The organism is Paenibacillus hemerocallicola (assembly GCF_006265175.1).
Taxonomy (GTDB): Bacteria; Bacillota; Bacilli; order Paenibacillales; family NBRC-103111; genus Paenibacillus_AB; species Paenibacillus_AB hemerocallicola.
Window position 1 is genome coordinate 1 of sequence record NZ_VDCQ01000014.1, and the last position, 57671, is coordinate 57671.

Annotated in this window: 50 protein-coding genes and 3 pseudogenes (1 of these 53 running past the window's edge); 42 read left to right on the forward strand and 11 right to left on the reverse strand. The window is 51.6% G+C overall.

What is annotated here, in order from left to right; all coding sequences use genetic code 11:
- Positions 1 to 478 (forward strand): annotated as a pseudogene (locus tag FE784_RS12085) (excinuclease ABC subunit UvrA); the annotation flags it as partial.
- Between the two features lie 145 nt (positions 479 to 623).
- Here FE784_RS12085 and FE784_RS12090 read toward each other — a convergent pair.
- The gene (locus FE784_RS12090; protein WP_218103770.1) at positions 624 to 1457 is read right to left on the reverse strand and encodes a hypothetical protein; all 834 of its coding nucleotides are present in this window, start codon (positions 1455 to 1457) and stop codon (positions 624 to 626) included.
- A 217-nt stretch (positions 1458 to 1674) separates the two neighbouring features.
- On the opposite strand from FE784_RS12090, the gene FE784_RS12095 reads away from it, so the two are divergent.
- The 7 genes from FE784_RS12095 (at position 1675) to FE784_RS12125 (ending at position 7484) form a co-directional block, all read left to right on the forward strand.
- Positions 1675 to 2550, forward strand: a complete 876-nt coding sequence (locus FE784_RS12095; RefSeq protein WP_176706166.1) for an aminoglycoside phosphotransferase family protein — start codon at positions 1675 to 1677, stop codon at positions 2548 to 2550.
- A 56-nt stretch (positions 2551 to 2606) separates the two neighbouring features.
- A complete protein-coding gene (locus FE784_RS12100; RefSeq protein WP_139602461.1) occupies positions 2607 to 2786 on the forward strand; it encodes a hypothetical protein in 180 nt (59 codons plus the stop codon).
- A gap of 114 nt (positions 2787 to 2900) precedes the next feature.
- Positions 2901 to 3386, forward strand: a complete 486-nt coding sequence (locus tag FE784_RS12105) for a DinB family protein (protein WP_139602462.1) — start codon at positions 2901 to 2903, stop codon at positions 3384 to 3386.
- A 491-nt stretch (positions 3387 to 3877) separates the two neighbouring features.
- Entirely contained in the window at positions 3878 to 4759 is an 882-nt protein-coding gene (locus FE784_RS12110; RefSeq protein ID WP_176706144.1) for an AraC family transcriptional regulator, read from the forward strand.
- Between the two features lie 110 nt (positions 4760 to 4869).
- Entirely contained in the window at positions 4870 to 6531 is a 1662-nt protein-coding gene (locus FE784_RS12115) for a polysaccharide lyase domain-containing protein (protein ID WP_139602464.1), read from the forward strand.
- A gap of 36 nt (positions 6532 to 6567) precedes the next feature.
- Positions 6568 to 6804: a helix-turn-helix transcriptional regulator gene (locus tag FE784_RS12120; RefSeq protein WP_246132000.1), complete on the forward strand. Its 237-nt coding sequence runs from the start codon at positions 6568 to 6570 to the stop codon at positions 6802 to 6804.
- Positions 6805 to 7016: 212 nt separating this feature from the next.
- Positions 7017 to 7484 carry a hypothetical protein gene (locus FE784_RS12125; RefSeq protein WP_139602465.1) on the forward strand — a complete coding sequence of 156 codons (468 nt, stop codon included), beginning with the start codon at positions 7017 to 7019 and terminating at the stop codon, positions 7482 to 7484.
- Here the strand turns inward: FE784_RS12125 and FE784_RS42820 are convergent, their stop codons facing one another.
- Positions 7485 to 7691: an AraC family transcriptional regulator gene (locus tag FE784_RS42820; RefSeq protein WP_425465542.1), complete on the reverse strand. Its 207-nt coding sequence runs from the start codon at positions 7689 to 7691 to the stop codon at positions 7485 to 7487.
- Here FE784_RS42820 and FE784_RS41865 point away from each other — a divergent pair.
- The 3 genes from FE784_RS41865 (at position 7626) to FE784_RS12140 (ending at position 9841) form a co-directional block, all read left to right on the forward strand.
- Complete coding sequence (locus FE784_RS41865) at positions 7626 to 7763, forward strand: hypothetical protein (protein ID WP_246132001.1); 138 nt, start codon at positions 7626 to 7628, stop codon at positions 7761 to 7763. The genes FE784_RS42820 and FE784_RS41865 overlap by 66 nt on opposite strands.
- Positions 7764 to 7884: 121 nt before the next feature.
- Positions 7885 to 9435, forward strand: coding sequence for an exo-alpha-sialidase (locus tag FE784_RS12135; protein ID WP_139602467.1), 1551 nt, complete (start codon positions 7885 to 7887; stop codon positions 9433 to 9435).
- A gap of 166 nt (positions 9436 to 9601) precedes the next feature.
- The gene (locus tag FE784_RS12140) at positions 9602 to 9841 is read left to right on the forward strand and encodes a hypothetical protein (RefSeq protein ID WP_139602468.1); all 240 of its coding nucleotides are present in this window, start codon (positions 9602 to 9604) and stop codon (positions 9839 to 9841) included.
- Positions 9842 to 10130: 289 nt separating this feature from the next.
- On the opposite strand, the gene FE784_RS12145 is transcribed toward FE784_RS12140, so the two are convergent.
- A complete protein-coding gene (locus tag FE784_RS12145) occupies positions 10131 to 10868 on the reverse strand; it encodes a MerR family transcriptional regulator (protein WP_139602469.1) in 738 nt (245 codons plus the stop codon).
- A 292-nt stretch (positions 10869 to 11160) separates the two neighbouring features.
- On the opposite strand from FE784_RS12145, the gene FE784_RS12155 reads away from it, so the two are divergent.
- Together FE784_RS12155 and FE784_RS12160 are read left to right on the forward strand one after the other, a co-directional pair.
- Positions 11161 to 11562, forward strand: coding sequence for an SRPBCC family protein (locus tag FE784_RS12155; protein ID WP_139602470.1), 402 nt, complete (start codon positions 11161 to 11163; stop codon positions 11560 to 11562).
- A gap of 261 nt (positions 11563 to 11823) precedes the next feature.
- Positions 11824 to 12000, forward strand: a pseudogene (locus FE784_RS12160) (DapH/DapD/GlmU-related protein); the annotation flags it as partial.
- Positions 12001 to 12131: 131 nt separating this feature from the next.
- Here the strand turns inward: FE784_RS12160 and FE784_RS12165 are convergent.
- Both FE784_RS12165 and FE784_RS12170 read right to left on the reverse strand, forming a co-directional pair.
- A complete protein-coding gene (locus FE784_RS12165; RefSeq protein ID WP_246132002.1) occupies positions 12132 to 13505 on the reverse strand; it encodes an NTTRR-F1 domain in 1374 nt (457 codons plus the stop codon).
- 153 nt (positions 13506 to 13658) lie between these two features.
- On the reverse strand, positions 13659 to 14075 hold the full coding sequence (locus FE784_RS12170; RefSeq protein WP_139602471.1) for a helix-turn-helix domain-containing protein: 417 nt from the start codon (positions 14073 to 14075) through the stop codon (positions 13659 to 13661).
- 736 nt (positions 14076 to 14811) lie between these two features.
- Between FE784_RS12170 and FE784_RS12175 the strand changes: the two genes are divergently transcribed.
- From FE784_RS12175 to FE784_RS12250, 16 genes are all read left to right on the forward strand, one after another.
- Entirely contained in the window at positions 14812 to 15144 is a 333-nt protein-coding gene (locus tag FE784_RS12175; protein ID WP_176706146.1) for an AraC family ligand binding domain-containing protein, read from the forward strand.
- Positions 15145 to 15636: 492 nt separating this feature from the next.
- Positions 15637 to 15972, forward strand: coding sequence for a DUF1801 domain-containing protein (locus FE784_RS12185; RefSeq protein ID WP_139602473.1), 336 nt, complete (start codon positions 15637 to 15639; stop codon positions 15970 to 15972).
- Positions 15973 to 16052: 80 nt separating this feature from the next.
- Positions 16053 to 16553 carry an SRPBCC family protein gene (locus FE784_RS12190; protein WP_139602474.1) on the forward strand — a complete coding sequence of 167 codons (501 nt, stop codon included), beginning with the start codon at positions 16053 to 16055 and terminating at the stop codon, positions 16551 to 16553.
- A gap of 599 nt (positions 16554 to 17152) precedes the next feature.
- A complete protein-coding gene (locus tag FE784_RS40815; protein ID WP_176706147.1) occupies positions 17153 to 17983 on the forward strand; it encodes a hypothetical protein in 831 nt (276 codons plus the stop codon).
- Positions 17980 to 19800, forward strand: coding sequence for an FAD-dependent oxidoreductase (locus FE784_RS12195; protein WP_176706148.1), 1821 nt, complete (start codon positions 17980 to 17982; stop codon positions 19798 to 19800). Before FE784_RS40815 ends, FE784_RS12195 begins: the two co-directional genes overlap by 4 nt.
- A gap of 99 nt (positions 19801 to 19899) precedes the next feature.
- Positions 19900 to 20742: an AraC family transcriptional regulator gene (locus FE784_RS12200; RefSeq protein WP_139602476.1), complete on the forward strand. Its 843-nt coding sequence runs from the start codon at positions 19900 to 19902 to the stop codon at positions 20740 to 20742.
- A 38-nt stretch (positions 20743 to 20780) separates the two neighbouring features.
- Positions 20781 to 22127 (forward strand): ABC transporter substrate-binding protein, encoded by a 1347-nt coding sequence (locus tag FE784_RS12205; protein WP_139602477.1) that lies wholly within the window; start codon positions 20781 to 20783, stop codon positions 22125 to 22127.
- 133 nt (positions 22128 to 22260) lie between these two features.
- On the forward strand, positions 22261 to 25359 hold the full coding sequence (locus tag FE784_RS12210) for an AfsR/SARP family transcriptional regulator (protein ID WP_139602478.1): 3099 nt from the start codon (positions 22261 to 22263) through the stop codon (positions 25357 to 25359).
- Between the two features lie 159 nt (positions 25360 to 25518).
- Positions 25519 to 25722 carry a carbon storage regulator gene (locus tag FE784_RS12215; RefSeq protein WP_139602479.1) on the forward strand — a complete coding sequence of 68 codons (204 nt, stop codon included), beginning with the start codon at positions 25519 to 25521 and terminating at the stop codon, positions 25720 to 25722.
- A 186-nt stretch (positions 25723 to 25908) separates the two neighbouring features.
- Positions 25909 to 27216, forward strand: a complete 1308-nt coding sequence (locus FE784_RS12220; RefSeq protein WP_139602480.1) for an efflux RND transporter periplasmic adaptor subunit — start codon at positions 25909 to 25911, stop codon at positions 27214 to 27216.
- Positions 27213 to 30332, forward strand: a complete 3120-nt coding sequence (locus tag FE784_RS12225) for an efflux RND transporter permease subunit (protein ID WP_139602481.1) — start codon at positions 27213 to 27215, stop codon at positions 30330 to 30332. The genes FE784_RS12220 and FE784_RS12225 overlap by 4 nt, the downstream gene beginning before the upstream one ends.
- A gap of 514 nt (positions 30333 to 30846) precedes the next feature.
- On the forward strand, positions 30847 to 31608 hold the full coding sequence (locus FE784_RS12230) for a phosphotransferase enzyme family protein (RefSeq protein WP_139602482.1): 762 nt from the start codon (positions 30847 to 30849) through the stop codon (positions 31606 to 31608).
- Between the two features lie 376 nt (positions 31609 to 31984).
- On the forward strand, positions 31985 to 32869 hold the full coding sequence (locus FE784_RS12235) for a protein kinase family protein (RefSeq protein WP_139602483.1): 885 nt from the start codon (positions 31985 to 31987) through the stop codon (positions 32867 to 32869).
- A gap of 292 nt (positions 32870 to 33161) precedes the next feature.
- Positions 33162 to 33761: a TetR/AcrR family transcriptional regulator gene (locus FE784_RS12240; RefSeq protein WP_139602484.1), complete on the forward strand. Its 600-nt coding sequence runs from the start codon at positions 33162 to 33164 to the stop codon at positions 33759 to 33761.
- Positions 33762 to 33765: 4 nt separating this feature from the next.
- Positions 33766 to 34107, forward strand: coding sequence for a DUF1801 domain-containing protein (locus tag FE784_RS12245; RefSeq protein ID WP_139602485.1), 342 nt, complete (start codon positions 33766 to 33768; stop codon positions 34105 to 34107).
- Between the two features lie 79 nt (positions 34108 to 34186).
- A complete protein-coding gene (locus FE784_RS12250; protein ID WP_139602486.1) occupies positions 34187 to 34699 on the forward strand; it encodes an SRPBCC family protein in 513 nt (170 codons plus the stop codon).
- Positions 34700 to 35088: 389 nt separating this feature from the next.
- Here FE784_RS12250 and FE784_RS12255 read toward each other — a convergent pair whose 3' ends face one another.
- Positions 35089 to 35925: an AraC family transcriptional regulator gene (locus FE784_RS12255; RefSeq protein ID WP_139602487.1), complete on the reverse strand. Its 837-nt coding sequence runs from the start codon at positions 35923 to 35925 to the stop codon at positions 35089 to 35091.
- Between the two features lie 275 nt (positions 35926 to 36200).
- Here FE784_RS12255 and FE784_RS12260 point away from each other — a divergent pair, with 275 nt between their 5' ends.
- The 8 genes from FE784_RS12260 (at position 36201) to FE784_RS12295 (ending at position 45129) form a co-directional block, all read left to right on the forward strand.
- Entirely contained in the window at positions 36201 to 37427 is a 1227-nt protein-coding gene (locus tag FE784_RS12260) for a Gfo/Idh/MocA family protein (RefSeq protein WP_139602488.1), read from the forward strand.
- Positions 37424 to 38296 (forward strand): sugar phosphate isomerase/epimerase family protein, encoded by an 873-nt coding sequence (locus FE784_RS12265; protein WP_139602489.1) that lies wholly within the window; start codon positions 37424 to 37426, stop codon positions 38294 to 38296. Before FE784_RS12260 ends, FE784_RS12265 begins: the two co-directional genes overlap by 4 nt.
- A gap of 154 nt (positions 38297 to 38450) precedes the next feature.
- Complete coding sequence (locus tag FE784_RS12270; protein WP_176706149.1) at positions 38451 to 40739, forward strand: DUF4838 domain-containing protein; 2289 nt, start codon at positions 38451 to 38453, stop codon at positions 40737 to 40739.
- Positions 40740 to 40823: 84 nt separating this feature from the next.
- Positions 40824 to 42164 (forward strand): ABC transporter substrate-binding protein, encoded by a 1341-nt coding sequence (locus FE784_RS12275; protein WP_139602491.1) that lies wholly within the window; start codon positions 40824 to 40826, stop codon positions 42162 to 42164.
- Between the two features lie 987 nt (positions 42165 to 43151).
- Positions 43152 to 43625, forward strand: a complete 474-nt coding sequence (locus FE784_RS12280; RefSeq protein WP_139602492.1) for a MerR family transcriptional regulator — start codon at positions 43152 to 43154, stop codon at positions 43623 to 43625.
- A 34-nt stretch (positions 43626 to 43659) separates the two neighbouring features.
- A complete protein-coding gene (locus tag FE784_RS12285) occupies positions 43660 to 44061 on the forward strand; it encodes a hypothetical protein (RefSeq protein WP_246132004.1) in 402 nt (133 codons plus the stop codon).
- A gap of 136 nt (positions 44062 to 44197) precedes the next feature.
- Positions 44198 to 44437, forward strand: a complete 240-nt coding sequence (locus FE784_RS12290; RefSeq protein ID WP_139602493.1) for a hypothetical protein — start codon at positions 44198 to 44200, stop codon at positions 44435 to 44437.
- 125 nt (positions 44438 to 44562) lie between these two features.
- On the forward strand, positions 44563 to 45129 hold the full coding sequence (locus FE784_RS12295) for an AAA family ATPase (protein ID WP_139602494.1): 567 nt from the start codon (positions 44563 to 44565) through the stop codon (positions 45127 to 45129).
- Positions 45130 to 45376: 247 nt separating this feature from the next.
- On the opposite strand, the gene FE784_RS12305 is transcribed toward FE784_RS12295, so the two are convergent.
- The 4 genes from FE784_RS12305 to FE784_RS12320 are packed head-to-tail and all read right to left on the reverse strand — an operon-like array spanning position 45377 to position 49348.
- Positions 45377 to 46189 (reverse strand): ABC transporter ATP-binding protein, encoded by an 813-nt coding sequence (locus FE784_RS12305; protein ID WP_139602495.1) that lies wholly within the window; start codon positions 46187 to 46189, stop codon positions 45377 to 45379.
- Positions 46189 to 47220 carry a FecCD family ABC transporter permease gene (locus tag FE784_RS12310; protein ID WP_139602496.1) on the reverse strand — a complete coding sequence of 344 codons (1032 nt, stop codon included), beginning with the start codon at positions 47218 to 47220 and terminating at the stop codon, positions 46189 to 46191. The genes FE784_RS12305 and FE784_RS12310 overlap by 1 nt, the downstream gene beginning before the upstream one ends.
- The gene (locus FE784_RS12315) at positions 47217 to 48257 is read right to left on the reverse strand and encodes a FecCD family ABC transporter permease (protein ID WP_139602497.1); all 1041 of its coding nucleotides are present in this window, start codon (positions 48255 to 48257) and stop codon (positions 47217 to 47219) included. The genes FE784_RS12310 and FE784_RS12315 overlap by 4 nt, the downstream gene beginning before the upstream one ends.
- A complete protein-coding gene (locus tag FE784_RS12320; RefSeq protein WP_139602498.1) occupies positions 48254 to 49348 on the reverse strand; it encodes an iron-siderophore ABC transporter substrate-binding protein in 1095 nt (364 codons plus the stop codon). The genes FE784_RS12315 and FE784_RS12320 overlap by 4 nt, the downstream gene beginning before the upstream one ends.
- 640 nt (positions 49349 to 49988) lie before the next feature.
- Here FE784_RS12320 and FE784_RS12325 point away from each other — a divergent pair.
- The 3 genes from FE784_RS12325 to FE784_RS12335 all read left to right on the forward strand — a co-directional run bounded on the left by FE784_RS12325 (position 49989) and on the right by FE784_RS12335 (position 54405).
- A complete protein-coding gene (locus FE784_RS12325) occupies positions 49989 to 50795 on the forward strand; it encodes a class I SAM-dependent methyltransferase (RefSeq protein WP_139602499.1) in 807 nt (268 codons plus the stop codon).
- A gap of 462 nt (positions 50796 to 51257) precedes the next feature.
- A complete protein-coding gene (locus FE784_RS12330) occupies positions 51258 to 51671 on the forward strand; it encodes a DoxX family protein (RefSeq protein ID WP_139602500.1) in 414 nt (137 codons plus the stop codon).
- 337 nt (positions 51672 to 52008) lie between these two features.
- Positions 52009 to 54405, forward strand: a complete 2397-nt coding sequence (locus FE784_RS12335; RefSeq protein ID WP_139602501.1) for a PHP domain-containing protein — start codon at positions 52009 to 52011, stop codon at positions 54403 to 54405.
- 318 nt (positions 54406 to 54723) lie between these two features.
- On the opposite strand, the pseudogene FE784_RS42825 reads toward FE784_RS12335, so the two are convergent.
- Positions 54724 to 54819: pseudogene (locus tag FE784_RS42825) on the reverse strand (ArsR family transcriptional regulator); the annotation flags it as partial.
- Positions 54820 to 55116: 297 nt separating this feature from the next.
- On the opposite strand from FE784_RS42825, the gene FE784_RS12345 reads away from it, so the two are divergent.
- Together FE784_RS12345 and FE784_RS12350 are read left to right on the forward strand one after the other, a co-directional pair.
- The gene (locus FE784_RS12345; RefSeq protein ID WP_139602502.1) at positions 55117 to 56880 is read left to right on the forward strand and encodes a glycoside hydrolase family 2 protein; all 1764 of its coding nucleotides are present in this window, start codon (positions 55117 to 55119) and stop codon (positions 56878 to 56880) included.
- Positions 56881 to 56921: 41 nt separating this feature from the next.
- Positions 56922 to 57671: the 5' portion of an MBL fold metallo-hydrolase gene (locus tag FE784_RS12350; RefSeq protein ID WP_139602503.1), read on the forward strand. Its footprint extends 138 nt past the window's final position; the window shows 750 of its 888 coding nt (coding positions 1-750); it begins with the start codon at positions 56922 to 56924; its stop codon lies off the right edge, out of view.

A 57671-nucleotide genomic window follows, 5' to 3' on the forward strand; every position in this document is an offset into this window, starting at 1 on the left:
AATAGTTGCGCCGTACATTTCCGAAGGTCCCTGCACCGGCTACCGCGGCGCGAGACTCAGTCAGGCCACGCTCGATCCGGATGCGATCGTCATCGACCAATCGGCGGTAGGCGTGTCGACGCGTTCGAATCCCGCGACCTATACGGGCATTATAGATGACGTGCGCAAGGCGTTCGCTTCCGCGAACAAGGTCAACCAAGGCTTGTTCAGCTTCAACTCCAAGGGCGCTTGCGAGAACTGCCAAGGGTTGGGCGTCGTGTATACGGACCTTGCCTTCCTCGACAGCGTGAAGCTGCCATGCGAAGTATGCGGAGGCAGACGGTTCAAGGAAGAGGTGCTCGCGTACAAGCTGAACGGCAAGTCCATCGCGGAAGTGCTGGAGATGACGGTGGAGCAGGCCTTGAATTTTTTTCAGCTGAAAGAGGTTGTGCGCAAGCTCCAGGCGATGAGCGACGTCGGGCTGACCTATATTACGCTCTGGAGGAAGCAAGGGCGGCCAGGTGGTGTTCGAGGCACGCCTTCGCAGATCGTCGAGGCGGAGCAGTCGATCACGGGAAAATATTTGGTGTAACCCTCATATTCGCTTTCGCATAACGAGGCTGCCGGCACCTTCGGCAGCTTCGTTACGTTAACCATTCTATAATCGGTTTGAATGCTTGGTACTCGTCGAGAAAAATATGACGATCCCCTTGCGAAAATATGGCGGATACCGCTAGACGGAAAACAACAGCCCGTACAATCATTTCTTTGTACGTTCCATTATCCGGAAGGAGGAGAAGCTCGGAAACCTTGCTTCCCTGCCAAGCGATACAATCGCAAGCCAATATGGCTTCCGCATATTCGACTGGAGCAATTGTCGGAGAGAAATCGATAATCAAAGGACCCGACACCTGGTCGAAAAGAATATTTCCCGCCAAATCGCCATGGACAATCTGCACCTCGTACTCCTCTCTCAAGCTTACCCTTCTCAGTAAATGGTATATCAGCTCTTGTGACTCTTGTGGTGTCTGCGTCGGTAAATCATCGATTTGCCATGCGATACGATGCCCCCTGGACCAAGGGTTGTCCGAATGAGGGACGTCCCGAATATTTAAATGAGACAAGTCGCGGTGAAGCATTTTGGCTGCAAGAAGTTTTTCTTTAATGTGCCCTCTTTTATCCGCGCCTTGTTCATACCGGGTACAAGCCCACCCTTTATATACAAAAGTACCGTCTATGCTTCGAATAGGCTTGGATATCCTGTAACCTCGGGGGTTTATACGGAACATGACATCGAGCAGCCATTCGGCGTGCCGGGTGTCGTCCACAGGTTTTAATACGGCATTACCGACACGTACTGATGTATGCTGTCCTCCCCGTAATGGCACAATATCCCCGGCAATTCGAAATGATGTTAATATTTCTTCGGACGGTCCCATTTTGTTCACCTTCCCGACATAGTGCGATACTACTTCCATGCATACCATTAAGAATCCTGCCTATCGTTCCAAAGCGCCAACTTCCATGCATACCATTAAGAATCCTACCTATCGTTCCAAAGCGCCATGTCTATCGCCGATGCACCCTTTCAATTGAGGAATGCCGGCTTGAATTCTCCTTTAAACGTTTTCGCCCTGGCTAGTCGCCGAGCGCTTTGCTAAAATGGACCCAAACCAGGAGGGGGGCGAGACCGTGATGGAAGTGACAACAGAGCTTGTACGCGGGTTAATCGACAGCCAGTTTCCGCAGTGGAGACATCTGACGGTGAGACCGGTCGAGAAAAGCGGACACGATAACCGCACTTATTTGCTGGGCGATGACAGGACGGTTCGCCTGCCAAGTCATGAGCGTTATGCTTCGGCCGTGGAGAAGGAAATGAAGTGGCTTCCCGTTTTCAAGCCGCATCTATCGCTGCCCATACCTGTCCCCGTCGCGAAAGGCGAGCCGACGAAGGCGTACCCGCTTCCGTGGTCCGTCAACCAGTGGCTGGAAGGCGAGACGGTCACATCTTCCAATATACGCGATAGGGACGAGTTTGCTGAAGATCTTGCAACCTTTCTGAAAGAACTTGAAGCGATCGACGCCAGCCGCGGCATACCGGCAGGTGTCCAAAATTTCCACCGCGGAGGTGATCTCGCGGTCTATGAAGAGGATACAAGAGCCGTACTCGCCAATATTGCAGGCACGCACGACACAACCGTCCTGGCCGAAATATGGGAGCTCGCTCTCGCGACGAAATATACCGCGGCTCCGCTCTGGCTGCATGGCGATGTTGCGGTCGGAAACCTTCTTGTAAGAAACGGAAAACTGAGCGGCGTCATAGATTTCGGGACGATGGGCGTGGGCGACCCGTCCAGCGATCTGGTAATGGCGTGGAACTTCTTCGACGACTCAAGCCGCGCCGTTTTTCTGGACCGCATGGGATTTGGAGAAGATACGATAAATCGTGCGCGCGGCTGGGCTTTGTGGAAAGCCCTGATCTGTTACGACTGGAACGAGAAAGGCTCGGAGCTGTCGGAATGGGGGCGGCGCGTGATCGATGTCATCATGGACGAATACAAGCGAGGATGAAGAAGGGTTGGTTCTCAAGGCCCGTCCGGTATAGGCACTGAAACCGTCACGGGGTTGTGGCACATTTTGGTATAATGGTGCAGATCCGGTTCACCGACCGGGCGGCTGAACTATTGCCGGAGATGCTGCAAGCGGAGGCGAACGATCGGTTCGATCGGACCGACGATTTGGAGCCGTTCAACTGCGAGGACGATGCCGTCATTCGGGATCTGTTCTCTCGCGCCGAACCGGATTGACGGGGATGGACGCAATGAAAAACCAGCTTTGTTTCTCATTTAGCAATCCATAAGAAATCCGCTCCTCCCGGCTGGCTTATACTGGGTATAGTTGAACGGAGGAGGAACATGGCTATGAGTCTTGTACAAGATATGGTAGAGGAACTTCGGCGCGAGGCCCAGTCTACTCGCCTTGTAATCGAGCGCGTACCCGAAGCCAGCTTGAGGTGGAGGCCGCATGTCAAGTCGATGTCGCTCGGGCAGCTTGCCCTGCATACGGCCGGATTGCCCGGAGGACTGGCCGAGCTGCTGAATGCCCCGGTACGCGAGGTGCCTACCGTGCCGCTGCCGGAGGCGGAGTCCGTTGCGGAAATTCTCTCCGTGCTCGAGGAGCAGGTAGCCGCGGCGGAGGAAATCATTCGCACTTGGGAGGACGAGGCGCTGCGCGAGCCGTTCCGATGGACGTTGCAGGATCAAGTCATCAGCGAGACGCCGCGATTCGAGCAGGTGCGCTCGCTGCTTTTCAATCACTGGTACCACCACCGGGGTCAGCTGACCGTTTATTTGCGGCTGCTTGACGTGCCGGTTCCGGGTATTTACGGTCCCAGCGCCGACGAGTAAACTTTCAAATGAAATGAAGGGGGAAGCCATCAGCGGCTTCCCTTTTTGGGCAGAATTAGAGATGCATAGTCCCTCCCGCCTCCGGTGTGATAAAATCAAGGAAAACGTTCAGACCCGAACGCGGCCGAGGAGGTATTCGTGATACGAAAAGGTTTGGGAAACGGCAAATCCGTCGGGCGATCGGATAGTCGGCTTCGAGCGCTGGATCCCTTCGTCTTGGAAAACGGAATCGGCAAGAAGCATTCCAAACACTATAACGCTACGAATCCGCCTGCTCGCGAATGCGGAGCAAGGAGGTCGCTTCGTCGAAATTGTCGCGAATTATCGGCAGCCGAAGGGCGGTAAGCTGGCGAAAGCCGACCTCGTGGACATTATTACCGAGTTGCTCAGAAAAGGGTCGTTCAACCAGCGCGAAAAATTCCGGCTGCTCGATTTACCCTTCGACAACAATTTGCAATGACTGGTCAAGAACCGTGAATCGGGGTACCGTTATGAGAATCAAATCGATGAAACAGTATTCGCATCCGTGCGATTTTCCGTTTTGGATTCAGCGAAACCTCCACGACGTGCGGGATATGCCGGACATCCACATTCATGAGTTTGTCGAGCTGATCTATGTGGCCGAAGGCCGGGGCACGCATCTGTTCCAAGATATTTATTACGAGATTCGGGCTGGGGACATATTCATTATCAATCCGGGCGAGAGGCACGGTTACGCGCTCAAAGAGGATCAGTATATCGGAATCGTCAATTGCCTGTTCGAGCCGGACTTCATTCCGCATTCGTTGCTGAGCGACTTGCGGATTAACGATGCCCTCGACTTCTTTTATGTCCAGCCTTTTTTGAACGGCCATTCCCGGTTTCATCACAAGCTGAATTTGCGGGGCGAGGCGGCGGACAAGACGAGGGGCATCTTGGAGGAGCTCCATCAGGAAATGGACCGTCGGCAACCGGGCTATCAGACGATGATTCAGCTGAGAATGACCGAGCTGTTCATTTTGCTGTCGCGTTATTACAAGGATCGCAAAAATAAAACCGATAGCCGCTCGCCGCAAGAATTGCTGATCCGTCGCATATGCGGGTACGTCGAACGGCACTATAACCAGAAAATTACGCTGTCCGACTTATCCGCGCTGTTCCATATCGGCATCCGGCAGCTGAACCGGCTGTTCAATCAATATACGGGATCGAGCGTAATCGAATACGTTCACCGGATCCGGATGGAAAAAGCGAAGCGACTGTTAACGGATACGGACGAAAAAGTGAACGTCGTGGCCGAAATGGTCGGCTACGGGGACCCGGCCTTTTTCAATAAGCTGTTCGTGCGGGAGGCGGGATGCCCCCCGGGCAAATATAGGGAAGAAAATCGATAATTTGACCTCATCGCCGAGAAGGAAGTCCAGATTGCCGATGGAACGAGGTTGGCGGCCTCCTATAATATGAGTGTTGAAAGCGCACTCATTTCAAAAAAGGAGCTGTTGAAATGGAACGGGACATGAAGATGAGCAGAAGAAAGCTATTAACCGCTGCGGGCACTGCAGCCGTTGCGGGGATTTTGATGAGTAAAGGCGTCGGCTTGGCGAGTCAGGGAAGCGGTGTGGTCCATAACGTTTATGGAAACCCGCCAAACAGCTGCAACGGCGAGGAATACGGCTACGTTCACGTAAAGGAATTTGGCGCCGTCGGCGATGGGATAACCGATGACTCGCAAGCGTTTCGCGATGCATTGGCCCATGCTTGCAACAATCATCTGACTTTACTGACGGATTCGGGAAAAACGTACATTGTCGATAATCTCGTCGTAGAGGGGAAAACGGACTTCAGACTCGTATTCAGGGGAATCTTGAAAAGACCCGATAACTTGCCGGCAACCAGCACTCAAACGAGAACGCTGCAATTCAACAATTGCTCCCAATTTGTCATAGACGAAATCCATTTTGACGGCAATCATATCAACAACCATTGCGTCGTCGGCGGGACGGTTTACAATACCGTGTATTTGCAAGAGTATAGACACTGCTTGTATTTGAACAACTGCTCAAATGCCAGATTCGGCAAAATTTACGGAAAAAATCCGTCCGGAGACGTCATTTACATCAATGGAGCGAACACGTACAACCTGGATTTCGACTTTGTCGAAGGGATCTCGGTCGATACGGACGGGGTCACGCCCATTGCGCTGGGCCGAAACACGGTATCCATATGCGAAGGGAAACAGATTACGTTCAATATCGTCAAATCGTTGGGAGTCGGTCATGTTACAATGCCCGGAGGGTTCGACATCGAGCCGAACTGGGGGGAACAAGCTTCGGATATATTTGTCAACTATCTCTATGTCGTGTCGAGCTCCATGAGCGCTTTGGGGATTACGACCAAATACGGGGAAGGAGGCAATATTAAAAATATCGAAATCGGAACGGTTTATATCGAAAACGATGTCGTTGCAGCGAAGAGATTGCTTGTCATTACAGGATGCACGAATGTACACTTGAATCGGGTTTATATCAAAGGTACGGTCGAATCTTATGCGGTACATATCGGGATAGCGGGGAACGCTCAACCGGTTTATAATTTGAAATTGGACTCTCTTGAAATCGATACTTGCAGATACGGCATTATGGCCGACCATTTGAACGGGGGTTATGCGAATATTATCGTGAATCGCGCCTCGGAAAATTTGCTCAGACTGTACAACGTTTCGAATTTCGATTTTGATGTGAGAGGCAGCTTCAATCCGTCAACCGCTTATCCGAATACGCCGGTCAAAAACTTTTGCATTTATCTGTATATGGCCGGCACCAACTATTTGGACAATTGTACATTCAGCGGCGATCTTGCCAAAACCAGAGTTGGCACCGTTGCGGAAAGAGGCATTACAACGAACGCCTCGAACGGAGTCGCCCAAATCACGAACTGTGTATTTGCCAGCCTGAATATGGACGGATGGGACGAGGCTACGAAGTTTGTAGGACAGTTGCAACATACGAGAAAATTGGAATTCACGCGTTCGAACAATTCGGGAAATACCGGAATGAGACCGACGGCCAATCTCAGACAAGGTATCTCCTATTACGATACAACTTTAAACAAACCGGTATGGTGGAACGGCGCGAACTGGATCGATGCTGCGGGGGCAATCGTTTAACCGTCGCGCCGGCCTTCAATAACTGGCGCGGGGTGAATGATGGGCAGACTGGACGGGATGTTATCGATCTTGCGGCTGCTGAAAGCAAACGAAAAAATGACGGCCGAGACTATGGCGGAAATATTGGAGATCAGCGTCCGAACCGTGTATCGGTACATCGATCTCCTGAACGTAAGCGGTGTTCCGATTATAGCCGAATCCGGTCATGGAGGCGGTTTTCAGCTTCCCGCTACATTTTCGAGCGTTCCGCTATTTTTGACACCACGGAACTGAAAGCGATGAGGCCACAGCGCTCTATGCCCCATCTGTTGCTATCCTTCGGCAAGCAGATCGATGTGGCGGAGCCGGTCATGCTCAGAAGAGCGATAGCCGAACTTGCCCTGGAACTTGCCCAATATTAGGATACATCCACACTTCCCTGACAGGCTTACTGTCAGGGAAGTTGTTGTATGATGGCGGTAAACGCGACAAAGAGGTGGTAACGAATGAATCCAATCGCCAAACTCGACCTGAGCAAGTCTGACAAAACGTATTATTCGGCGGCGCGCACGCCTGCGCTAGTGCGGCTCGATCCACTGCCGTATCTGTTCATCGTCGATAGGGGAGCGCCGGACAGCCTTATGTTTGCGAATGCGACAGAGGCCCTTTATACGGTAGCTTATGGGGTCAAAGGGATTTGCATAAAGGAAAACCGCGATTTTACGGTACCCAAACTGGAAGGACTCTGGTCGGTTGAATCCGGGAAACATGCGCTTGAAGTTCCGCGCGAAGAGTGGCACTGGAAGCTGCTGATTCGTATGCCGGATTTCGTTAGCCGAGACATCGTCGATGACGCGCGCGCGAGCAACGCGAAAAGGGACATTCCCGGGCGAAAGATGTCTCCTTCGTTGATTGTTGCTTACGTTTTTTTCCATTACACTTGGGAACGAAGGGAGGTGCAGCCGATCGTTTGATCAAGGCTCCGGAACGCAACTATCGGCTTGATGCCTGCTTCGGTACTCTGCGGGCGTCATTCCCATTTTCTGCTGAAAATGGGAGTAGAACCGATAGGTCGAGGCGCAGCCGACTTCCTCGGCGATTTGTTCAATAGGAGCATGGAAGATGTTCGGTCCGATCAGATGAATGGAACCGCTTTCAAGAGGCTGCGCAAAAACTGGCAAGCGCTGTTTTACAACAAGATGGGGCCCGTATCGGTCAAAGGCATCTATGAACACCGGATCGTCGGCGTGTAAAATGGCTTGGCCGAACAAGCCATGCTCGGTACGCTGGACCTGAATACGGCATTGCGGCAAGCGGAGGAAACCTCGATGATCCGATTGGACGAATGGAAACGATAAGGAGCGTGCATGAGGAATGGAAATAAAAAAGACGGTCCGTACCGCGTCGGTGTTGTTGTTTCTCGGATTGCTTCTCACGACTTTGCAGCCGGCGATGGCGGATATCGCTTCCGGACAATCCGATGTGATCGTAGCGTCGGGTGGAGCGCGCAATACGTATTTCCCGGATGTGGAAAAGCTTCAGAACGGGGATTTGCTCGTCGTCTACTACGACAGTCCGGCCCATACTTCGCAAAGCGGGCGAATTGCCATGGTGCGCAGCACGAATGACGGTTCGACTTGGTCCGCCCCGACGACGGTGGCGGATTCCGTGTACGACGACCGCGATCCGAGCGTCATGCAGACGAGCGATGGAACGTTGCTGCTCACTTATTTCTCCACGGACTGGAGCCAAAGTCCGTCCAAAATTTTGGGTACTTACAGCGTCCGTTCGAATGACGGGGGACTGACCTGGTCCAGTCCGGTCTTGGTGGAAACGAAGTTGGACTATGCAGCGGTCACTTCCAAAATCGTTCAATTGGCGAATGGCGATCTGCTGCTTCCGCGTTATGGCAAAATGCCCGGCCATTGGCAATCGAAAATCATGGTCGCCAGAAGCACGGACGGCGGCATAAGCTGGCCGCAAGCCAATGAAGTGGAGATCCCGAATCCATACGGGACCAATTGGGTGGAGCCGGTATTGGCCGATCTCGGGAATGGGCACCTGATGGTCCTGATCAGAACCGCAACATTTGCACACGAAACGCATTCGTACGATAGCGGCCTGACTTGGACGACACCGCTGCCGACGGATATGGTCGCGCATGCGTCCAGCCTGCTCGTCCTCGATCCGGGAAATCCGAATTCGAATATCCTGCATACTTGGGGCGACTATTCGGGCGAATACGCCTTCGGCCGGCCTGTCGTCGGTCAAATTATTCAGGCGGACGGGACCCCCGTATCGGAACGGGTTAAGATGTATGCCGGTCATTGCGGAGACGAAAGCTACCCGAGCGGCGTCCGGCTCGATGACGGGCGAATATTTACGGTATATTACGATTCCTGCGCCAAACGCATCGGCGGAACGTTCAGCACGATTAGCGATTATATGGACTATGAGGCACCGACGACGATCTGGGACAGCGAAACCGGAAAGCTGGACCTGTGGAAGCTGTATAAGAGCGGGGGTCTGCACATCTCGACGGATATGAACTATATTCATGGCAATTTCAATCCGTACGGTCCGATCGATGGCAATCCCACATACAATTATTCCGCGGCCAAAGTACAAACGGGGGAAGGCGCCTATTGGTCGATCGAGCTGGATCAATTATACCCGATCACTAAAATCGGAATCATTCTGAAACAAAGCTTGCCGGAAACCGCCAACGTTTATTTGTCTGCCGACGGCGTAAACTGGGGCACACCGGTTGCCGCTTTCAACTATGTGATCATGAACAGCATGCAGTACATCGTTTTCGACAATCCGGTACAGGCCCGTTACGCCAAAGTGGAAATATTGGAGTCGAACGGCACGGATATTTTGTCCGAGTTCTCCTTGTTTGTGCCCCTCGATACCGGTACGTGAGCGGAGGCGGAGGTTCGAATGACAACATCGATGGAACCTATTTTCAGCTCGGCGAACAGATCCCGATCAAGACCGAATATGGCCCGATCGTATTCGGGCTTGTCATGGCTGGCTCGCTGGTCAGTTGGTCGGCTGAGCGGGCCAAAGATTTGCTGATCGGCAGAATATGGTCGGAATATATCTTTATCCGACCGCTCGGCTGCAGGACGACGAGCTGGACGTTTTGCCGAAGCTGGTATGCCAATACAAATTTGTCCCGACAATGGGAATCCCGGCCGACTGGAACCGGGACGGCGAGGACGATCTGATCGTATCCGACCGGTTCGGGTCCCTGTATTGGTTCGAACGAAAAGGATCGTACCCGGATCTAACGTTCGAGTATGCGGAGAGAGTTCGGGACAGCTGAACGGGTGAAGACAGCCATCTTTTTGGAGGGCTGTCTTCTTGTTAATCGGGCTTGTATCCGACGCTCGCCACTTCCGCTCCTTTCTACAGAGCGTGCTTGCTTCCAAATGCTGTTCGGAGAGAAACGCCGAATCTGCGGATAAAAGCCCGGGTGAAGGAGTACATATCGAGATAGCCGACGGATAACGCCGCCTCCGTAACGGACGGCGTATTCGGACAAGACTGGTCGAATGATGCTATAATACGCACGCCATTCTATGCCTAATCAGCGAATATCCTGCTGCAAAATGCTAGTTGTTATTTACGTATACTTCCATCGCATCGCACATGAATTGTGCCAAACCGTCACCGAATTGGTCGATGTTTTTCGTAAACCGTTCATCATTCACATACAGTTGCCCCAATCCTTTGAAGGCTTCGAGCGAATAGTAATAATCCTTGCTGTTCAAAAATCGATACCATTCCCCAATTGCCGATTGAGCTTCTTCCGATTCAGGAGGGCTGTTCCGAACGGCGGCCATTCTCTCATAAAGGGCAACCATTTCTTTAGACATTCCGGCTTGTTCCTCCTTAGACAGACTCCCAATTTTGGTGTTGGCCTTATCAACGGCCGCATTTCCCCAACGCGCGCGGGCTTCCTGCTCGTACGGGTTATGGCTAAAATCAAAACCTTTGAACTTTTCTTTGTTTGACATTTGAATTTCCCCTTTCATGTGCCGTATGGTCTTGTCAATCGTCGCAATCATTGTATCGAGCCGGGAGCGCTTATCGAGCAACATGTTTCGATGCAGCTCCAATGCTTCCTGTCGATCGAATGACGAATCGTTGATAATCGCATTAATGCTTTTTAGTGGGAGGCCGAGCTCTCTGAAAAAAAGGATTTGTTGCAGCATCTCCAGATTGGTGTCGGAGTAAAGACGGTATCCGGCGTCGGTTATTTGAGCGGGCGTCAGTAACCCGATCTCATCATAATGATGCAGCGTGCGCACGCTAATGTTGACCAAATCAGCTACTTCTTTCACTCTCATCAGTTGTGGCCCCCTTCGATATCGATCTTATAGTATCACGTAACGTTAGTGTCAACACCGTGACTAAAATTTTGTCGGCGTGGCGTACAATCCGTTGCATCCAGTTGACACGACGCCAAATAGTGTCCTAAAATTAAATAGTCACCAAATGGTGTCCAATTACGAGTCGGCGAAAGGAACGGCTGACCTTTGGCAATAATGATTATGAAATACAAGATTGGTTAGCTTGCTACAGCAAATTTTGGAGTATGAACCTGTTGCGCTTGAACCGACTTTTGGAGGAGGAATAAGAATGAGTTTAACTTTATCTTTGGATTTTCAATATAAAACATCGATCGAGAAGCTTTGGGCTGCTTTAACCGATTCTAAAACGCTGGCCAAATGGGTTTTGGAAAACGATTTTAAGCCCATCGTGGGACATCGTTTCCAGTTTCGCGCAAAGCCGAACGAATATTGGGACGGCATTATAGATGGCGAAGTGCTTATCGTGGAAGAACCGAACCGGTTGTCCTATACATGGGCGAGCGGCGAGGAGAAGCACACGGTCGTCTGGACGCTTCAGGATCTGGGAGACGGCAAAATAAACCTGCATCTCGAACAAACCGGATTCTCCAATGCCCAAGGACTCGGGGGAGCCAAGTATGGCTGGACCGCATGGTGCGGCGAGCTGGAAAAACTGTTGGAACATCAGTGAAAAAAGGGAGAGATGGAAATGGCTTTTTTTCAAGATATGTTCTCCATTTTCAAGAAGAGACATTTATCGTTTATGGAAAGCTACAAGGAATCCGTAGATGTATATACGTTTCTATTCGAAAAGGAGAAAGATTTGAATTGGAAAGCAGGGCAGTACGGTTTGTTCAGCATTACGCATAAGTCTATAAAAAATGCTACAAAACCTCATCCGCTGGAGGCTCGGGAAAGAATCTCCGGAGCGGAATTCGGCAAACCGGTCACGATCGGCCACAATGTATGGATAGGAGGTCGGGCGGTTATCAACCCCGGCGTAAAAATAGGCAATAACGCGGTTATCGCTTCCGGCGCCGTCGTTACAAAGGATGTCCCCGATAACGCGGTCGTAGGCGGCAGCCCGGCGAAGGTTATCAAGCATATTGACAATGGCGGTGCAACCTGAAAGATTGGGACGCCATATTTTCCAACCGGAACGGAACGGGGAATTCGCAAACCGGTGCACCAAAGCAATGAACGAAGGCAGCCGACGATGACGATCGGCTGCCTTTCCCGTTTCGCGGTAGGGGAGGGCTGCTACGGAATCACGCCTACTCCTTCCGGTTCAACGCCTACCGGAATCGTAGAAACAACCGTATTCGTATTTCCGCTAATGACGGAAACATTGTCGCTCAGGACGTTTGCCACATAAACGATATTTCGTAAAGGATCAACACCGACACCGGACGGCGAATTACCTACCGGAACGGTAGCGATGATAGCATTTGTAGTTCCGTCAACGACGGCGACATAATTAAGGTTTTCGACAGACACATAAATCAAATTGGTTATCGGATTTACGCCCAGATCAAACGGACTGGAGCCGATCGGAACGGTTGCGATGACGCTATTGGAAGACCCGTCAATGACGGAAACGTTGCTGCTATCCCGGTTGGACACATAAATCCGATTCGTGGCCGGGTTTACGCCTACCGCAATGGGAAGGCTTCCCACAGGGATCGTAGCGATATGGGCATTGGAAATCCCGTCGATGACGGAAACGTTGGTAGTGGATATGTTGGTCACATAGACTCGATTCATGCCGGAATTTACGCCCACGGCAAATGGCAAAGTCCCCACGGGGACGGTAGCGATGACGACATTGGAACGTCCGTCAATGACGGATACATTGTTATTGTCCTGGTTTGCTACATAGATTCGATTCGTGTTCGGATTCACACCGACACCACTCGGGAAAGAACCGACGGATATTGTGGCCATGACCGTATTGGTAGTTCCGTCGATAACGGAAACAGTTTCGCTGAGCTGATTTCCTACATAAATTCGGTTGGTGTTCGGATTGACGCCCACTTTTCTCGGGTCGCTGCCGACCGGAACGGTAGCGATCACGGTATTGGTAGTTCCGTCAATGACGGATACATTGTCGCTGTTCTGATTCGCCACATAGATTCGGTTCGTGGAAGCGCCGGTAGCGCCAATGGATTCCAGAAGCTGGACATCGTCGACGTACAAGTCGGATGAACCGGCATCCGGTTGTTTGCCGATAAACAGTTGGGCCTGTACCGCCGTAGCGGGTACAGCGGTGCTCGCGACTTGATAGGCGGTAATCCAATTGGCGTTGGAACCGTCCGGAAGCCGATTGCTGTAGAACGTATTGATCAATCCATAGCCGAGAAATTGGAAAGCCGCATCGTAGTATCCGAGCGAAACCAGAACCGACGGGCTCGGCGAGGCGCCGGAGTCCGATAAAGAAACAAGCAGCTCGTAGGTCGATCCGGGAGTCACCGGTACGAATTGCGAAATATAGGCGGTTACGTTCCCGCCTTGCAAAAGTGCGCTGAAAAGTCCGCTGTGACTAATAGCGGAGCTGATGGCGGCATGATCCGCGAACCATGGGGATAACAGCCCTGACTCGAAATCCCCGTTGACAATCATGTTGTTGAACGACATGGGGGAATCACCCTCCGATCTTGGGGACAAGGTATATACCAATATATGCAGAAAGAAAAAAATATTGTGGGTTTACTAGATTCGCGGGGATATTCGCCTATGCAAACCCGGCAAAATGCACAAAAAATCAACTCATTGTCTATGGAGTCGGACTCAAGCCCGTTTTTTCTTGAACAGTCTGCTGAAATAGTAAATATCGGTGAAACCGGCCGCCAAAGCCGCTTCGGTGACGTTGCAGTCCGAACCGATCAGCAACTCTTTCGCTTGGTCCAGCCGGCTGCGAATCTGATAGTCGTTGACGGATAAACCGGTCGTTTGTTTGAACAGGCTGCGGAAGTGCGAGGGGCTTAAGCCGGCGATCCGGCTAAGCTCCTCCACCGAGTGGCTGACGTTGCGGTGTTCGGCCATAAAGCCGAGCACCTTTTCGATTTTTGGCGAAAACGGCTTACCGGCAAAATCCGTTTCCCTGATCAGCAGATGAAAAATGTCCATAATGCGGCTTTGGCATTTCAGTTTGTAACCGGCGTTTTTGATCGAGTAGGCCATATACAGCTCGTCGAACAAAGACATGAAAAGCCGCGAAAATCGCGGCTATTTTGAATAATGTCAAAAGTCGTACGAACCGAAACAGCTAGGAAACAAATAATTCGATTGAATACGATATACGATCACTTTATTCCTATATGATAAAGATACGACTAACGTGTCGACAATCATATAAAGATAGCTTGAGTAAAAAAGGAGTGGCGAGCTTGGGAAATTCGATCGACGACTTTGTAAATCTGCACGGAGAAAGCGGTGCAGTGAGAAAGGGCGATTACCGCAGTGTCCGGCAGATATGTAAGCGTTCACTAGTGGACCGTTTCGCAAGTTAGTCCTCTGCAGTCGGCTGCGCACAGGGAGGGCATGCAAGGAGGAGCAGGGAGCAGAGAACAAGCGACCGGGCGGCAGACGCGGAACAAAAAGTTCCTCTATTCTGCATGACGACACCGAAACATGTACTTAGCGTAACAAAAACTTCCTCTATTGGCGTCTCAAGCCCGGTGAAACCGGCTTTTTCATATAATAGAGGAAAAAATCGTTCCGTTAACGCCCTTTTCGCCGCCGTCGGAAGCGAATAGCGGAACTTTTTGTTCCGTTTCGTCCGCGTCTTTTCCCGCTTCCCGGGCCTGTGCCGGTCCCGCTGTCTTTACATCCGTTTCCTCGATAGCTCGCATGTTTTGGAAACGAATTTTTGAAACGCTCTACTAGTCAACTCCATAAAAGGAGTCGCCGTGAATGCTACTGTGCCATCGAGGATGATAGCGTGAAAACGAACTTGCCTTTGCCTTTGATAGAGCAATTTCGCCATCGTTTCGAGAGGAGGCTGCGGCCCGAGCTGCACACGCATCCCAAATACGAGATTATTTGCGTGCACGACGGCACTTGCAATTACATGATCGGTGATCGTTGTCACCGCGTAGCTGCCGGAAATTTGATTATTATGAACGGCATGACGGGACACGGACCGTTTTTTCGCGATCGGCTCCCGTTTATCCGCAGCATCGTCTATCTTGATCCTTATTGTCGTGGGCTCACCACGATAATCGTACCGAAAATATCGAGCCGACTCAAAGGGATCGCCGTCTCATTTCATTGATAGGAATGTCGTATTTATTATACACATCCTTATTGTTCCACAACCGTAATACGTCCAATCGGCCACTTCTTACACTCTCATCGGTAACGGCCTCCTTTAATGCCGAGTATAAAGGATCACGTAGACTCCATCCCTCTGTAAAGCGGAGGCTGGAGTCCGGATTAGATCCGCGCTAGCGCGGTATTCACGCGAAGTATACCCTGCATCGACATGAAGCGTAGTGCCCGTTACATAGAAGAAGACGCATCCGACACAAGCCACAGGCTGGCTTCGGCGATTTCTCCCGGCTGGCCGAAACATTACATGGTTCTCCAAATTAGTGGCAGGAATGCAGGACAAATGAGCAAAACGGAGAAGTTAAATGGTACTCGAGGTTATAATGCGAAATCCATGTTTCACGTTTTCATAAATATACCTTGACAGGAATATTCCATTTGGGATATATTTCATGTAGAAGCAATTCATTATTTCCATTCGGAAGGGAGAACTATTATGAATCAGGAAGTTACTGTGTTTATTGACAATTTGCCGAGTTGGCAGGCGGCTCTCGGCTCAACCTTGCGAGACATGGTCCATGAGACGATCCCGGAGGCCGATGAGCGCATTCAATACAAAAAGCCGCATTTTCTGAAAAATGGACACTATGCAGCCGTCATTTCACCTTCCAAAGACGCGATAGCATTCATGATTATGAATGCTAACGGCATCGATTTTCCGAAAGGGTTCGAAGGGCCGGCAGAACGGAAGTGGATCAAGCTGCGGGAAGGCGACACCCCGGACATCGCTTTGCTGTCCGGTCTGCTGAAGCAAGCATCCAGTACGCTATAACGGCAAATCATCGAGTAGCTGCCTACGAGGGAACAAGATAAACCGTGATTTCGAAACGAACAATTCAAGGAGGAAATCCGATGAGCACCCGACAAGGACTATTATTGAAACGCGAATTTGATGCGCCGCGCGAGCTTGTATATAAAGTGTGGACTGAACCGAAGCACTTCGGCAGCTGGTGGGGACCCCAAGGGTTTACGCTGGAAGTGACCCGCATGGATGTTCGGCCGGGCGGTACGTTTTTGGGCTGCCAGAAGTCCCCGGACGGCCAGCATGCGATGTGGGGCAAATTCGTATACCAAGAAGTTCAGGAGCCCGAGAAGCTGGTATGGGTCCAGTCCTTTTCCGATGAGCAAGGGAATGTTATCCGCGCTCCGTTCAATCCGAACTGGCCGCTTGAAATATTGAACATTCTGACGCTTGAAGAGAGCGGCGGAAAGACGATCCTCACCCTTCAAGGAGGGCCGCTCAACGCATCCGACGAGGAGCAGGCAGCCTTCGATGCGATGTCGCCAATGGTTGCGCAAGGGTTTGAGGGGACATTCGAGCAGCTTGCCCATTACTTGGCAAGTCAGCAGTAAGACGCTCCGGATCGAGGAAGCGGAAGCCGCGGGGAAGTATCTCCGCGGCTGTTTGTTTCCGTCTGGATCATCGCGAAAAGCCGTACCCGGTTTGCCGGTTACGGCTTTTCGCCGTTTCCGCAACAGCTTATTCGCCGGTTACGGCTTTTGACGTTGCCGTCACACTTACCGAATTCACCGGTACGCTTTGGTTTCTCGCATGTCCTACGGCGTGTTGACAACCGTCTCACCGCTGCCGTTTGCAGGCGAAGCGGCCCAGTTGGGCGGATTATGCGCCTCTTTTGCTGGTTATCGGCTCGTTCGCTCCTGCCGGTTCGCAGGGTTGCAGACATGCCGAATGCCGTTTGCAGGCGAAGCGATCCGGGAGGGCGGCATAGCCGCCTCTTCTGCCGTCTGACGACTCTTTTCGATTCGGCCCATTTGCCGGGTTGCAAACACGTCGTGGCATCTTGCCGCGATTCGATCACAGGGGCGAATATGGAGTTTCGGTAAAGAAGACGAATCTCCATGTTTTCGATTGCTTTCTTCATTTTCAATTCCGGACTCCCTCCGTATAGTTAGAGCTGAAGATGCATCGTTTGGAAAGGTGGCTACAACCATTGAAACACATCCCGCTGCTCATTGTCGGCGCGACCTTTGCCGGACTGGGCTTTGCGAGCGAGTCCGGGCCGGGGGCGCTGGTCGTCGAACCGTTCTCGCAGCCCGGTCATGAATTTATTAGCAGCTATCGTCCGGGAGAGCGGTGGCCGCGCAATGCGCGGACAGAGGCAGGCCGGCGCTTGCTGGAAGAATTGGAACGAAGGGGAGTGCTGGATGCGGATCGCCGTCTGCATATTCCGGCCGTACTGCCGATCGTATGCAGCTGGATTCGGGAACAACGGATTCAACTGCTGCTGATGACGCAAATTGTGCGAATCGCCCCGCATCCGGACGGCTATGAGGTGACATTGGCCCATGCATCCGGGCTTGAGACGCTCGTTGCCGGGCGAATCGTCGATACGACGTCCGGCGGCTTGCCGCATTCGGATGTCGACGAGTCCGTAATCGCCGACAAGCGGATCAATGCGCTGCTGCACCGTGCGAGCCATGAAGGGGACGCGTCGGTTCCGCTGCCGGAGCCGTTCGACGAACGTCTGTCATTTGTCCGCGGACCATTCGCTTCCGAAGCGATCGCAAGCCTCAAGCTTGCGGCATCTGACGACTGGCCGACAGCCAGACGGAAGCTGTATGCGGCATGGCTCGCTCGTCCCGCGGCCTGGCAGCCGTGGACGATCGCGGCCATCGCGGATACGTTCGAGCACCGCGCCGGGAAAGGTCCGACGGCCATCCGTCCGAATTGGACCCGGCTGCCTTCCTGCGCGTATGCGAATTTGCTGGAGGCGCTGGAGGAAGGCGTACTGGCGGCAAGGAAGGAAGGGGGTGGCGTATGAAGCTGCTGCAATGGATCGACAAGCAAAGCGTGGCGACCGCGGTCGACCGGCCGCGATTCGAGCGGACGTTTGACGCGATCGTAGTCGGCCTGGGCACGGCCGGAGCGGTAGCCGCCATCGAGGCCGCGCGTTCGGGGCTGTCCACGCTCGGCATCGAGCGGCAAACGAGCATGGGCGGCACAGGCACCAACGGCCATGTAGCGCACTACTATTTCGGCGCCAAGGGCGGCTTGTACGAGCAGTTGGATGAGCGGTCGGCGCAGCTCGAGAAGGAAGGCTGCCTGACCGACGGGGCCGGCGTCGAAGCAAAAAAGCTGGCGTTGGAGGAAGCGGCGCTTCAGGCCGGCGTTACGATCCGCTACGAATGCACGGCGATCGGCCTCTACATGGAAGGCGGGACGATTGCCGGCGTGAGATGGGTCGGTCCCGACGGCGTACGGGAGGCGGGCTGCCGCGTCGTGATCGACTGCTCCGGAGACGCCGAGATTGCCGTCATGGCCGGTTGCACGGCCCGCTTCGGCCGCGATAGCGACGGGACGACCCATGCCTATTCCAATGTCGTGTCGCTGCTTCGGAACGGGCGAGTCAAGTCGTTTTATACGGACTCGGGGTATGTCGATCATACCGACGCCGCCGAACTGACAGAGGCGCTGCTCGCCTCCGCGACTTTGCCGACGCATCTGAAGCAAACGTTCGACGAGAGCGACAGGCTGCTCAAAGTGGCGCCGCAGCTGGGCATTCGCGAAGGACGGCTCATAAACGGTGATCAAACGCTTACCTTCGAACGGTTTGTCCACGGGGAATGGACGGAGGAACCGCTGTTTTACGCCTATGCCAACCTCGACAACCATGCCAAGGATCTGGCGCTGGAAAGCGACCTGCAGCAGGAATGGTCGGTCGTCGGCGGATTGTGGAGCCTGCGGATCGCCGTACCGATCCCGCTGGCGGCGCTCATTCCGCAAGGAACAACAAATTTGCTGGTGGCGGGACGAAGCTTGGCGGTCGATCACGATCTCGCCTCCTGCGTCCGGATGAAGCGGGACATGCAGAAGTGCGGCGAGATCGCCGCCAAGGCCGCCTATCTGGCTCTGCGCGACAATACGGCTGTGAGCGAGGTGCCGTATGCGGAGCTGCGCGGGCTGCTGGAGCGGTCCGGCTGCGCCGCAGAGGCGCCGGATACGGTCGAATGGCTGTCCGAACGCGACGATATCCGCAGCGGGCTGGCCTCCGAGACGCCGGGCATCGCGATCTGGTCGGCAAGGCGGCTTGGCGGCTCGATGATCGGACCGCTGCGCGAATGGTGCGCGCAAAAGCAGGATGGCCATCTGCGCAAGCACAGTGCATTGGCGCTGGCACTGCTCGGCGATGCGGGCGCGATTCCGGCGCTGCGCGAAATGGTGTTGGAGCGAGACGCGTTCATGTCCGGCACGAGCCACATGTACAGCCAGTTCCGGGCGCACGCGGCCATCTATTTGCTGGGCAAGCTCGGCGATGCGGAGATGGTGCCCGAGCTGGAACGCATCGTCGCGGAGCCGATCGGCCGGGAGCCGGAGGAGAGCTGGATTCGCAACAAGTTTATCGTGAGCGCCGACGATTACCGTTTCCAGTATGTATCGTACGCGCTGCTGGCGCTGCTGCGCATCGGCGACCGGCACGCTTCCGTCCGTGAGCGAATCACCGCTTTTGTTCGGCGCGAGGTGCTGGACGAGTCGTTTCAGGCACGGTTTCACTTGAACAGCGTATCGGAATACAAGCTGCCGCACCACGCAACCGTACAGCTGCAGCGTCTCACGCGCGACCGTCTCGCGTCGTGGTAAAATGTACGCAGGGCGGCCGGACGCGCGGGAATACCCGACGCGAAAGTCGAGGGCAAGCGGCAGACAGCCGCTGTAACCTATTTGCGGAGGCGGGTCACGATGCAGCATCAGTACGACTTTTGGAATCAGCTCCATCCCCAGGTGTGGTTGATCACGAAACGGGAAACCCCGTTTTGGGAAGAAATGAATTACGCGTTCGGGGAATATTGCAAAATCCATAAACTGTCGATCGTTTGCGGCGGTTCCGGCCGTCTTGTGTACAACAGCGAGGAAACGGCGTTGCTGCCGGGCATGGTCGTTTATTCGTCCCCAGGCAACGACATTCATTTTTTAAGCTCCAGGCAAGACCCGCTTCATTTTTACTCGGTCATGTTTCACTACGCGCTCGTCCGCTGGGAAGGGTGGAACCGCCCGTCGCTGCAGGCCGGGAATGACGGGCACAAGCTGCCGCTCCAGCCGTTCTCGAAGCTTCGTCACGCCGATGCCGCCACCGTCATTTTGCGGCACATGCATGCCAGCTGGAACAGCAAAAAGGTCGGTTACGAATGGAAGGTGAATCTGGCCTTCAAAAACCTCCTGTCCGAGCTGCTCAGCCAGCAAATCCGTTCCAAAGGCGACGAGGAAGCGGCGCTTGCGCTGGTCAACAAAGTGATCGCCTACATTAACGAACGGTATCCCGAGAAGCTGGACCGCAAAGCGATGGCCGATTACGTCTCGTTGTCGCACAGCTATTTGTCGCTGCTGTTCAAAAAGTATACCGGCTGGTCGCCGGTGCAATATTTGATCAAAATCCGCATGGACAAGGCAAAGGAACTGCTTCGCGACAGCCGCAAAAGCATCGGCGAGATCGCCGGCGAGGTCGGCTACGCGGACCCGCTTTATTTCTCCAGAGTGTTCGCGCAGCATACGGGTTTTGCCCCGAAGGCATACCGCAAAGGATAAGGGTAAGTTCCACAAAACGATAAGGGGAGTTCCGGACAATGAAGCTTACGATGAAAGGGAAGCTTGTGGCACCTGTAGTCGCAGTCGCGGCGATAGTGTCGGGATGCGGCGTGGGAGAGAGCGACGGCGGCAAACCGCAGGCCGCGCCCTCCGGGCAAGCGGCCCCGCCTGCAGTCGATTACAACGAATCGGCCGAGCTGACGATTTATGCCAGCAGTTCCTCGTTCACGGAGGACATTTTCAAGTCGAGAATCGAGCAGTATGTCCGCACCAAGTTCCCGAACTACAAGCTGAACTATATCAAGCCCGGCAGCATGACCGTGCCGGATATGATCGCCACCCAAAACGTGCCGGACATCTTCCTGTTCGCCCTGCCCGAGATGCAGAAAAATTTGCTGCCCAACGGCTTGCAGTACGATTTGACCGAGCTGATTCGCAAGCACAAGGTCGATCTGAACCGGTTCGAGCCGGGGCTGATACAGACGTTCCGCGACGTATCGGGCGACGGCAAGCTGTTCGGCCTGCCGGAGAGCACCAATCCGCACGTCATGTTCTACAACAAAGATATTTACGACAAGTTCGGCGTTCCTTATCCGAAAAACGGCATGACGTGGGACGAGGCATACGAGATGAGCCGCAAGCTGACGAATTTCCAGGACGGGGTTCAGTACCGGGGCGTCACGACGTTTTTCCGCACGATGCTGACCAACAACGCGGAGTCGCTGCCGATCATCGACGCCAAAACCGGCCGCGCCTCCGTCCATACGGCGCAGTGGAAAACGATATTCGACAATGCGAAGCGCTTCTACGAGGTAAACGGCATGCTGACCGGCTACAAGTCGAGCGACGGCGCGGCGGAGCTGACGGCCTTTTATACGGACAAAAACATAGCGTCCGTTATTTCGCCGCTTTCCGCATATACCCGGGCGGGTATGAAGGATGTCGAATGGGACATGGTTTCCGTTCCGGTCGCGTCCGCGCAGCAAAATATGGGGCTGCAGGTGGAGCCGAGAGCCTTGTTCATTTCCAATACCAGCAAGTCGAAAGAACAGGCGTTCCAGGTGCTGCTGCACGTTTTGTCCGACGAGGTCGAGCTGGCCAACAGCAAGGCCGGCAAGACGACAAGTCTGCAAAACGAAGCGATCGCCAAAGCGTTCGGCGCCGATCTGGAGCTGCTGAAGGGCAAAAACACAAGCGCCGTCTTCCATAACAAAGTCGCGCCGAGTCCGCAGGCGTCCGAGCTGGCCACCAATGGAGCGAATATGCTCAGCAAGGAGTTCGATGCCGTCATTCAAGGCCAGAAGGACGTCAATACGGCGCTGCGCAATGCGGAGGAAACGATCAACAAAGCGATCGAAGAGGAATTGGCCAAAACAGGCAAGTAGCTGTGGGCACGACCTCGGCGTAAGGGCTAGACTTCAGGAGTCGCGGCTATTTTAAATACAATTTCCCTCTCCCCTCGTCGTGTTGTACTATTACGATATAGACGAACAACTGCGGTAGCGGGAGGCGGGTCCATTGATTGTCAGCACCAAGCTGCATATCCCTCAAGTGCGAAACTCCTTGGTACAGCGACCCAGGTTGTTGCAAAAGCTTGACGAAGGGCTGCAAGCGAAATTATGTTTGATTTCCGCGCAGGCCGGGTATGGGAAGACGACAACGTTAAGCCAATGGGCTCGGCAATACAGCGGCCTGGTGGCGTGGGTTTCGTTGGATAAGCAGGATAACGATTGGATTCCATTCTGGAGCTGCGTAGCCGCTTCGATCAGGGAACAGGTTCCCGGCTTCGGCGAGCCGGTCGAGTCCTATCTCGAGAAAGGCCAGGCGTCCTCGTATGTGCCGTCGGATCCGGCGATCAAGGCGCTCTTGAACGAGCTGAATCTATTGTCCGACGCGCTGGCCCTTATTCTCGATGACTTTCATTTCATCGACATGCCTGCGATACACGATTCATTGAGTTATTTGCTGGAGCATATGCCTCCCCATATTCATCTGTATATTGCAAGTCGTACCGAGCCGGCTTTTCCGACCGCAAGACTTCTGGCTAACGGTGACATGCAGCGAATATTGATGGAGGATTTGCGCTTCGAACCGGATGAAGGGCTTGCCTTTTTTCAAGCAAGGACGGATGTTCCGCTAACGAAAGAACAGGCAACAGAGTTAATCCGCCAGACGGAGGGGTGGGTCAGCGGATTGCAGCTGGCTGCGATCTCGCTGAAGAAAAGCCCGAATATGGCGGAGTCGATTCGGCAATTTGGCGGCAGGCAGCATCATATAGCCCGCTATTTGCTGGAAGAAGTGTTCCGGCACCTGGACGAGCCGCTGCGCGATTTTATGCTGGAAACGTCCATTTTGACGCGGCTGAATCGCTCCCTATGCGAGGCTGTAACGGGCCAAGCCAACTGTCAGGAGCAATTGTCCAGGCTGGAGCAGCTCAATTTGTTTATCTTCCCGTTGGATGATGAACACTATTGGTATCGTTATCATCACTTGCTGTCCGAATTTTTGAAGCAGACGTTAGCGAACAGCGGTCCGGACAAATGGGCGCAGGCGCATACTAAGGCGGCGCACTGGCTGGAGCGGCATGGTTTTCAGGAAGAAGCGGCCGAGCATTATTTAGAGGGCAAACAGTATGACGATGTCGTTCGGCTGATCGAGGGCAATCTTCATGCTTTTTTGCATAAGAAGATGGCTGCACTAAGCAGATGGATTTTGCAAGTGCCGGAAAGCTTCATTTCGAAGAGGCCTATGGTCGAAATGTTTTATTTGCTCGTATTGCTCGGAATCGGACACGGGGAAACAAGCTGCAAAAAAATAGAGCAAGCGAAACTCCGCTATGAAGCGCTGCAAGGGAAAATGGACGAGGCGGAGTTAAACGAGGTGTTGGGCAATATTTACTTTTTATGCGCGGCCTCCAGTTATTTTCAAAAAGATTTGGAAGGCGTATCGAAATACTTCGAGCTGGTAGAGCGATATTTGCCGGAAGGCAGTTTCTTTCAGCTGGTAGGGAACAACAACTATCAAGGCTTCGAGCAATTCCACGATCCTTTGGCATTTATTAACGATTATCATGCTTCTGCGGCATTTTTGTCGAAATGGATACAAAAGTGGAATCAAAACAAAGCGCATCCGTTTGTCGGCACGCTCTATGCTTCTTACAGCAAGCTGCTGTATGAATGGAATCGACTGGAAGAATCCGAATATTGGATTAATCAGGTGCTGCGCCCCCATGACATGCCGCACAATACGCGGAGTCTGGTGCTAATTTACGCTATCGCTTCGCAAATTCAGCAAACGCTCGGAAACCCGGCCAGAGCCGCCGAACTGCTGGAGCAGTTGAAATTGCAGATCGATTCTCCCGATTATGATTTGCATATGCGCGATATCGAAGCGGAACAAGCTTGCTTGCTACTCCGGCAAGGCTTCGTTCCATATGGGATGGAATGGCTGAATCGATGCGGAATGTCCTCTACGGATGAAGCAGCGCTTAACCGTGTGGCGGAGCATCTGGCTTTGGCCAGAATACTCCAGGCTTGCGGGCGTGCAGAGGAAGCGTTGTCGCTATTGGAACGGTTGTATGTGTTGTTGAGCAAGGAGGACCGGCTGCGGGATCGCATCAAAGTGTTGGTTTTGCAAAGTGTCGCGCTGCACCGCATCGGCCAAACGGAGAAGGCGCTCGTTCGGCTGGAGAGCGCTTTGGGCTTGGCGGAGCCGCAAGGTTTCATCCGCAGCTTTGTCGATGAAGGCTCTTTGATGACGGAGCTTCTTACCTCCGCCTTAAAGAAGCTTCAGAGAGCTCGCAAATCCGGCGGCACCGCCATTTCTCCGGCCTATATCAAGCAACTGCTTCAAGCATTGAACGGCAGCCAGCCGTCCGGGGAGCTCTCTCCGGGCAAAATCCGCGTTCATTGCTTCGGCCGTTTCCGGGTATTGGCCGGACCCGAGGATGGCAATGAGATACAGTGGCGAACCTCCAAAGCCGAGGAGCTTATGGCTTATCTAGTCCATCATCGGGGAGAGGCCGTCGACAGGCACCGGATCATGGATACTCTATGGAGAGACCTTGATGCCGACAAAGCTGCGGCGAATCTGAACATCACGGTTCATTATCTCAGAAAAAATTTGAAGAGCAAAAACATCGAAGGGATTCTTCAACATTCGAGAGGATTTTACAAGATTGACGCGAGTCGAATCGATTGCGATTATTTCGAGCTTGTCAGACTGTCCAACGACGACGTTCCTGTTACCGATAGTAACAGTGCCTTCTATGAAGAAGCTGCCAGGTCTTACAAAGGCGAATACTTGAAGGGAAACGATTACCTCTGGGCCGAGCAAATCCGGAGCAGCCTGGAGAATGAATACGTGAACATTTTGCTCCAGTTGCATAACTATTACATCAGCAAGCAGAGCTTTACCTCCGCCGTGAAAGTATTGAAGAAGGCGATCGCATGTACGCCGTGGAACGAAGACATCCATACAAAGCTGATTCGCCTCTACGTACAGATGAATGACCGCACTGGCGCAATGAAACAATATGATGCGCTGAGAAGAGTGCTTCGCGCGGAATTCGGAGCCGAACCGGGTGAGGTTGTCAAGAAATTGCTGAGTTCGATTTAAAATATCAGTTTACAAATAATGCAAAAAACGCCGCGGTTCCGGAAAACCTTGGATTAACAAGGTTTTCCGGAACCGCGGCGTTTTTTTCTGTAAAGGTTTTGTTTAGTGTCGGCATGGTATCGTTATATCCTGATGAATGAAGTCAAAGGGGCGGGCCATATGCTGGTAGTAGGAAGAAAGCCGGGAGAATACGTCGTCATCAATGGGAATATTATAGTGAAGGTGGTAAAAAGTGAAGAAGGACATCTGCGCCTGGCCATAGATGCACCGCAAACCATCAATATCCTTCGAGGCGAGATGCTGGAAAAGAATCCTATAGGGAAGTTTGCCGATGGCGATCAAGCATCGAATCGTTTCAATTAAATTCAAGAAGAAACCTCCTACGGGAGGTTTTTTCATGTGCGCAATCCGCAACGATTTTTGTCTATTTCGTGAAATCATGATCCAGTACCATCTAGGCATTACGAAGCCGGTACCGTTACATTATAATTAAGTTTGAATGTGCAATCATTCAGTACTAAAAGATTATAGAGAGAGGTAGAGAAACGAATGATCGGAAATCGCAGGAAGAGAATTTCGCTTTCTTTGCTGACCTGGGGGCTCGTGGCGACACTTTCGAGCGCTTGCTCGATTCAAGCAAGGGATGCGGAAATCATCACCGACATCCCGCAGGCGGTCGAGGTGATCACGGTGCAGATGGAGCCTGTGCTGGATCGGTATGGGCTGGCGGGCACCCTGCAATCGATGAAGGAAGCCGTCGTCTCGTTCGAAGTGGATGGCCGGGTAACCGAGACGCTCGTTCAGGCGGGCGACGTCGTCAAGGCGGGGGATGTGCTTGCGTCGCTGGATGCATCGAATTACAAGTTTCAGCTCAATCGGGCGGAAGCCGCGATCGGGCAAGCCGAAGCGTCGGTCCGTCAGGCGGAGGCTTCCGTCGCGGCGGCGGCGGTAGGCGTAGAGACGGCGCAACAATCGAGAGACGTATTGAGTAAAAACGGAGAGGCGCTTACTCAGGAAGCCTTTCGAATGGCCGCCTACGATTTAAATAAGGCAGAGTCGAGGTTCGAGGCCGGGAGCGCGTCGGAGTCGGATTTGAACAACGCACGTCTGGCATTTAAACAAGCCGAGACAAACTATCTCAACGCGAAGGCGCAGAGCAATCAGTCGTCGTCGGGCGTCACGTCCGCTGAAGCGACGCTGGCGCAGGCACGGGCGGGACTCGAGCAAGCCAGAGCGGCCCACCGGGAAGCACTCGTAGTGCGGGATCAAGCGCAGCTGGCCGTCGAGAAGTCTTCTCTCGCCTCGCCGATCGAGGGCGTCGTACTGGAGAAGATCGTCTCGGCGTGGCAGCTGACGGGCGGAGGACAGCCCGCATATCGGATCGGAGACATTACGCAGTTGAAAGTCGTGCTGCCCGTACCGGATCAAGAAATCCGCAAATGGAGTGTCGGGCAAGAGGTGGCGCTTACGCTGTACGGAGAGTCCCGGACCGGGGCAGTCAAGAACGTGTACCCTACGACGAACTCGAGCTCCGGATCTGTGAACGTTGAGGTCCTCGTGCCGAATCCGAATGCGGATTGGTTGCCGGGACAGGTCGTGAAGGCTGCACGAACGTCGACGGGAGAAGCAGGTATTCTCGTCCCTATAGAGGCGGTCGTCAGTACTGGCAGTAAACCCTACGTCTTTAAGAAGGTCGACGGCAAAGCATTGAAGACGAACGTCACGCTCGGAGAGCTTACCAACAATCGACTTCATTTGACATCCGGTCTTTCGCCAGGAGATCAAATTGTCACTAAGGGGGCATATAAATTGTTTGATGGTGATTCGATCGCGACGTCAGAGGAGCGTGCCAAGTGATCGATTACGTCATCAAGAAACGGAAAATTACGCTGCTCTTCCTCTTAATGGCGCTGATCGTCGGCTTCTTCGGATTTTCGCAGCTGCCGCGCCAAGAGATGCCGGACGTCGTCATCAAGCAGGCGCTCGTGACGACGATTTATCCCGGAGCGACTCCGGAGAAGGTCGAGCAGACGGTTACGAAGGTCATCGAACAGAAGATCAAGGAAATTCAAGGCATCAAAACGATCACCTCTACTTCGCATAACGGGTATTCCTCTATCCTGGTACTGACGGACGACGATGCGGATGCTGCAAAGAAGTGGGATGAGCTGCGCAAAAAGGTGCAAGACGCCCAAGCGGACTTGCCCAAAGACGCGGAAGCACCGGTCGTCAATGACGATCTCGCAAAATCGTTCATCGAGCAGTTCGCGATTACAGCCGATCGCGTAGAGGATCTCTATGTTTTGATCGATCTGATGGTAACGTGGAAGGATCAACTCCGCACCGTACCCGGTGTCGCGGGCGTCGACATTCAGGGGCTGCCGGAGCGGGAAGTCAGAGTCGAGGTGGATGCGCAGAAGCTCCAGCAGCTCGGCATCCCTTGGGAGCAAGTGCTGAACACGCTGCAAAACTATAACGATCGCGTCCCGACGGGCAGTCTCGATTTCGGGAGTCGCGAGTATCTGCTGACGGTGCCGGAGGCGCAAGAGGCCGAAATCTTGAACCGGGTCGTCGTCACGCAAACGCAAACCGGTACGCCGGTGTATTTACGAGATATCGGGAGTGCAACATTAACGTATAAGAAAACGGCCTACTTTGCGTACTACAACGGAAAACCGGCCATAACGATCAGCCTTAGCAGCGAGACGGGCAGTGACGTTCCCGCCATGAATCGGCTCGTGAACGAGAAAATGAACAAGCTGGCTCCCAGCCTGCCCGGACAGTTGAAGCTGGAGTCGCTGTTCGCTCAGAACGATCGGGTCAACGAGCTATTTGCCGAGCTCACCAAGGAGCTGCTGATCGCAATTGCGGCGGTTATCCTGATCTGTACGCTCGGGCTTAATTTGCTTACTTCGGCGACTGTCGCGCTTGCGATTCCGTTCTCCATCGGACTCGGGTTCATCTTTTTGCCGGCTCTCGGCATTACCTTAAATCAAATTTCCATTGTTGGCCTCATTATTGTACTCGGACTTCTGGTCGACGACGCCGTCGTGGTCAATGACAACATCGAGCGACGAATGTCGGCCCTTGGCGAAAGCCCATCCGTTGCAGCTGTCAACGGAACGAAAGAAGTGTCCATCTCGATTCTTACAGCCACTCTTGCGACGATTGCCGCGTTCGCACCGCTTTTGTTTTTGCAGGGCGACATCGGCGCGTTCATCAAGCCGATTCCAACCGTCGTTTCGCTAACCATGCTGGCTTCCATGGTCATGTCGCTCACGATCATTCCGATTTTCCGCGGCTGGTACGATGGAAAGCGTCAGAAAGCGGGGCAGTTTAAGCATAAACCTTCCGGCTTCTTGGGTAAGCAATTCCAAACGGTAACGAACATCTATTCGGGGCGGTGGATGGCGAAGGTACTGGAGCGGCCGCTCTTTACCGGGCTTGCCGGTCTGCTAATCGGCACTGCGGCGTACTCGCTTGCGCTTTTTACGCCCATTGAGCTGTTCCCGGATTCGGAACGACCGGAAGCTACGATCAACATACAAATGCCGGCCGGCACATCCATTATCGAGACCAATCGGGTCGTACGCGAAATCGCCGATTGGGTCTTGGCACAGCCGGAAACGGAGCGGGTGACGTATGCGGCCGGCGGCGGCGCCCCGACGTTGTTTAGCGACATCGCTTCCGGAGCTCCACCGGCCAGCCCGACGACCGCACAGCTCCAGATTGTAGGGGTAACAGGCAAATTCGACCGTGAGACGACGGTAGGAGCATGGCAATCGCATCTAAACGCAGCTTACCCGGGGGCGAATCTTAGTATTCGTGTCCCGCAGCTAGGTATTCCAGTCGGTTCTCCGGTATCGATCCGTTTGACCGGCGAGAGTTTGGATGAGCTTCAATCGATGGCTGACGAAGTGAAGGTTGCCGTCGCCAGCGTCCAAGGCACCGTGAACGTGCTGGACGACATGGGTATTGAACGGTACAACCTGACTTTTCAGCCGAATCAGGAAGCGATGGATCGCTACATGGTCAGTTATAACGATTTGACACGGACACTGCTGCTGGTCGGTCAAGGATTAACCGTGAGCCAATTCGACACCGGACGAGAGCTCATTGACATAAATTTATATTTGTCAAAGAACGAAGCCGAGCCGAATCTTTTGTATCAGCAAGTGCAGGTAACGAATACCCAAGGGCGCCAAATCCCTTTGTCGCAACTGACGACGATGATTCCGGGGTTCTCGATACCGCAGATCAATCGGTATAACCTCGAGCGTACTGTAACGGTTACCGCCGACGTGTCTGGCCGGACAGCGACCGAAGTGATGGCTGAGGTGCAGAAGAAGCTCTCGGACATAACGTTCCCGGACGGATACGAATGGAGTATTGGCGGAGAAACGTCCGAGCAAGCGGATATATTCGCGAGTCTCGGCAAGCTTTCGGCCGTCGTTGCGTTCCTCATTGTTCTCCTCATGACGATGCAGTTTTACTCGCTCTCGTTGCCGCTGCTGATCATGACGACCGTGTACCTGGCTGCGGCGGGAGGGATCCTTGGCATTTTCTTGACGGGTATGCCGATCGGTTTCATGAGCATTATGGGCATCATATCCCTTGCGGGTGTCGTCGTGCGGAATGGTATCGTTCTTATCGAGTTTATTGAGGAGGCACGCCGCCACGGGATGGAGCTGAAGGAGGCCGTCATGCAGGCAGCGTCCGCTCGCTTCCGTCCGATCGTGCTGACATCGCTCACAGCGATCGTGGGTATGATTCCGATCGCGACGATTGGGGACATTTTGTTCCGTCCGCTCGCAATGACGATTATCTTCGGGATGATTTTCTCGACGATTCTGACGTTGTTCGTCGTGCCGTCCCTTTATATGGTGTTGGCGAACATCAAATTGAAAAGTAAAAAGAAGCAAGATGAACATATAAGTATTGCGAATTCCTTCACAGAGAGCTCCGGTAGCTGAGAAGGAGTAAAGCGTTCTGTATGGAAAAAAGCCTCTAAGCCGCACCGCGGAACCTCTTCGGCGGGGATGGCTGTGACACGAGCTCCTGTTACAGAGCTAGAGTATACGCATTCGCCGGGTGGTACCGCGAGGAATCCGATCCCATCCCTGAGACTACAGTCTCGGGGGTGGGATTTTTTTCTTTTCTGACATTGAGTCGCAGTTATTCAGCGGATAATTTGGAGGGAGCAAGCCAGTCGTCAACGGCCGATGTGATTTACAACTTGTGGAAGACTCCGCCTTCGGAACGGGGATTAAGAGAGCACAATAGGTGATCCAGAAGGCTGCCGGCGATCGGCGGTATACTGAAATAACGGGCAGTATAATTAAGTGTAATTCAAATTTTACCTAGTATCGAAAAGCGCCAAGTTGTACAATATTTCCACTTAGAACTGAATTGGGGCGAAGATTCCTAGATGGTTTGATCTACAAACGAGAGGATAGTTTACTATGCTAAGGAGTGACATTCCAATCCATGGATTATACGAAGTGCTTTAAGGAAGTTATACTGAACTATTCTTTTATCGACCCTATTGTGGAATTTATTCGTCATAATGAAAACATTACTTACAAGATAACAGAAAAGGGATCTGAAAGTACTTACTTGTTGCGAATGCATAAACCAATAACAAAAAACATGCAGGGTGTACAAAACATGCGTGAGGGGATTCAATCGGAACTACAATATTTGTTAGCCTGGTCGTCTCATTCCGATTTGCCTGTTCAAATCCCTGTTCCGAATCTAAACGGTGAACTAGTAACAAGCGTTGTCATGGAATGCGAAGAAGTGCACTGTTCCGTCTTGAAATGGATTTTCGGGGAAACCATGTCCAAGAAAGATTTCACCAGTGAGGAAATGGTTAGGACCTTGGGGAAGCATATTGCATATTTGCATCAGTTTTCGCGGGGGTTTAAACATGGTTCAAGTTTTATAAGACCCGAACATGGGATAGAGTGGGTAAATAACATGTTGAGCAAATTACGATCAGGCGAAACAATGGGTATTATCACCACCGAGGACTTTAAACCTCTTGAAAATGCATTTTCATTGGTAACCGATCGCATGAAAGGGTTGAGCAAAAGTTTCGAGACCTGGGGATTCATCCATGCCGACATTCACTATAGCAACTTAATCCGCACATCAAGGGGAATTTCATTCATTGACTTTGGATTATCGGGGTTTGGATATTACGCAAGCGATGTCGCTATGGGTGCCCTATTTACTAAAAATGAATGACGGGATGATCTGCTTTCCGGCTACACTACTATTATTTCCGGAAAAATAGACATCGCACAGTTAGAGGACTTGATGTTTTTGAATATATGCGAATACTACGCATTTCTGGTAAGTAGAAAAGAAAAGCATATGTGGATACGTGAACATATACCGAGTCTGATTGAACTTTGTAAATCTTTGCTTAAAGGCAAAACGGTTTTTTATGATATCAATCAAGTAGTTTTAACAAACTAGAGAGCAACTAATTACAGAAAACAACGTACGCAGCCGATCGGCACCCTCTCTCCCTTACAACACTAACGAAGTTTCTGCTTCCTAAAAAGTAGATGAAACAGCTATGTTCAGGAAGGTGACTATCATTTCGAGGAGGAAGTAAATGAAAGGTACGATCGATATTAAAATTGACGATGTTAAGTTTCAGTTACAAGAAGAACATGATTTTGGTTGGCTTGCGAATTTGGGGCGTGTATTTGAAGCGTTTGCCCAGCAGGATTCGGGCAATATAAGCTTTGGTATTGAGAAAAATAGCGGAAAAATTTTCGTCAAATACGCTGGTGCCAAAAGCGCAGCATTTTCGGGTACCCCCCAAGACGCAATAAATAATTTGAAAAATGCTATGTCTCTATATAAAGAGTTAAGTCATCCCTCGCTAATTAAACTAATTGATCATTATGAAGTCGGCTCTGGCTACGCAGCTGTTTTTGAATGGTTTGACGGTGAATCTCTTCACCCGCATTGGTCTTTTCCGCCCCCAGCGAAGTACACTGATCCTAATTCCCCATTTTATAGATTTAAACACTTATCAGTGACACAAAGATTAATCTCGTTGGATCACATTTATACCTTTCATGAATTTGTTGAGGAAAAAGGCTTTGTAGCCATTGATTTTTATGATGGGAGTCTGTTGCACGATTTCTCCAAAAATGAGACAAAAATATGCGATATTGATCTTTATCAAAGAAGACCCTATTGCAATTCAATGGGGAGACTATGGGGCTCCTCCAGATTTATGTCTCCTGAAGAATTTTCTCTAGGTGCTGAGATAGATGGTTGCACAAACGTTTTTACCATGGGAGCAACAGCGTTTGCTCTACTCGGAGGAGAGCGTGACCGCTCATTTGAACACTGGGAAGCAGGAAGGGAACTCTATGAGGTGGCGATAAGGGCTGTAAATCCTAATAGAGAGAATAGATATGACAGTGTGTCGGATTTCAAATCGGCATGGGATTTGGCAGTTAAACTCGCTGACTTGCTGAACTAAACGGATACTATAGTTTACCAACCAGAATACGAAGCTACCGGCATGGATCGGCGGCTACGTTGAGGGACGGGCAGTTATCGCAAGTGAATCTTCTCCAAACGAGATAATCTGGATGGTTGTCCCATGAAATTAGAATGGAAAATACAGTATTAGACTTAGAATATAAAGCTATAGACCTGTAGCAGCGTTATTTTATCGAGTAAGCCTCTTGACTGTAGGATAATTTTGGATTAAGATAATGTCAGTCACCACTGACAGACATATCGTGCATTTTATAGAAAGGGAGCTGATCATGCGTCCAACTAAGCAAGGAAGTGCGGAGAAATTATTACGGGCTGCGATTGACCTGATCTCGGAGAAAGGATACCACGGTGTCACGACGCAAGAAATCGCCTTAGCCGCCGACTTAAGCGAAAAGACGCTTTTTCGACATTTCGGAAGCAAGCAAAATTTGCTCGAATCCGCCCTTGAACGATTTCAATATGCCGAAGAGATGCGAATGCTCTTCAACGAACAGCTTGTGTGGGAGGTAGAAACTGACCTACTAGCCATTAGCAGAAAATATCATGACATCATGAACCGCGACCGAAAGCTTATTCAGATCGCCATAAAGGATGAGGTCCATATCCCCGGCTTTAAAGAACGTCGACTTCAGCATCCTCGACAACTGCTGACGTTTTTGACAGATTATTTCATTACGATGAGCGAGAAAGGAGAAATAACTTGTTCGAACCCCACCATGCAGGCTTTCACTTTCATGATGGCTCAATACGGCGCATTTATTAACGATTTGGAAGCCGGGGGGAACTATCCGGGGATCGGGCTAGAACAATTCATACAAGAGAACGTGAAAATTTTCGTCAGGTCTCTAACTATAGAAAAGGAGCTGTAAAAGGATGAGGAACGAGGAAGTATCGGCATTTATCGAAAATCTTAATCAGCCGTGGCAAATCGAGGTCAGTAACCGGCTGCGCCAGATGGTGCATCAATCCATTCCAGAAGTCGAAGAACGCATACAGTACAAAAAACCCCATTTTCTAAAGCATGGACATTATGCAGCTGTTATTTCGCCATCGAAAGATGCCATTGCATTTATGATCATGAACGCAACCGGTCTTGCATTCCCTAGAGGATTCGAGGGGCCCGTCGAGCGAAAATGGCTTAAGATTCGAGAAGGGGATACGCCTGATTACGAGCTACTGGCAAATCTGGTGATTCAAGCTTCAAGCACGCTGTAGCAGCTAAGGATCGCCAGACCAGAACATTCACAAATCACTTTCGGGGTGTGAACACCCCTTCAAAACAAGGAGGATATTCATGAACAACATTCCGTATCAACCGTTTAAAATGGCAATCACACGCGTATTCGATGCTCCTCGTGAACTCGTTTTTAAAGTATGGACGGAGTCCGATCATTTTGCGAAATGGTGGGGGCCCAAGGGTTTCTCCCTCGAGGTCACCAAAATGGAGGCTCGACCAGGCGGTATGTTTTTAGGATGTCAGACGTCTCCTGACGGGAGTCACGTCATGTGGGGGAAATTTGCATATCAAGAGGTAATCGCACCCGAGAAAGTGGTTTTTATCCAATCCTTTTCTGATGAGAAAGGCAATACGATCCGAGCATCTTTTAACGCGGATTGGCCTCTTGAAATTATGAATATCATCACGCTCGAAGAAAACGAAGGGAAAACTACCCTGACTCTCAAAGGCGGCCCTCTGAACGCATCCGCTGAGGAGCAAGCGTCATACGAGGGCATGGCGCCAATGCTTCAACAAGGCCTCGAAGGTATGTTCGATCAACTCGCTGACTACCTGGCTAGTCAGAAGTAATTTGTGATCAAAGAAGATTAATGACTGGAGTAGATGGACGCTTCAATATGCTAGCTTTTCAAACCTTATCTCACTGGATATAGGGACAAATCCAAGTTTTTGTTCATTCACGGTTTTCATTGGAATGTTGTTCTTCCTTTTTTCGCTTGAGAGTGCATCTAGCAGACGTTCGACTGCCGCTCCACAAATTGTTATAGGGCACGATTCGATTCAATCGGGTCAACAGAAAGTAAACATATGCGCACAAGGAACCGTCCGGCGTAAGTTTTGGATGGTTTTTCTTTTTGACATTTCGATTGTCCCGCATGGAAACAGAGAGCCTTTCGATCCACTATAGGTGGAAGGAAGGGCTCTTTGTTTGGTTTGTGGGGCGTGCGTTTGCGTGCGTGCTACGTTCGTTTGTCGAATTCCCGGTACGAGGTCGGAGACACGCCGCTGTGATGCTTGAAAAATTTCGTGAAGTAATCCGGCAATATCCCGATTCTATCGGCAATTTTATTCATGCTGAGATTCGTCGTGCGCAGCAGCGAGCAAGCGCGGTCGTAGCGCAGCTTGGCGATATATTGCATGGGCGAGAAGCCGGTCATCGATTTGAAAACCGAGATGAAATAACGCGGGTGAAAATGGGCGAGCTTCGCAAGCTCATCGACGGACAGCTTATGAGACAGTCTCAATTGCATATATTCCAACACCCGCGTAATGCTCTGGACGTCCCGATGACCGGCGTCGTTGATTATCCGCGCAGGACTGTTTTCGATGACATAGCACAACAACTGCGCCAGCGTTGTTTTGGCGCGCAGAATCGAGGTCATTTCGTGGCCGGTATACGACTCGTTCAAATGCTGGAATTGCTCCTCGATGAGGACGTGGTCGTCCACCTCAATGATGGGCGAGATGGAGAGCAGGTCGAACAGCCGGTTGTCTCCAATCAAGGAGGTAAAGTGGCAGTAATATTTGCCGAACACCTCCCCGTCATAGGACGAAGCCGAAATGATCGAGCCTGCAGGAAGAAGCACGAGCTGTCCGGCCGTAGGTACGAGGATCGAACCGTCGATCCATATTTTGCATCTTCCGGATACCATGTAATACAGCAAGTTGTATTCGAGTTTCAGATTGGAATGACTCCACTCGGCACCGAGCGTCCGAAAAGAAGACCGCAAAATCGCGGTTTGTACATTGGCAAGATAATTGGAAAAATTCCGCTGCTGCGCTTGTGTACGCTGCATCCATCGTTCCCCCTTCCGCCATTTTCGAGCTGTGCAGGTTTTAGTGCGTATTCTGTTTTATCGTGCGGTCGATGGGTCGCATCTCGTTCCAGCGCATAGGTCGTTCTGTGTTTGATTATACATGGCTTTACTCCGGCTGCGAATAGCGGCGTCTTGGTTACGGCTGGAAACTGAGTTTTTTACTGATAAGGCCTGATTGTTTTCCATTCCGATTCCTGCCCGGATTCTTAGAATGAATAGTAGACCAAAACGAAAGAGTGAAAGGAACTCAACATATGACCAAACGAGTCCGATTGGCTATTGTCGGCGGGAACCGGGGATTTGCCTACTACAAGTCTTGCGACCTCCTGTCCGACCTTGTCGAAGTAAGCGCCATATGCGATCTGAATGAAGACGTTTTCGCCAAATGGAAGCAGCATTACCCCGACATCCGTACGTTTACAAGCTTTGATCGGCTGCTGGCGGACGACCGCATCGACGCCGTGCTGCTGGCCACCCCGATGGAGCTTCATGCGAGCCAATCCATTCATGCGATGCGCGCCGGCAAACATGTGCTGTGCGAGGTAGCGTCCGCTCAGACAATCGACGAATGCTTGGAGCTTGTCCGGACGGTGGAGCAAACCGGTGCGGTGTACATGCTGGCAGAAAACTTTTGCTACACAAGAAAAAACTTGATGGTGCGGCATATGGCCGAGAGCGGCGTGTTTGGCGAACTGACGCACGCGGAGTGCGGCTATATCCATGACGTTCGAACGGCTACGCACGATACCCAGGGCCAATTGAAATGGAGAGGGGACATGATGCGCAAATTCAACGGCAACAACTACCCGACCCATTCGCTCGGGCCGGTCTCACAGTGGCTTGGCATCAACCGCGGCGATGCGTTCGATTATATGACAACGATCGTATCGAAGCCTGCGGCGCAAAGCGACTATTTCCGGGAGCTGTTCGGTCCGGACCATCCGGGGGCGAGCATGGATTACTGGCAGCAGGGCGACTCTTGCTTGTCGCTCATCCGCACGAAACAAGGCGCCGTCATCTATTTGCGCAACGACTTCTCGTCGCCGCGTCCGTTCAACTATTTGGCCTACGAGCTGCAAGGGACGAAGGGGGCGTTTGTATCCGGCCGAGATACCGTCGAAGAGCCGCTCGTCTGGCTTGACGGCAGAGGTCCCGGAAAATCGTATCAAGGCAACATCTCATGGTCGAAGCTGTCGGACTATGAGTATCTGTATGAGCATCCGTGGTGGCAAAGCGAGACGGATCGGGAACGCGCCGTACAGGCGGCCCGGTTTGGCGACTACTTCGTGATGAAGGAGTTTGTTGCCGCGATTATGGAGAAGCGGCAGCCTGATTTCGATGTATACGATGCTGTCGCCGTCAGCGCGGTGATGCCTTTGTCGGCCCAATCCGCGGCACAGAACGGCAGTCCGGTTTCCTTTCCGGATTTCGCCAAACACAAACCGTCGACACAGACGCACAAAGAGAGGGAACGTGTATGAAGCTGGGAATCAGTCTGTACTGTCTAAAGGGCGCCATCGTCGCCAACCAAATGACCGTTCTCGAAGCGATCGACTGGATCGCGGAGGCGGGGGCAGCGCATGTCGAAATCGTCCCGGTCAGTTTCGACTTGCTGGAGCAGCCGGAGCTTGCCGACGCGATTCGGGACAGAGCGCGGCAAGCGGGGATCGACGTATCGAACTACTGCGTCTCCGCCAATTTCGTGACGGCCGACGCGGCGGAGTACGAGCGGATGATCGAGCGCGTGAAGCGGCATGTCGACGTGACGGCCCGGCTTGGCGCCAAACGTATGCGGCATGACGTCGCCTCGCGGCCGATCGGGGACATTTCCTTGCGCAACTTTCAGCGCGATCTTCCCAGGCTGGTCGAAGCGTGCCGCACCATTGCCGATTACGCGGCTGGCTACGGCATTACGACAAGCGTTGAAAATCATGGCTACTACATGCAGGCGAGCGAACGCGTTCAGCAGTTGATCGTGGAAGTGGACCGCGACAATTATCGCGCGACGCTCGATATCGGCAACTTTCTCTGTGTCGATGAGCAGCCGTTGATCGCCGTCCAACGAAACATCCATCTGGCGTCGATGATCCATCTGAAAGATTTTTATGTGCGCACGCCGGACAGAAGTCCGGGCCTATCGTGCCCGGGCTGGATTCCGACGGCCGGAGGCAACCAGTTGCGCGGCGCGATATTGGGGCAAGGCGATATCCACATTCGAGATGTGCTGCGCGTGATCAAACACGCAGGCTACGACGGCTACTTGTCGCTCGAGTTCGAAGGCATGGAGGAGTGCCGCAATGCGACGAAGCTAGGGTTCTCGTACGCCAAGCGCGTCTGGGAGGAATTGTAGAACGCCCTGCTGACGACGGCCGGGCGGCAGTTTCCCGGTGAAAGAGACGATATAACCGGATGGAACGGAGGTGATGCTCCCGGAAGGGGACGCCAGTGAACAAGCGGATGGAGAAGAGAGAAGCTCACTACTACAACCGACAGGAGGAGTAGGGATGCACAAAACATCATTCGCCATCATAATGTCTCTGATACTGATGATTACGATCCAGGGGAGTGCGCTTGCAACGCCATCTTCCGCAGAAGGGAAGGGAAAGCAGGTCATGCTGGCCAACAACGGGAACGCCAAGTACGGCATCTTCGTCCGTTCCGATGCCACTGAGATGGACAAGCACGCCGCACAGGAACTGACCACCTATTTGACGCAGGTAACCGGAGCAGCGTTTCAGATATTCGAAGGCACCACCCCGCCGGGCGGACCGATGATCGTGGTCGGCAGAAGCGCGCTGACGGAAAGCCTGGTACCGGAGCTGACCGGACAATCGCTTGGGGAAGACGGCTTTGTCATCGCCGCAGCGCAGCGGTATCTCATGATCGCAGGGAGTCATCCGCGCGGCACAATGTACGGCGTGAACTATTTTCTGGATACGTATGTTGGGGTAAAATGGTATTCCCCATCCTATACTTTCGTGCCAACGTTTCCGAAACTGAAAGTGTGCATCCATTACGACGTGCAGGTGCCGCGCTTTCAATACCGCGAAATGTACGTGAATGACGGCAGCAATGAACAGTACCGCGCCTATAACTTATTGAACGGAAAATACCGCGACCGGCACACGCACGTGCCGCAGTCGGAGCCGGAGCTGAATAGCTGGTCCACGTATTGGCCATATGATGTCCACAACTTCAAGAAGATCGTGCCGCAGACGAGTTATCACTACGGCAACCAATTGCTGGCGATGGATGAAAACGTTCGCAGTACCGCGGCAGCCAACTTGATCAGTCGTGTGACCCAACACGTGTATGAAGGAAAAGATGCCTCCTACGGGTTCAGCCAGGAGGATACGACATGGAACCCTGATCCGGATAGTCTGGCGTTCGCCGCCCTGCATGGAGGCACGCTGGCCGCGCCGATTATGGATATGGTCGGGGACGTTGCAACGCGAGTCAAGGCGGCGATCCCGAATGCCCGCATTGGAACGCTCGCTTACATGTTTACCGAAAAGGCGCCAACGAACATGACATTGCCGGACAATGTCGTCGTGACGTTCGCTCCGATTGATAAAGATCACGGCCGCGCATTGAACGATCCGAAAAACGGCTTGTCGAAGCAAAATGTGGAACAATGGGCACAAATAACGGATCATATTCTGGTGTGGGACTACCTGATCGACTTCTTGGGCGGCGGATATGTAATGCCATATCCGAGTGTATATGCCATGGGGGAAACGATTCAATTTTTGGCGGATATTCCTTCGGTCAAAGGATACTTCGGCCAACATATGGCAGGGCTGACTGCTCCGATCAGTATCGGGCTGGCCGATCTGCGTGCATGGGTCGGCGCCAAACTGCTCTGGAACCCGGATCAGGATTACCACGAGCTCATCGATGAGTTTGTCAACGGGTACTACGGTGAAGCCGCCCCGTATATGAGCCAGTATATCGATCTGCTTCATCAAGCGTTTGCCCAAAGCGACGACAAATTGACGATTACGACACCGATCACATCCTCGTTCCTTTCATTTGACCTGATGCGCCAGGCCGATGACTTGTTTGCGCAGGCTGTTGCCGCGACGACCAATCCGGTCCATTTGCAGCATGTGCAGCGGACACGTACGGAGGTTGACTACACGATTCTGATGCAGTATGTTGATTACCTGATCGAGGCACAACGGCGCAGTATCGTCTGGGACCCCGATTACGACAACCGGTACGCCAGATTCAAAACCTACACAACAGATGTGATCAATTACAAGAGCAAAGGGACGATGGCGTCACTGTATCAGTTGATCGATGTTCGCCGGACGTTGCCGACTGCCCCGGGTTTTGTCAGCACGCTGCCTTATTCAGATTGGCTGGACTTCCAGGACCATCGGTTCCGGCTGTATGAACCCGCAGGGACGACTCTCGTCAATGATGTCAAAGCATCGGACAATGCCGCAGCGAGAGTCAAAGGCAGCACGAATCAATGGGCGATTCAACTGCACGATACCGAGCTGCCGCGCGAAGGCAGATGGAATCTGTTCGCCAGCGTTCGCATCGATCCCGGTACGGGCTCATCCGGAGTCGCTGCGATGAATTACGGTTTCATTTCGGCCGCAGGCGGAGGCCGGGCGTCGATCGACTACGGACTGTTGGCGGACGGCGAGTATCATTTCATGGCATTGCCGTGGACATACGAGTACAATCCGAATGAGTCGAACCGTTACTATTGGTTTGCGCCGCCCAATTCCACTGCCATTCAAAATCTGTATATCGACCGGATTATCGCGGTCAGACAGTGAATGATCTCGGGTAACAGCTAAGTATCGGTCTGCAAACGCTGTCATTTCCATGGAGTGTTCTTATTATAGAGGGGGAAAAGTACGATGAAACGAAGAAAGCACGTTTATTGGCTGGCAGGTTGTTTGCTGGCGCAGGCAGCGTTGGCCGGCTGCACAAGTGGAGGAACAATCGGCAAAGAGGGAAACGAACAGCCGCCCCAGGGCGGGAAGCCCGTCATCTCCAATGAACCGGTTACGCTTGCTTTTAAAATGAATGTAGGGTCAATCACGTCCCAAGAAGGATTTATGACGGTCTTCGGCGATAAAATCAAGGAGAAGTTTCCGCACGTGACCCCGGTCTTCGTCCCGTCGGACGTTACGCTCAAGACGATCCTCGAAACGGGTCAGCAACTGGATATTTATTACGACTCGTATGCGAATACGCCAACGAACCTGCTGCAGAATGGGCTTCAGACCGATCTGACCAGTCTGATCAAGCAGTTCAACTACGACGTGTCTCCGCTGGAGAAAACGTCGGTGGAAGCGCAGCGCCAACTGGCAAACGGGGGCATGTACGGTCTGCCGGTTTCGATCGATTCGGTCGCCCTGATTTACAACAAGGGCCTGTTCAATCAATTCGGCATCCCGTATCCGAAAGACAACATGACGATGGACGAGTTGTACGATGTAACCCGCAAGATGAGCCGTGTCGTCGACGGCGTCAACTATTACGGCTTCGGGACATCGCTCGGTCCCGTCCTGGCGCTTGATCCGCTTGCGCCGCTGTTTGTGGACCCGACGACAAACAAGGGGAACTTTTCGTCCGAGACGTTCAAGCGATCGTTCCAATCGTTGACCGGTCTGTTCCGCATCCCGAACAATGAGTACGAGAAAACGACGCTGAACTACTCTGCCCATCTGAAGATGTTCAGCGAACAGCGGCTCGCGATGCTGCTTGGACCGAATGCGTTGGGCACACGGTATTTCGCAGACAAAGACAAGACGCTGGATTGGGATTTGACCACGTACCCGACCTACAAGGAAGCAGCAAAGACGGGGCCGCAAAATGCGCCCGGCTACTTCTACGTGACATCGAACAGCAAGCACAAGGAAGCGGCGTTCCAGGTGGCCGCACTCGTCACATCGCCCGAATTCCAGAAGCATCTGGCGCGCAAAGGGTATGTGCCCGCGCTGCAAAAGCCGGAGATCATCAGCGAATTCGGCAAGGAGCTTCCATTCCTGAAAGACAAACATGTGCAAGCCCTGTTCACAACGAATCCGGCGCCGATTGCCAAGCTGACCCCTTACCAGGCTATCGCCTTGGCGGAAGTGCAGACGGCCTTGACCGACGTCCAGTTCAGCGGGAAGGACGTAAACACCGTTCTGCGTGAAACGGACGAACGGATCAATCAGAAAATTGCCGCGGAACTTGCCAAGAGCAAATAGGAAGCTGTTGTCAGCAGGAAGGGATGGAGACAGAATCGATGTAACGAACGCATGATGTCGTCTATGAACAAGCGCGAATCTTGGCGGCGCCCGATCGGGCGCTGCCGGGACAAAAGCGGGTTCCGGCAGGCTGGTCGGCCGTCCCGATTGGAAATGCAGGGTACGAATTGAAACTTGGATTGCGCTGCAGCGTTCCCCTTATGCTGCCGAACTGGCTGGCATGGAGGAACTGACGGCCGAATTCCGGCGCATCGCTGACGTTGTCGTATCCCTGCGCGAGCCGGAGGGACTGTGGTCCTGCGTCCGTACGGACGGAGAAAAAGCAGGGGGCATATCCAAATAAAGGCTGAGTTCGTCATTGATGACGCGCATTGTGCATTACAATACATTACTAAATACAAACAACCGATCCTGTTCAGGGCCGGTTATTTGCATTTAAAGCCATCCAAGGCAAGGAATTGCGGATGATCTCTTACTTTCGAAGTAATGATTATGGCAAATCGCTATAATTTACATTCATTGGCGGTACTTCTTCTGTAAAGTATCATGTGCTAATCTCCCAAAGTGCCGCAGCAGCAATGCCGGCTTCCGCAATTCCTTTGAAATGAGGAACAGAACCTAAGATCGAATAAGCTGCCAAGGCAAAAATCAGTACGGGAAGAGAGTGTGAAATCGTTCGAGGGGAGCCAAGTCGATTCGCTGAATACCCTCCCGGACTAACGCCGATAAAGTTTGCAATACCTGCTATAAGAAGGACGAGACTGATTGTTTCTTCTGCAGCTCCCAGTCCGACGAAAATTTCCGCGATATACGTTTATACAGAAAAGATCCCGATTCCCCATGCAAGGCGGCGAATACCGGTGTTCAGTCCGTGCGGGCGTTGCGCTGAATGGAAAGTAAACACTTGCTCGATTCAAATTGCTTGATTGCGCATCGATATGAAAAACGGCTTGACAGTGGAGTCAACTCTAATGTTAATTTGTATTCATGGATAAACTTTATTCTATACAAGAGGTTTCGCGGTTACTTGGGATGCCGAAGGATACCCTTCGGTACTATGATCGGATTGGAATCGTATCCCCGTCCCGGGAAGACAATCGGTACCGCAGGTATTCGAAGGACGACCTCATCGACTTGATGAATATTCAAATCATGCAGTATGCTGACTTTTCTCTGGACGAAATCAGGGGGAAGTTTGGTTTCCACAGGATGGAAAATATAACCCCCGCTTATTGCGAAGAGATTGCTGCGTTCCTCGATGCCAAGAATGCAGAAACGCGCAAGAAGATTGCCCATTTGGAAAAGGTCAGCCGGCTGCTCAACGTAGCAGCCGAAACGCTAAGAGACTTTAATCATGAAAGCGACCAACGGTTGGCAGAGATCGTTCGCGAGATTTACCAGGATATCCGAAAGACTGAACAGGGAATATACGAGGAGGAATGTAATGAACATAAAGGTTAAGAATTTTTAATATCTGATTGCAGGACTTCTTGCGATGCTGTTTGCCGTCACGCACGCATGGAGCGGGCAATCCGCTGTGCTGCCGACGCTCGACGGCAGGGCGGTATCCATGGATACCCGGACGGTACTCACGTATGTCTGGCACATCATCACGGTGGAAAATCTGGTCTTCGGATTCGCATTCATTTTCATGTCATTGCAAAGTGAGCAATCGAAAGTCCAGTTTGTCGCATGGATGATCGTGTCGATTCTGATCTTCCGACTGATGGTCATTCTTGGCGTAACGGCATTTCATGATGTTTCGGCACTTACGGATACGTTAATCGATTCTAGTGCCATCGTAATCTATGTCGCCCTCATCATACTGGGCACAAGAATGAAGAAAAAACAGTACGGTGGTCAGCCGCCACAGTCCAACACCGGGAAGTGGCAGTGAAACTGACCAAGTTGGGAGAGCGCAACGCTGGCAGCGATGAGGATAATAGCTTAATAACGGCTGCCGGCATCGATTGGCAGCCGTTTTACGCTAACGGGAGTTTAAGACAATTAATGGTAAAGAGGAGGAAGAAAGCATGAACTTGACTCCACTGCAACAATCGGTTTTATTGGCATTAACCACTGAATGGCAGACACCGGCGCAGATTGCTGGTCAGCTTCCGAAAGCATCGGGGAATCCATCTGACGTAAATCAGTCACTCAAAGAACTTTTGCGTGAAGGATTGGTGCAGGCTAATCCTGTTGTATTCGGTCTGTATCGACTAACCACTCTAGGCACAACCATCAAGTCGACGGAATTGGGTGAAAACCAATGAAGTGGCTCTTTGGATCTCGATTTTTTGCTAATTTAATAGATAGTAAATTCAAATATTATTTTGGGACAATGAAGCAGAGGTTTATGGGGAAAAGGGAAAGCAAATAAATAACTGGGGACAATAAAATGAACGAGAAAAGATTAATAAGGGAAGATTTTATCGTAATAACGGGTGGTCCTGGCGCCGGTAAAACAACTCTGCTGAATGAAATTCAGAGAAACGGTTATAACTACGTTCCGGAAGTCGCAAGGGAAATCATACAAAGTCAGGTTTCTTCCGATGGCGATGCTTTACCTTGGAAAAATGTATTAAAATATCGCGACTTCATGCTAAATGAATCCATAGAAAGCTACCTTTCGGCATTAATCAATCCGCCAAAGGAAAAGTTGTTTTTTGACAGAGGTATTCCAGATACTTTGGCTTACTCCTATTTAATAAATGTTCCTATTTCAGAAAAACTAGAATCAGGAGTCCAGAAATACAGGTATAACAAACAGGTTTTTATTTTACCTCCTTGGGAAGAAATATACAAAACCGATAATGAAAGAATTCAGGACTTTGAAGAAGCAGTGGCAACTTATGAAGTAATCTCAAGAACTTATAAAAAACTGGATTACGAACTTATTGAAGTACCCAAATTCGATGTTAAACAAAGAGCGAGTTTTATTTTTAATAATGTCGGAAAAAATTGATATCCTTTACGGGCTGCAATGCGTCGGGTTGTACACCGAGATAGTTGTCTGAACCTCGTATGGAGTTAGCGGCTTCAGGAAGTGCCGAGCGGAGATATTTATTGCCTTGCGGGTTATGGAAGGTTTGCGTTTTCCCGCACTTGAGCCCCACAGCCTGTTACGCTTGCAACAACATCAATACAAGCCTGTTTGGCCATTCCGGGCTTGTATTGATGCTGGACAAGGTCGACTGATCTTGAACAGACTATCAAAGCGTATTTTCATTAACATGATAGCGTCCAATTGGCACTACCAAAGGAGAGCCCGAAATCGGGTCTTCGATCACTGTGCAATCAAGCCCGAAAATGTCTTTGACTAAGCTGCTTGTAACTACCTTGGACGGTTCGCCCTCGGCTACCAGCTTTCCTTGATGAAGCGCAAAAATATGGTCGGCATAACGCGCGGACAAGTTGATATCGTGAAGAACCATGACAATCGTAGTTCCGTGCTTGCGGTTCAGTTCCGTGAGCAGGTCAAGAATTTCGACTTGATACGTAATGTCTAAAAACGTCGTCGGTTCATCGAGAAATAAAATATCGGTTTGCTGCGCCAAGGCCATCGCAATCCAGACGCGCTGTCTTTGACCGCCTGAAAGCTCGTCGATATTACGGTTGGCCAGCTCCGTGATATCCATAATGCGCATCGCTTCGGCCACGGCCTCATAATCCTTTTTGGTCCATCCCCCGAACAAGGATTGGTGCGGAAATCGTCCTCGTCCAACCAAATCGGCGACAGAAATGCCTTCGGGAACGATGGGCGATTGCGGCAGCAGTCCTACGACTCTGGCCAACTGCTTGGACGGAATGTTGGCGATCGGCTTTCCGTCAAGCGTGATTTGGCCGGATGCCGGCTTTATTAGCCTTGCCAAAGTTTTGAGAAGCGTGGACTTCCCGCAGGCGTTGGCTCCGATAATAACGCTGATTTGATTACTGGGAATAACAAGGCTTACTCCAAGGATAACCGTTTTATTATCATAGCCCGCTACGATTTGATCGGCTTGATAAATATGTGTCGGTTTCATTATAAATCTCCCTTTTGATTCATTCGGATTAGCAAGAAGATCAAATATGGCGCTCCAAGTAATCCGGTTATGATGCCCACAGGGAATCTGTACTCAAAAGCGAATTGTCCGATGAGATCCGCCGCCAAAACCAGATTAACGCCAACAAGGCCCGCCGGAATAGCGTTGGAGAAGCCGACGCCGGCCAGTCTTTTCGCGATCGGTCCCGACAGGAAGGCGACAAAGGCGATTGGTCCGGTGGTAGCGGTAGCAAGAGCAATTATGCAGACGGAACTGAAAATTAGGGCGATTCTTGTCTTGTCCGTGCTCACTCCGAGTGAAGAGGCCGATTGTTCGCCAAGCTCCAGCATACTGAGAGGTTTGCCCAGCCCAATGAGGATAGGCGCAAATATGAAAACGGTTATGACAAGAGGCGGAAGCTCGCTCATTTGAGAGCCATTGAGGCTGCCGGCGAGCCATCTGAGCGTTGCCGGAATATCCTGTTGCTTGCCAACCAGCAGGAGATACGAGATCAAGGCGTCAAGCATGGCCTGTATGCCGATACCGACCAGGATGAGCCGCCCGACCGAAAATGTTCTTCCCCTGGATAATACATAAATGAGTACGACGGTAGCGAGACCGGCAATCACCGACGCTACGGAAATGACAGCTTCGCTTGTATGCAGGACGATGATGCAGAACACCGCTACGGCACTCGAACCGGATGTAATCCCGATTACATTCGGGTTCGCCAGAGGGTTTCGCAGCATCGTCTGGAACGTGTATCCGGCAATACCGAAAGCAAACCCCGCAAATAGACCCGCCAGCATTCTCGGCAGACGAATCGTATTTACCGCAAAAGATACACCTTTGATCTGCTCTCCCGCAAGCGCGCGAATGACATCTTGAACCGGATAAATGGTGCTCCCCAGTATAAGCATGGCGCAGCAAAGAAGGCATGCAAGCACCGCAAGCAGACTGGTTACAAGGATCCAGCGGCGGCGTCTGAGGCGACGGCCCGACAATATAAAATCAACGGATTCACTTTTCATAATGAACGCACTTTCGATCTCATCGCTAGTAGGATTAGGATCGGAGCTCCTAGAAATGCTGTAACTACGCCGACTTCAAGCTCTCCAGGGCTGCCGATCAGTCTGCCGCACACATCGGATACCGTCAAAATGATCGCACCTGATATAGCGGACATCGGAATAACAAAACGCAGGTCAGGGCCAAGAATAAGACGCATGACGTGAGTGGATAACAGCCCGACAAAACCAATAGGTCCTGCAAGCGCAGTAGTCGCGCCGCACAAAAGTACTCCGGCCAGGGCTGCAATCAGCCTCAACGTTCCTGTTCGCACGCCGAGCCCGGTCGCCGCATCGTCCCCCAGCGCCAGCGCATTGAGTGCCGGTGCAGTAAGAAAACCGCCCAATATTCCGACGATCAGGAACGGAGAGAACGTGGCAATAGCGTCCCAGGATGCCGAGCCGACGCTGCCGACTTGCCAGAACCGGAATTGATCCATGACGTAGGAGCGCGGAATCATGATGGCGCTGACGAGAGAGGCCAGGGCTGCGCTTGTGGCCGCTCCCGCTAAAACAAGCTTAATGGGGGTGGCACCACCACGCCCCATTGAACCGATTCCGTATACGAATACGGCAGTAATCGCCGCTCCGGCTAAAGCCAGCCAAATGTATTGATTGGCCGAGCTTATGTTCAAAAATGCTATTCCGCAAACGACAAACAACGATGCGCCTGTATTCACGCCCAGTATGCTCGGGTCTGCGATCGGGTTACGCGTGACGGCTTGCATAAGCGCTCCGGAAACCCCGAGTGCTGCACCGCAACAAAGACTGAAGACGGTTCGGGAAATCCGCTTGCGAACCACATTGGCCCCGTAGGAGTCTACGTCGGGATGAAATAAACCGTCGATAAGCTCATGAAATCGGATCGGCCGAGAGCCTAAGACGAGAGAGGCCAGCACACATACCCCGAGCAAAACGATGCAAATGACCAGAACCGTCATAAAATGCTTCGGAATATGTGCGCTTAATCGGTTGTTGTTTGAAACCGCTGAGCCGCTCATTTTACTTTGCCAATAGCTCCTGCTATTAATCCCAGGTACTCATCGATGGTATAAGCGATCGAAAGCGGATTTGGATTTCCAGAAGCGGCCAAAGGCGTGCCGTTACCGATAAACAGAACAGAACCTCTTTGGATGGCTGGGATTTTGCTTAGCAGGGGATCTGCTTTAACCGCACTCAACAAGCTTTCATCGCCATACCCGATGATGATATCGGCATCGTTGAGGGCGTCAGCATTTTCAGCGCTTAATTTGAACGAGTAGCTGGTTTTGTCCGTAATCAATTTCGTCAGACTTTCCGGATAAGCCATCCCCAGCTCAACCAGAAAAGCGCCGCGAGGGTCTACAGCCGTATAAATATTTAATTTGGACAAATCTTTAGCCGAGAAATTGACCCATGCGACTTTTTTGCCTTTGATCTGAGGATATTTGCTTGCTTTTTCCTTAATAAGGTTCTCGGTGTCTTTAATGAGTTTTTCGCCTTCAGCTTTCATGCCCATGCCTGTAGCGTTAAACAGCACTTGCTCGCGCCATGTCGTTACCCAAGGCGTAGTCTGATAGGGCACAACCGGAGCGATCTTGCTAAGAATAGCATAGTCTTCCTTCGAGATGCCGGAGTAGGCTGCCAGAATGACATCCGGCTGTGCAGCGGAGATCGCTTCAAAATCAAGGCCGTCCGTATCTTTGAACACATTAGGTTTATCTACACCAAGTTCCTTGAGCTTTTTAGCGGTCCAAGGCAAAAGTCCGCTAGTATCCTGAACACCGTAATTCGCGGCAGAGAAGCCTACAGGGACAACGCCGAGAGCGAGCGCAACATCGTGATTTGCCCATTGTATGGTAACGACGCGTTTAGGCTTGCTTGGAATGACCGTTTCGCCCAAAGCATGCTTGATCGTAATCGGATATTGAACGGCGGCACTTGTGGAAACGGGTGCTTCTGTTTTAGGTGCTGCGGTGGTTGCGGGAGCAGTCGTACTCGGGACGGGTGCAGATGTTGTGGTTGATTGCTTCCCGCTACAACCCACCAGTGCGATCACTAGTACAGCCGAGACGATTAATGATTTCAATGAGACTTTTCGTATTGCATTCATTTGCATACCCTACCTTTTCTTAATCTGAATGTTGGCTGGTGATTCCCGAGAAATGTTTTCGGCACGTCTTTCACGTCCTCATCTTCTCGATGAAAGCGTTCAAGAGTTTTCTCACAGGCACTGCGCGCGAACCATGCGCATTAGTAGCGAGTGGATGAATGTTGTGATTGGGCTCCTTTGTATGTATAATTTTGATAATGATTATCAGTATCATAAATTTAAATCGATTTTTAGAGGTTGTCAATGAAAAATTTTCAAGGGTTATTTGCGATGTGCGGATGGTAGCTGGTTTTGACGTACAATACATGAAATAATAACTGCGTGAGCCGAACGTAACGAAAGCCAATTGGTGGAAATACAACGGCTAAAGATGGAAGTTGTGCAACATCGCGCAAGTATGGGACCCGTTGCTCTTGAAGAGCTTATGGAACGGATGGAAAGGAGAAGTGTTGTTAATCGATATGCGGCTTGAGGACGAATACGCCTCAGGCCCTATTCCAGGAGTATGCCTATCGGTGAGCTGGAAAACCATCTGACGAAAGTACCTGTCGGAGCCAGGGCGAGCAACGGGCACCCTAATTGCAGCGAAGAATCACTTTATATAGGAATCCAAAAATGAGATCGAGAATAAGGAGGTATTATGAACTCAAAGAATGACAATAAAAAATTGCGCGAGTCATTTGAGCAAGCCGCGAGTATTTACCAGCAGGCACGTCCTGATTATCCTGGAGAATTGTATGATGATTTAATCCATGCAACAAATTTGAATCCAGGTGATCGTTTATTGGAAGCGGGTTGTGCTACAGGAAAGGCTACTCTCCCATTAGCCAAGCGCGGATTTAAAATCACGTGCATAGAACTTGGCGCTGAACTCGCAGCAGTTGCCCGTCAAAACCTGGTAGGAATGGATGTTGACATAATCAATGGGAGCTTCGAAGACTGGCAGTCGGAGGCGGAGAATGGGTTTGATCTGGTATACGCTGCAACCGCTTGGAAATGGATTGATCCCGAAGTTCGGTACATGAAGGCATGGCAGGTCCTTCGTCCTGGCGGATATCTGGCATTTTGGAACGCAGATCACGTTTTTCCAGACGGGGGAGACCCCTTCTTCCGTGAAATTCAAACCGTATATTATGAAATCGGCGAAGGTAAATCGGTAGCCGACAACGATTGGCCGCGACCAGGGGAACTTCACGAGCAAAGAGATGAGATTGAGAAAAGCGGCCTGTTCGAGATGGTTCATATACGACATTTCGATTGGGAGCGCATTTACCATGTTGAGGAGTACATTAAACTCCTCGAAACCTTCTCCGGGCACATCCTTATGGAGGAATGGAAACGCGACAAACTTTTCAACGAAATCCGAATTCGCCTTGATAGTCGTCCAGAAAAGTCGGTTCGCCGCCACTGGGGCGCTGTTCTCCAGGTCGCACGTCGAAAAGATTGACTATGGATAATGGTCGGGCTAAACAAGCGAAAAACCCGCCGGAAGTAGGCCGAACGCCTGCAAAAGATGAGAAACCGCCATGCAAGGGGAATGGCGCTGAATTTCGGCAGCAACAGTCCTTGGTTCCTCACCTCGAGCCTTGCGATTAACAAATGTAAAAATTTAAGGATTTGTACGAAAATTCTCATCGACTTCCCTGCGGTGTGGGAAGGCGCTATCGGACGCCGGCCGTTCTATTTCCGTCCGGGCACCTTTTCGGCGAACGATCATACATTTGGCGTACTGCACGAGTTGGGTATCGCGGGGGATCGCTATCCTGTCCGGGGCGTCAATATGCGGATTTGTACGCGGTATGGACGGGCGCTCCGTTAGATCCGCATTACGGCAAAGTATTGTCTGCGATTACTCAAGCTTGCGAAGAGGAGGGCATCCAACCGGTCGGCGCAACCATCGAGACGATCTGTGACCTGTACCGAACGAGACGTCCGCCTGTCGCTCCGCAGTTCGTTATCGGGCACGCTTCGATTCAATCGGGTCAATATAATGGCCGGAATGTCCAAGCTGGTTATGGGATCGGAACAACTGACCGTATTGTATACGGAGCCGCTCGGATACGGAGTTGGATTTATGTACCTGATCGCATGTATGGAACTGCTGGCCGCCATCTGTTTAATTGTCGGCTACTGGAATGCCAAGTTTACCGTCGCGGGGGCCGCTGCATTGGCGATTGTGATGACTGGGGCGGTCATTTCCGTTCTAGTATCCGATATGGGTATCGTCACCGCCCTATCGCCGCTCGTCTGGGTTGTCGTCGCACTCATCGTTTTCTTCGGAAAGTGGAGTCCCGCTCTTCATAGAAATAGCGGCGGAATGTGATCCTCGTTAGATTGGATATTGCAGCCTTTTCATAATTAATTAGTAAATAAGAGCATGAAGGAGAATAGGCAAGATTTCGTTTTCAGAAAATGCTGTCAAGCCCTGTAATGTTCAGTAATCCCCAAAAACCGAACATATGTTTTTGCGATTTGACGCTTTCGGAGGTCGGCTGTTACGATGTATTTACTTCATAGAGAATGTAACAGCATCACGATTTCGCTTCATGGATATACTTCCGTGCAAGCTATTTTTTTGAATTGAATGTTGAGTTGAAACTCAACTCATGTGCAATCCTGCTTTCAGGTTTACACACCAACATTTTGGGAGGTAGAAGCAAATGGAAAAAAGTGCACAAATGACAAATGGAAGCAATGTTCGTCAAGATGATGCAGCAATCAAACGCGTCGAGTTCCATGTCCATTCCTCATTCATTGCGGAGGAAAAAGTACTTCCGGTCGAGATCATAATAGAGCAGGCAACCCAACGGGGGTATCGCGCCATTGGGATCATCGGCAAGGACGGAATCCGATCGTTTATTTCCGCTGAAAAAAAGGCAAAGCAAGCCGGTTTGCTGCCGATATTCGGCATTCAAGCAACGATTGTGGACGAGGAGGGCCGTCCGTTCGAATGCTACGTCTATGCAAAAAATCTCATGGGCAAGAAACATCTTTTCAAACTCGTATCGCTCTCGTTATGTGCTGAGAATAATAGCCTCTCAAAAAACAGCATGGAAGCCTTGCGTGACGGGCTGATGATCTCCGGCGGCAGTGCCGGAAGCGAGCTGTTCGAGGCCGTGCTTAACAAATCCAGGGAGGAAGCGGAAACAATTGCCCGTTTCTTCGATGTGCTGGAGATCAATCCGGTCCCGGTGTACAAACAATATTTTGCCGGGGAAGGACTCGTTTTCTCCGATGCGGAACTGGAAGCGGCGATCGGATCGATTTGCGAAATTGGAGAGAAGCTTGGAATAGAAGTAATCGCAGTCGGAAACGTCGAAGATTTCAATCAGCAATCTGAAGCCCCTTTTTATACAACGGATGAAATGCTCCGGGAATTTGAGCATCTTGGCTTAGACAAGGCTTATGAGGTCGTAGTGGTCAATACGAATAAAATTGCAGACCGGTTTGAGGCATATGACCTGCTTCCGGATCGCCGTTTGTTTCCCGTTATCAAAGATGGTAACCATCGGATCCGATCGTTATGTTACAGTGGGGCCGAAGGCAAATATGGGAATCCGCTACCGGATGTCGTCAAATACCGCCTGGAGCGTGAGCTGCTTCCGATCATCCAAAATGGGTTTGCCGTACCGTACCTGATTGCCGCGCAAGTCGTGAAGCAATCCCTCTCGGACGGTTACATGGTCGGAACCCGCGGTTCGGTTGGATCGAGCTTGGCGGCCTATTTTCTCGGCATATCCGAAATGAACCCGCTTCCGCCCCATTATGCGTGTCACGTGTGTAAGTACAACGAATGGGAAATAAGCGATAAAGGAAAGACGGGCCTTGATTTGCCTGACAAGCTCTGTCCGCAATGCGGCTACAAAATGAAAGGGGACGGTCACGATATTCCGTGTGAAATGTTTCTTGGCATGAAGCTGGATAAAGCACCCGATATCGATTTGAACGTCGCCGTGGAGTATCAGGAAAGAGCGCATGACGGTTTGAAAGAGCTGTTCGGTCATCATAATGTCTTCTTTGCAGGGACGATGGCCAATGGCCGTCATCCCGGGGGCGTGATCATTTTACCTGACGGGGTTGATATGGAGGAGGTTACACCTGTCCAATATACCGAACAAAGAGGGAGCATGAGTTGGCTGCAAACCCATTTCGACTATCACGATATCGACCATATTGTTTTTAAGCTCGACATTCTACAACATGAAGGTCCATCCCGGATGCGGTTGCTTCGCGACTTAACCGGTGTGGGTCCGGCTGCCGTTCCTTTGAACGATCCGAAAGTACTGCAATTATTCCGGTCGACCGCGCCCCTTGGTCTGAACAAAGAACAAATACGTACATCGGTAGCGACCTGCGGCATTCCGGAAATGGGGACTCCTTTTGTTCGAAGCATGCTGGAGGAAACACAGCCGTCTACGTTTTTTGAATTGTTGCAAATCTCAGGTTTATCTCACGGCACGGGGACGTGGGAAGGGAATGCGCGGGAACTCATTCGGAGTGAAGTTTGTACGCTTCAGAGTGCAATAGGCTTACGCGACAATATTATGCAAAGCCTGATCACTCATGGTATGGAGGCGGACCTTGCTTTCAAGATAACCGAGAACGTCCGGAAGGGAAAGGGCATTCCCGGCGATTGGATTGACGAAATGAAAACATGCGGCTTGCAGGACTGGTACATCAATTCTTGCCAAAAAATAAAGTATTTGTTTCCAAAAGCGCATGCCGTTTCCTACGTCATCTCCGCGATTCGCAATGCCTATTACAAATTGTATTTTCCGTTGGAATATTACGCCGCTTACTTTACGGTTCGCGGAAAAACCATCGACGTAGAGGTATGCTCTCAAGGGTATGAGGCTATTTTGGAGAAACTGCTTCAAATGGAGGAGCAAGCTGAAAACCATCCCGGTCATTCCTGCAATATCATGTCTCTGGAAGTTGCATTGGAAATGACTGCCCGAGGATTCCATTTCAAGAAAGGAAACGATGGCCGATTTTATGTCGCAGATTCGGTCCGCAGTATCGCTGTTCCTGCCGCAGCACCTGTTGCGAAAACATAATCTCGAACCGGTAAGGCGAAGCAGGACGCCATGATCGTGACGACATCGGATCATCTGCGGCGTTCGAATCGGGACATTGACGGAGGAGGCCAATCCGCAACTCGGCTGTACCTCGTACCGGATATACTGGCCGATAGGCAGTTCTGTCATATATCGGGCTGTATCGTCCGACTTCTCCGTCGTTCCGGTTCGCAGCACAAGCGTCAGCTTATCCACTCTCAAGGAGCATCGCTTCTGTATTCCGCGCTTGCCGACCGAATTTTCCGTAGAGACAATCCCGGCTTCCTCCAGCTTCCGAATGTGCTTCGTGATAATCGCTGACGAGAAGCCAAGCGCTTCTGCAAGCTCTCCAATGTTGTACGGTCTCCCGTTGAGCAATTCCAAAATGCGAACCCGAGTGATTGAAAAAAACATTCCAGAATATTCATATTGTTCGTCGTCATATCTAGATTCATGATGCACGCTCCCCGTTAGTATTTCTTGAAGCAGTCCTAGCAATCTGAACGGCGCCTTTCTCCTGCGCAACCGGATCAATGGCTACTGCGGACAAGCTTAACGCCTGGATCACGTTGGACTATCTGTTTTTATCATATAACTTAAATGTTAATTAATAAACATTATAGTTGACATATAAGAAGTAGCACATTATTATTGTAACGAACGTGTAATAACGTTAACTTTAAAGTTAATTAATGAAAGGGAAGTGCCGACATGCCTCAAGAAATATTGCGACCGGAATATCCGCGTCCACAGCTTGTAAGGGAGCATTGGCTCAATTTAAACGGAACATGGGAGTTTGAATTCGACGACGAGCGCATTGGGGATGAAGATCAGTGGTGGGTTGGCAACAAAGCCTTTTCTAAACGGATTCAAGTCCCGTTCGCGTACCAAAGCAAATTAAGCGGGATTGGCGAGACCGGGTTTCACGATCTGGTATGGTATAGACGTAGCATCACCATCCCGGAGGATTGGTCGGGCCAAAACATTTTGCTGCACTTCGGGGCGGTAGACTATGCGGCAACCGTATGGGTGAACGGGCGGCAGGTCGCGTTCCACGAGGGCGGACACACGCCGTTCCAAGCGGACATTACATCGGCTCTCAAGCAAGGGGACAACGCGCTGGTCGTTCGCGCGGAGGATTTCAGCCGCGATGTGACGCTGCCACGCGGGAAGCAATATTGGAAGGAAGATTCGGCCTCGATTTTCTACACGCGGACTACCGGCATTTGGCAGACGGTATGGATCGAGCCGGTCAATAAGCTGCACATTCGGAAGTTGAAATTCAAGCCGGATATCGACAGGAATGAGATTCATATTCGCACCTTCCTTAACCAAGCGCCCGCAGGCTGCAAGGCAGAGGTTCGGATCGATATTCGCTTCAAGGACGAATATTTCACCAGTACGACCTTCAGCGTTCGACACGCCGAGGAATCGTTAACCATCGGGCTTCACGATTTCAACGACCACGGACTCGGCCGCTGGTGGACGCCGCACAAGCCGAATCTCTACGATGCAACAATCACGCTGCTCGTCGACGGACAGGTGGCGGATACGTTGGACAGCTATTTCGGCATGCGCAAAATTTCCGTCGAAGCGGGCAAAGTAAGGCTCAATAATCGGGTCTATTTCATGCGTTTGATTCTCGATCAAGGTTATTTCCCGGACGGCATACTGACGGCTCCGAGCGACGAGGCGTTGATGCATGACATCGAGCTGGCCAAATCGATGGGCTTTAACGGTGCCCGCAAGCATCAGAAAATCGAGGATCCCCGCTTTCTGTATTGGGCCGATAAGCTCGGGTATCTCGTCTGGGGGGAAATGGCCAACGCCTACAGCTATTCGGAAGACTACGTCCGCAAAGTAACGCAGGAATGGCAGGAAGCCGTCGAAAGAGATTACAATCATCCGAGCATCGTCGTTTGGGTACCGATCAATGAAAGCTGGGGCGTGCCGAATATTCTCGTAAACAAACGGCAGCAGCAGCACGCCTTGGCGATGTACCATATGACAAAGTCGCTGGACGATACCCGTCTCGTCGTCTCCAACGACGGATGGGAGAATATGAGCACCGATCTCGTCACCATTCACGACTACGCGTGGAGACGGACCGATCTGGAGGAACGCTATTCCACGCTGGAGAAAACATTGGGCCCGAAGCCGCACCGGCGCGAGGTTCTCGTAGGAGGCACGGTCTACGAAGGACAGCCGATTCTGGTGACCGAGTTTGGCGGTATCGCCTTTAAGAAAAGCGAGTGGGAAGGCTGGGGCTATTCCGGCGCCGAGAACGAAGAAGATTTCCTCAAGAAGCTGGCGGATGTAGTCGAGCCTTTCCTGCAATCTCCGCATGTTCAAGGCTTTTGCTATACCCAGTTGACAGATGTCGAGCAAGAGATTAACGGCTTGGTGACCTACGATCGGGTACCGAAGGCGCCTTTGGAAAAGATCAGGAAAATATTCGGCGGCCCTGTAAAATAGTAATGCAAGCCATAAATTTATCGCTGGTGGTGTGATACGGGATGAAGTCACCTCAGAAGGAACGGGTTCGGACGCCGGAGCGGCTTATGGAGGAAATTCGGGGGACGTTGCCGCCGTTCGGCTGTGCGGCCGTGTGGTTTTTCGGGCAAGAAAGTGTAGCGGTCAAAGGGAGCGAGACTGTCATCCACGTCGACCCGTTTTACTCCGATTACCTCGAAGAGCGCGGGGTGAAGCGAGCCTATCCCGCCTTGCTTAAGCCTGAGCATATTACGATCGCCGATTTATGCTTGATTACCCACGAGCATGAAGATCATCTGGATCCGTGGACGCTGAAGGTTATTGCCGAGCAATGTCCGGAGACGCGGTTCATGGCGCCTTTAAGCTGCAGAGCTAAGCTGGAGTCGACCTGCGGGATTATGCCGGAACGGATTATCGATGCGCTCACCGGCGAGTGGATGGATCTTAAGGGCAGAGGCGGGGAACGGATCCGGATCAAGCCGGTCCCGGCGGCGCACGAAGAGGTCGAGACGACAGGAAGCGATCGGGCGCATCGTTATGTGGGCTACTTGCTCGACGTGAACGGCGTCAAGGTGTATCACGCTGGCGATACCGTCGTCTACCCCGGTCTTCCGGAGCTGCTTGCCGAGGAAGCGATCGATCTGGGGATGCTCCCGATTAACGGCCGGGATTATTTCAGGACGTCCCGCGGGATCGTCGGGAATATGAATGTTCGCGAAGCCGCGGAGCTGGCGAAGATAACGCATATGGATACGGTAATTCCGCTCCATTAC

Coding starts and splice junctions, on each gene's coding strand:
- FE784_RS12090 (WP_218103770.1), bottom strand. CDS start 1,457: ATGGAAGTAGTATCGCACTATGTCGGGAAGGTGAACAAAATGGGACCG.
- FE784_RS12095 (WP_176706166.1), top strand. CDS start 1,675: ATGGAAGTGACAACAGAGCTTGTACGCGGGTTAATCGACAGCCAGTTT.
- FE784_RS12105 (WP_139602462.1), top strand. CDS start 2,901: ATGAGTCTTGTACAAGATATGGTAGAGGAACTTCGGCGCGAGGCCCAG.
- FE784_RS12110 (WP_176706144.1), top strand. CDS start 3,878: ATGAGAATCAAATCGATGAAACAGTATTCGCATCCGTGCGATTTTCCG.
- FE784_RS12115 (WP_139602464.1), top strand. CDS start 4,870: ATGGAACGGGACATGAAGATGAGCAGAAGAAAGCTATTAACCGCTGCG.
- FE784_RS12120 (WP_246132000.1), top strand. CDS start 6,568: ATGATGGGCAGACTGGACGGGATGTTATCGATCTTGCGGCTGCTGAAA.
- FE784_RS12125 (WP_139602465.1), top strand. CDS start 7,017: ATGAATCCAATCGCCAAACTCGACCTGAGCAAGTCTGACAAAACGTAT.
- FE784_RS41865 (WP_246132001.1), top strand. CDS start 7,626: ATGGAAGATGTTCGGTCCGATCAGATGAATGGAACCGCTTTCAAGAGG.
- FE784_RS12135 (WP_139602467.1), top strand. CDS start 7,885: ATGGAAATAAAAAAGACGGTCCGTACCGCGTCGGTGTTGTTGTTTCTC.
- FE784_RS12140 (WP_139602468.1), top strand. CDS start 9,602: ATGGTCGGAATATATCTTTATCCGACCGCTCGGCTGCAGGACGACGAG.
- FE784_RS12145 (WP_139602469.1), bottom strand. CDS start 10,868: ATGAGAGTGAAAGAAGTAGCTGATTTGGTCAACATTAGCGTGCGCACG.
- FE784_RS12155 (WP_139602470.1), top strand. CDS start 11,161: ATGAGTTTAACTTTATCTTTGGATTTTCAATATAAAACATCGATCGAG.
- FE784_RS12165 (WP_246132002.1), bottom strand. CDS start 13,505: ATGTCGTTCAACAACATGATTGTCAACGGGGATTTCGAGTCAGGGCTG.
- FE784_RS12170 (WP_139602471.1), bottom strand. CDS start 14,075: ATGTCTTTGTTCGACGAGCTGTATATGGCCTACTCGATCAAAAACGCC.
- FE784_RS12185 (WP_139602473.1), top strand. CDS start 15,637: ATGAATCAGGAAGTTACTGTGTTTATTGACAATTTGCCGAGTTGGCAG.
- FE784_RS12190 (WP_139602474.1), top strand. CDS start 16,053: ATGAGCACCCGACAAGGACTATTATTGAAACGCGAATTTGATGCGCCG.
- FE784_RS12195 (WP_176706148.1), top strand. CDS start 17,980: ATGAAGCTGCTGCAATGGATCGACAAGCAAAGCGTGGCGACCGCGGTC.
- FE784_RS12200 (WP_139602476.1), top strand. CDS start 19,900: ATGCAGCATCAGTACGACTTTTGGAATCAGCTCCATCCCCAGGTGTGG.
- FE784_RS12205 (WP_139602477.1), top strand. CDS start 20,781: ATGAAGCTTACGATGAAAGGGAAGCTTGTGGCACCTGTAGTCGCAGTC.
- FE784_RS12215 (WP_139602479.1), top strand. CDS start 25,519: ATGCTGGTAGTAGGAAGAAAGCCGGGAGAATACGTCGTCATCAATGGG.
- FE784_RS12220 (WP_139602480.1), top strand. CDS start 25,909: ATGATCGGAAATCGCAGGAAGAGAATTTCGCTTTCTTTGCTGACCTGG.
- FE784_RS12230 (WP_139602482.1), top strand. CDS start 30,847: ATGGATTATACGAAGTGCTTTAAGGAAGTTATACTGAACTATTCTTTT.
- FE784_RS12235 (WP_139602483.1), top strand. CDS start 31,985: ATGAAAGGTACGATCGATATTAAAATTGACGATGTTAAGTTTCAGTTA.
- FE784_RS12240 (WP_139602484.1), top strand. CDS start 33,162: ATGCGTCCAACTAAGCAAGGAAGTGCGGAGAAATTATTACGGGCTGCG.
- FE784_RS12245 (WP_139602485.1), top strand. CDS start 33,766: ATGAGGAACGAGGAAGTATCGGCATTTATCGAAAATCTTAATCAGCCG.
- FE784_RS12250 (WP_139602486.1), top strand. CDS start 34,187: ATGAACAACATTCCGTATCAACCGTTTAAAATGGCAATCACACGCGTA.
- FE784_RS12255 (WP_139602487.1), bottom strand. CDS start 35,925: ATGCAGCGTACACAAGCGCAGCAGCGGAATTTTTCCAATTATCTTGCC.
- FE784_RS12260 (WP_139602488.1), top strand. CDS start 36,201: ATGACCAAACGAGTCCGATTGGCTATTGTCGGCGGGAACCGGGGATTT.
- FE784_RS12265 (WP_139602489.1), top strand. CDS start 37,424: ATGAAGCTGGGAATCAGTCTGTACTGTCTAAAGGGCGCCATCGTCGCC.
- FE784_RS12270 (WP_176706149.1), top strand. CDS start 38,451: ATGCACAAAACATCATTCGCCATCATAATGTCTCTGATACTGATGATT.
- FE784_RS12275 (WP_139602491.1), top strand. CDS start 40,824: ATGAAACGAAGAAAGCACGTTTATTGGCTGGCAGGTTGTTTGCTGGCG.
- FE784_RS12280 (WP_139602492.1), top strand. CDS start 43,152: ATGGATAAACTTTATTCTATACAAGAGGTTTCGCGGTTACTTGGGATG.
- FE784_RS12285 (WP_246132004.1), top strand. CDS start 43,660: ATGCTGTTTGCCGTCACGCACGCATGGAGCGGGCAATCCGCTGTGCTG.
- FE784_RS12290 (WP_139602493.1), top strand. CDS start 44,198: ATGAACTTGACTCCACTGCAACAATCGGTTTTATTGGCATTAACCACT.
- FE784_RS12295 (WP_139602494.1), top strand. CDS start 44,563: ATGAACGAGAAAAGATTAATAAGGGAAGATTTTATCGTAATAACGGGT.
- FE784_RS12305 (WP_139602495.1), bottom strand. CDS start 46,189: ATGAAACCGACACATATTTATCAAGCCGATCAAATCGTAGCGGGCTAT.
- FE784_RS12310 (WP_139602496.1), bottom strand. CDS start 47,220: ATGAAAAGTGAATCCGTTGATTTTATATTGTCGGGCCGTCGCCTCAGA.
- FE784_RS12315 (WP_139602497.1), bottom strand. CDS start 48,257: ATGAGCGGCTCAGCGGTTTCAAACAACAACCGATTAAGCGCACATATT.
- FE784_RS12320 (WP_139602498.1), bottom strand. CDS start 49,348: ATGAATGCAATACGAAAAGTCTCATTGAAATCATTAATCGTCTCGGCT.
- FE784_RS12325 (WP_139602499.1), top strand. CDS start 49,989: ATGAACTCAAAGAATGACAATAAAAAATTGCGCGAGTCATTTGAGCAA.
- FE784_RS12335 (WP_139602501.1), top strand. CDS start 52,009: ATGGAAAAAAGTGCACAAATGACAAATGGAAGCAATGTTCGTCAAGAT.
- FE784_RS12345 (WP_139602502.1), top strand. CDS start 55,117: ATGCCTCAAGAAATATTGCGACCGGAATATCCGCGTCCACAGCTTGTA.